47 protein-coding genes, 1 tRNA gene and 1 pseudogene are annotated in these 45,558 nt (G+C 43.5%); 25 read left to right on the forward strand and 24 right to left on the reverse strand.

Annotated features, from left to right (window positions below):
* The 3 genes from VIN08_RS16215 to VIN08_RS16225 form a co-directional block, all read left to right on the forward strand.
* A partial coding sequence (locus VIN08_RS16215) for an ImmA/IrrE family metallo-endopeptidase (protein WP_331967167.1) occupies positions 1-902 on the forward strand: 902 nt, incomplete at its 5' end.
* Between the two features lie 40 nt (positions 903-942).
* Positions 943-1,887 (forward strand): hypothetical protein, encoded by a 945-nt coding sequence (locus tag VIN08_RS16220; protein WP_331967168.1) that lies wholly within the window; start codon positions 943-945, stop codon positions 1,885-1,887.
* A 6-nt stretch (positions 1,888-1,893) separates the two neighbouring features.
* Positions 1,894-2,577, forward strand: coding sequence for a hypothetical protein (locus tag VIN08_RS16225; RefSeq protein WP_331967169.1), 684 nt, complete (start codon positions 1,894-1,896; stop codon positions 2,575-2,577).
* Between the two features lie 205 nt (positions 2,578-2,782).
* On the opposite strand, the gene VIN08_RS16230 is transcribed toward VIN08_RS16225, so the two are convergent.
* Both VIN08_RS16230 and VIN08_RS16235 read right to left on the reverse strand, forming a co-directional pair.
* Positions 2,783-2,870, reverse strand: a tRNA-Ser gene (locus VIN08_RS16230).
* 73 nt (positions 2,871-2,943) lie between these two features.
* Positions 2,944-4,485: an Ig-like domain-containing protein gene (locus tag VIN08_RS16235; RefSeq protein ID WP_331967171.1), complete on the reverse strand. Its 1,542-nt coding sequence runs from the start codon at positions 4,483-4,485 to the stop codon at positions 2,944-2,946.
* 67 nt (positions 4,486-4,552) lie between these two features.
* Here VIN08_RS16235 and VIN08_RS16240 point away from each other — a divergent pair, with 67 nt between their 5' ends.
* Complete coding sequence (locus VIN08_RS16240) at positions 4,553-4,939, forward strand: MGMT family protein (RefSeq protein ID WP_331967172.1); 387 nt, start codon at positions 4,553-4,555, stop codon at positions 4,937-4,939.
* A gap of 89 nt (positions 4,940-5,028) precedes the next feature.
* A complete protein-coding gene (locus VIN08_RS16245; protein ID WP_331967174.1) occupies positions 5,029-5,334 on the forward strand; it encodes a T9SS type A sorting domain-containing protein in 306 nt (101 codons plus the stop codon).
* A gap of 97 nt (positions 5,335-5,431) precedes the next feature.
* Here VIN08_RS16245 and VIN08_RS16250 read toward each other — a convergent pair whose 3' ends face one another.
* Positions 5,432-6,889, reverse strand: a complete 1,458-nt coding sequence (locus VIN08_RS16250) for a sodium:solute symporter (protein WP_331967176.1) — start codon at positions 6,887-6,889, stop codon at positions 5,432-5,434.
* Positions 6,890-6,985: 96 nt separating this feature from the next.
* Between VIN08_RS16250 and VIN08_RS16255 the strand changes: the two genes are divergently transcribed.
* From VIN08_RS16255 to VIN08_RS16265, 3 genes are all read left to right on the forward strand, one after another.
* Positions 6,986-7,273, forward strand: a complete 288-nt coding sequence (locus tag VIN08_RS16255) for an ATP-dependent Clp protease adaptor ClpS (protein ID WP_331967177.1) — start codon at positions 6,986-6,988, stop codon at positions 7,271-7,273.
* Between the two features lie 44 nt (positions 7,274-7,317).
* Positions 7,318-7,926, forward strand: a complete 609-nt coding sequence (recR, locus tag VIN08_RS16260; protein WP_331967179.1) for a recombination mediator RecR — start codon at positions 7,318-7,320, stop codon at positions 7,924-7,926.
* 136 nt (positions 7,927-8,062) lie between these two features.
* Positions 8,063-9,259: a pyridoxal phosphate-dependent aminotransferase gene (locus tag VIN08_RS16265; protein ID WP_331967181.1), complete on the forward strand. Its 1,197-nt coding sequence runs from the start codon at positions 8,063-8,065 to the stop codon at positions 9,257-9,259.
* A gap of 157 nt (positions 9,260-9,416) precedes the next feature.
* On the opposite strand, the gene VIN08_RS16270 is transcribed toward VIN08_RS16265, so the two are convergent.
* Complete coding sequence (locus tag VIN08_RS16270) at positions 9,417-10,628, reverse strand: carboxypeptidase-like regulatory domain-containing protein (protein ID WP_331967184.1); 1,212 nt, start codon at positions 10,626-10,628, stop codon at positions 9,417-9,419.
* A gap of 138 nt (positions 10,629-10,766) precedes the next feature.
* Here VIN08_RS16270 and VIN08_RS16275 point away from each other — a divergent pair, with 138 nt between their 5' ends.
* Both VIN08_RS16275 and VIN08_RS16280 read left to right on the forward strand, forming a co-directional pair.
* Entirely contained in the window at positions 10,767-11,882 is a 1,116-nt protein-coding gene (locus VIN08_RS16275; RefSeq protein WP_331967186.1) for a sensor histidine kinase, read from the forward strand.
* 21 nt (positions 11,883-11,903) lie between these two features.
* A complete protein-coding gene (locus VIN08_RS16280; protein WP_331967188.1) occupies positions 11,904-12,647 on the forward strand; it encodes a LytTR family DNA-binding domain-containing protein in 744 nt (247 codons plus the stop codon).
* Between the two features lie 90 nt (positions 12,648-12,737).
* Here the strand turns inward: VIN08_RS16280 and VIN08_RS16285 are convergent, their stop codons facing one another.
* From VIN08_RS16285 to VIN08_RS16295, 3 genes are read right to left on the reverse strand one after another with little or no spacing between them, the layout of a single operon-like run.
* The gene (locus VIN08_RS16285) at positions 12,738-13,397 is read right to left on the reverse strand and encodes a DUF4230 domain-containing protein (RefSeq protein ID WP_331967190.1); all 660 of its coding nucleotides are present in this window, start codon (positions 13,395-13,397) and stop codon (positions 12,738-12,740) included.
* Between the two features lie 15 nt (positions 13,398-13,412).
* Positions 13,413-14,018, reverse strand: a complete 606-nt coding sequence (locus tag VIN08_RS16290; RefSeq protein ID WP_331967191.1) for a DapH/DapD/GlmU-related protein — start codon at positions 14,016-14,018, stop codon at positions 13,413-13,415.
* Between the two features lie 6 nt (positions 14,019-14,024).
* Positions 14,025-14,414 (reverse strand): VOC family protein, encoded by a 390-nt coding sequence (locus VIN08_RS16295; protein ID WP_331967193.1) that lies wholly within the window; start codon positions 14,412-14,414, stop codon positions 14,025-14,027.
* A gap of 42 nt (positions 14,415-14,456) precedes the next feature.
* Between VIN08_RS16295 and VIN08_RS16300 the strand changes: the two genes are divergently transcribed.
* The gene (locus VIN08_RS16300) at positions 14,457-14,933 is read left to right on the forward strand and encodes a DUF456 domain-containing protein (RefSeq protein ID WP_331967195.1); all 477 of its coding nucleotides are present in this window, start codon (positions 14,457-14,459) and stop codon (positions 14,931-14,933) included.
* A gap of 40 nt (positions 14,934-14,973) precedes the next feature.
* Positions 14,974-15,429: an acyl-CoA thioesterase gene (locus VIN08_RS16305; RefSeq protein ID WP_331967197.1), complete on the forward strand. Its 456-nt coding sequence runs from the start codon at positions 14,974-14,976 to the stop codon at positions 15,427-15,429.
* Here VIN08_RS16305 and VIN08_RS16310 read toward each other — a convergent pair.
* Entirely contained in the window at positions 15,426-16,007 is a 582-nt protein-coding gene (locus tag VIN08_RS16310; protein ID WP_331967199.1) for a phosphoribosylglycinamide formyltransferase, read from the reverse strand. The two genes, VIN08_RS16305 and VIN08_RS16310, sit on opposite strands and share 4 nt — an antisense overlap.
* 129 nt (positions 16,008-16,136) lie before the next feature.
* Here VIN08_RS16310 and VIN08_RS16315 point away from each other — a divergent pair, with 129 nt between their 5' ends.
* Positions 16,137-16,550, forward strand: a complete 414-nt coding sequence (locus VIN08_RS16315) for a hypothetical protein (protein ID WP_331967201.1) — start codon at positions 16,137-16,139, stop codon at positions 16,548-16,550.
* Between the two features lie 21 nt (positions 16,551-16,571).
* On the opposite strand, the gene VIN08_RS16320 is transcribed toward VIN08_RS16315, so the two are convergent.
* Entirely contained in the window at positions 16,572-16,943 is a 372-nt protein-coding gene (locus VIN08_RS16320; RefSeq protein WP_331967203.1) for a hypothetical protein, read from the reverse strand.
* Between the two features lie 133 nt (positions 16,944-17,076).
* Between VIN08_RS16320 and VIN08_RS16325 the strand changes: the two genes are divergently transcribed.
* Positions 17,077-17,538 (forward strand): hypothetical protein, encoded by a 462-nt coding sequence (locus VIN08_RS16325; protein WP_331967205.1) that lies wholly within the window; start codon positions 17,077-17,079, stop codon positions 17,536-17,538.
* Positions 17,539-17,546: 8 nt separating this feature from the next.
* Here the strand turns inward: VIN08_RS16325 and VIN08_RS16330 are convergent, their stop codons facing one another.
* Positions 17,547-18,035 (reverse strand): YdeI/OmpD-associated family protein, encoded by a 489-nt coding sequence (locus VIN08_RS16330; protein ID WP_331967207.1) that lies wholly within the window; start codon positions 18,033-18,035, stop codon positions 17,547-17,549.
* Between the two features lie 221 nt (positions 18,036-18,256).
* Here VIN08_RS16330 and VIN08_RS16335 point away from each other — a divergent pair, with 221 nt between their 5' ends.
* From VIN08_RS16335 to hemH, 3 genes are all read left to right on the forward strand, one after another.
* Positions 18,257-20,083 carry a PAS domain S-box protein gene (locus VIN08_RS16335; RefSeq protein ID WP_331967209.1) on the forward strand — a complete coding sequence of 609 codons (1,827 nt, stop codon included), beginning with the start codon at positions 18,257-18,259 and terminating at the stop codon, positions 20,081-20,083.
* The gene (locus VIN08_RS16340; protein ID WP_331967211.1) at positions 20,080-21,246 is read left to right on the forward strand and encodes a hypothetical protein; all 1,167 of its coding nucleotides are present in this window, start codon (positions 20,080-20,082) and stop codon (positions 21,244-21,246) included. The genes VIN08_RS16335 and VIN08_RS16340 overlap by 4 nt, the downstream gene beginning before the upstream one ends.
* Before the next feature lie 84 nt (positions 21,247-21,330).
* A complete protein-coding gene (hemH, locus tag VIN08_RS16345) occupies positions 21,331-22,338 on the forward strand; it encodes a ferrochelatase (protein ID WP_331967213.1) in 1,008 nt (335 codons plus the stop codon).
* Here hemH and VIN08_RS16350 read toward each other — a convergent pair.
* On the reverse strand, positions 22,335-23,057 hold the full coding sequence (locus tag VIN08_RS16350) for a LytTR family DNA-binding domain-containing protein (protein ID WP_331967215.1): 723 nt from the start codon (positions 23,055-23,057) through the stop codon (positions 22,335-22,337). The two genes, hemH and VIN08_RS16350, sit on opposite strands and share 4 nt — an antisense overlap.
* Entirely contained in the window at positions 23,054-24,163 is a 1,110-nt protein-coding gene (locus tag VIN08_RS16355) for a sensor histidine kinase (RefSeq protein ID WP_331967217.1), read from the reverse strand. Before VIN08_RS16355 ends, VIN08_RS16350 begins: the two co-directional genes overlap by 4 nt.
* A gap of 180 nt (positions 24,164-24,343) precedes the next feature.
* Here VIN08_RS16355 and VIN08_RS16360 point away from each other — a divergent pair, with 180 nt between their 5' ends.
* Positions 24,344-24,652, forward strand: coding sequence for a hypothetical protein (locus VIN08_RS16360; RefSeq protein WP_331967218.1), 309 nt, complete (start codon positions 24,344-24,346; stop codon positions 24,650-24,652).
* A gap of 70 nt (positions 24,653-24,722) precedes the next feature.
* Here VIN08_RS16360 and VIN08_RS16365 read toward each other — a convergent pair whose 3' ends face one another.
* Genes VIN08_RS16365 through VIN08_RS16375 form a run of 3 tightly spaced genes read right to left on the reverse strand, consistent with a single transcriptional unit; the run spans position 24,723 to position 26,970 of the window.
* Positions 24,723-25,124, reverse strand: a complete 402-nt coding sequence (locus tag VIN08_RS16365; protein ID WP_331967220.1) for a DUF2721 domain-containing protein — start codon at positions 25,122-25,124, stop codon at positions 24,723-24,725.
* A gap of 23 nt (positions 25,125-25,147) precedes the next feature.
* Positions 25,148-26,383, reverse strand: a complete 1,236-nt coding sequence (locus VIN08_RS16370; RefSeq protein WP_331967222.1) for an MFS transporter — start codon at positions 26,381-26,383, stop codon at positions 25,148-25,150.
* On the reverse strand, positions 26,380-26,970 hold the full coding sequence (locus tag VIN08_RS16375) for an ATP-binding protein (protein ID WP_331967224.1): 591 nt from the start codon (positions 26,968-26,970) through the stop codon (positions 26,380-26,382). The genes VIN08_RS16370 and VIN08_RS16375 overlap by 4 nt, the downstream gene beginning before the upstream one ends.
* A gap of 15 nt (positions 26,971-26,985) precedes the next feature.
* Here VIN08_RS16375 and VIN08_RS16380 point away from each other — a divergent pair, with 15 nt between their 5' ends.
* The gene (locus VIN08_RS16380; RefSeq protein WP_331967226.1) at positions 26,986-28,452 is read left to right on the forward strand and encodes an NAD(P)/FAD-dependent oxidoreductase; all 1,467 of its coding nucleotides are present in this window, start codon (positions 26,986-26,988) and stop codon (positions 28,450-28,452) included.
* A 3-nt stretch (positions 28,453-28,455) separates the two neighbouring features.
* Here VIN08_RS16380 and VIN08_RS16385 read toward each other — a convergent pair whose 3' ends face one another.
* The 8 genes from VIN08_RS16385 to VIN08_RS16420 form a co-directional block, all read right to left on the reverse strand.
* A complete protein-coding gene (locus VIN08_RS16385; RefSeq protein ID WP_331967228.1) occupies positions 28,456-30,903 on the reverse strand; it encodes an ABC transporter permease in 2,448 nt (815 codons plus the stop codon).
* 138 nt (positions 30,904-31,041) lie between these two features.
* A complete protein-coding gene (accD, locus tag VIN08_RS16390; protein ID WP_331967230.1) occupies positions 31,042-31,881 on the reverse strand; it encodes an acetyl-CoA carboxylase, carboxyltransferase subunit beta in 840 nt (279 codons plus the stop codon).
* A gap of 69 nt (positions 31,882-31,950) precedes the next feature.
* A complete protein-coding gene (locus VIN08_RS16395) occupies positions 31,951-33,021 on the reverse strand; it encodes a class I fructose-bisphosphate aldolase (protein WP_331967232.1) in 1,071 nt (356 codons plus the stop codon).
* Positions 33,022-33,298: 277 nt separating this feature from the next.
* Positions 33,299-33,652 (reverse strand): 50S ribosomal protein L19, encoded by a 354-nt coding sequence (gene rplS, locus VIN08_RS16400; RefSeq protein ID WP_331967234.1) that lies wholly within the window; start codon positions 33,650-33,652, stop codon positions 33,299-33,301.
* Between the two features lie 118 nt (positions 33,653-33,770).
* Entirely contained in the window at positions 33,771-34,445 is a 675-nt protein-coding gene (gene trmD, locus VIN08_RS16405; RefSeq protein ID WP_331967236.1) for a tRNA (guanosine(37)-N1)-methyltransferase TrmD, read from the reverse strand.
* A gap of 68 nt (positions 34,446-34,513) precedes the next feature.
* Positions 34,514-35,029 carry a ribosome maturation factor RimM gene (gene rimM, locus VIN08_RS16410; protein WP_331967238.1) on the reverse strand — a complete coding sequence of 172 codons (516 nt, stop codon included), beginning with the start codon at positions 35,027-35,029 and terminating at the stop codon, positions 34,514-34,516.
* Positions 35,030-35,106: 77 nt separating this feature from the next.
* A complete protein-coding gene (locus tag VIN08_RS16415; RefSeq protein ID WP_331967240.1) occupies positions 35,107-35,634 on the reverse strand; it encodes a 30S ribosomal protein S16 in 528 nt (175 codons plus the stop codon).
* A 134-nt stretch (positions 35,635-35,768) separates the two neighbouring features.
* Positions 35,769-36,110: a hypothetical protein gene (locus VIN08_RS16420; RefSeq protein WP_331967242.1), complete on the reverse strand. Its 342-nt coding sequence runs from the start codon at positions 36,108-36,110 to the stop codon at positions 35,769-35,771.
* Between the two features lie 385 nt (positions 36,111-36,495).
* On the opposite strand from VIN08_RS16420, the gene VIN08_RS16425 reads away from it, so the two are divergent.
* The 6 genes from VIN08_RS16425 (at position 36,496) to VIN08_RS16450 (ending at position 44,881) form a co-directional block, all read left to right on the forward strand.
* Positions 36,496-39,234, forward strand: a complete 2,739-nt coding sequence (locus VIN08_RS16425; RefSeq protein ID WP_331967244.1) for a 2-oxoglutarate dehydrogenase E1 component — start codon at positions 36,496-36,498, stop codon at positions 39,232-39,234.
* Between the two features lie 109 nt (positions 39,235-39,343).
* Positions 39,344-40,882, forward strand: a complete 1,539-nt coding sequence (gene odhB, locus VIN08_RS16430) for a 2-oxoglutarate dehydrogenase complex dihydrolipoyllysine-residue succinyltransferase (protein WP_331967246.1) — start codon at positions 39,344-39,346, stop codon at positions 40,880-40,882.
* Positions 40,883-40,922: 40 nt separating this feature from the next.
* On the forward strand, positions 40,923-41,357 hold the full coding sequence (locus VIN08_RS16435) for a DUF6452 family protein (protein ID WP_331967248.1): 435 nt from the start codon (positions 40,923-40,925) through the stop codon (positions 41,355-41,357).
* Positions 41,350-42,042 (forward strand): hypothetical protein, encoded by a 693-nt coding sequence (locus VIN08_RS16440; RefSeq protein ID WP_331967250.1) that lies wholly within the window; start codon positions 41,350-41,352, stop codon positions 42,040-42,042. Before VIN08_RS16435 ends, VIN08_RS16440 begins: the two co-directional genes overlap by 8 nt.
* A 13-nt stretch (positions 42,043-42,055) precedes the next feature.
* Positions 42,056-43,456: a dihydrolipoyl dehydrogenase gene (lpdA, locus tag VIN08_RS16445; RefSeq protein WP_331967252.1), complete on the forward strand. Its 1,401-nt coding sequence runs from the start codon at positions 42,056-42,058 to the stop codon at positions 43,454-43,456.
* 72 nt (positions 43,457-43,528) lie between these two features.
* Positions 43,529-44,881, forward strand: a complete 1,353-nt coding sequence (locus tag VIN08_RS16450) for a HAMP domain-containing sensor histidine kinase (RefSeq protein WP_331967254.1) — start codon at positions 43,529-43,531, stop codon at positions 44,879-44,881.
* Here VIN08_RS16450 and VIN08_RS16455 read toward each other — a convergent pair.
* Positions 44,878-45,558, reverse strand: a pseudogene (locus VIN08_RS16455) (hypothetical protein); the annotation flags it as partial. The gene VIN08_RS16450 and the pseudogene VIN08_RS16455 overlap by 4 nt on opposite strands.

Here is a 45,558-nt window from a genome sequence, read left to right on the forward strand (position 1 = left end):
GCGCAAAATTTCAGCTCGAAAACAATACAGAGAATAATGATGAGGTCAAATTGAAGGCTGTTATATACAAATACATGCCAATAAATGAACTCATTAAAAAGAGATGGATAAAGGAGGGCAAAGACCTTGATAAAGAGTTGAGACGATTCTGGAATATTCCCAAGGGCAAAGGGCTAGACCTATCTTTCTTGGAAACGGATCGAGCACGACTTGAATACCGAACTTCCTCGGCATTCGAAGGTACTTTCAATCAAAACAACGCGCTGATCTGGCATCAAATGGCTTTGAATTTTTCAAAAACAATTAAAGCAAAACCATTTCAAAAGAAGTCATTAACTGAGCTAATGACTGATGTTCACTCATACACAAATAAAGAGGGGGGGATAAAAAGCTTCCTGCATGAGTTGACGCAAGTCGGAGTCAAATTTGTGTTTCTCACCCATCTTTCAAAAACCTATCTCGATGGTGCTGCCTTCTTGTCATCTGAAGGCCCTGTAGTTGCCTTGACAGGTCGTTATGATCGCGTAGACAATTTTTGGTTCACGCTTGCACACGAATTGAGTCATATCGCGTTACACTTGACTAAAGACGAGAAGGAAGCAATTTTTATAGATGATACTACGAAAAAATCAACCTCATCTAAAGAATTAGAAGCTAATGAGAATGCGGAAAGAATTCTCCTTCAACCCGATATTCTGGAGCACTTTGAAAACGATACAAACTACATTACAGAAGAAAAAGTAATTGAGTTCTCAGACGAGAAAGATATTCATCCATCAATAGTTGTTGGGTTACTTGCGCACAATGAACTTGTTTCATACTCGACACTTCATCGATTTAAAGAGTCAGTTAGGGATCAAATTCCAGACAAGTACAAAGCGGATCCTTGGAATTTATTCTAGTTTCAAATTTTCATTACTAAGTCATTCCTAACCCGGAATCATGTCTGGAAACAAGATAGAGTTCAAAATAGTAAAAGATGCAAAAGGGAAAGAGGTTGATCTTGCAGCTATGTCCATTGTTGCTACAAGATCCCTGATAACACTTATGCAATCACTTACGAATATTTTATCTGAATCGGCCAACGACCAGAGTGTAAAGATTCAAATCCTTAAAGGCTCAGCCACTTTGGTTGCTGAAGCTCCCGAAGCTATAATTAAGAAAGTCCATAAGGACTTTGATGACGTAATACAGAACAAATCAACAAACAAATATCTTGTTGATAACTGGTTATCGATCCAAACTTTGATTCAAGAAGACGGTCTAGAGTACGAAGCAAATTTTTACACACGATCGTCTAAGGTTCCTGTCCTTGAAAAAATCAAATCATCTAAAAAATTCAAGGTAAAGGCGACCAGAAAAAGACTGCCTAGTGATACTGACCTGATTTTTCTTTCTGGAAAATTAATTGAGGTGGGTGGCAAGATTCCGAATATCCACATAATTTCAGGAAATAGCGAAGATAAGTATACTGTGGGCTGTGGGGAGAGTGAGGCAATTAAGGTCAATAAATTTCTCTATCAATCTGTTATGCTATCAGTTTGGCGTACTAAAAAGGCAAGCAGTGCAATCAAGTATACCTTTTGCGATTTCTATACTGAAGAAACGATTTACAATCGCTTCACTGAATTCATCACCGATTTTAACAAAAAGGAGGAGGTTGATGCTTTGGTGTTGTTGCACGGTAAATTCAGGGAGTACATAGAAGGCAAAGATTTCGGGCACCTTCGTAAGTTAATGCGACTCTTCAATCATGACTCAGTTAGCGCCAGTACGTTGAAGACGATTTTGATAATCACTAAATCTTTAAAAGACCATGAAGATGTGTCTCAATTGCGGCGATCTCTAAAAGAAAAGCTTGAGTCAAAAATTGGAACCTTAGTCTAACACTTGATGCCAATTACAATCGAAGAAATAGATGGTGAGCTTTTCCGAACAGACTCGTATGAAATTGATTCGGATTTCGTTGGCGTGGCCGTCTACGTAGACAAAGAAGGCGTTGCTCACCATTCGGGCTTGGTGATCGCATATCAAGGTAACTACAATCTATTCCATTACACAGGCAGTGACGTAGAGTTCAATGACAACGTCACGAGAGCGTTCATTTTCAAGAAATTGAAATTCGTTTCCAAAGAGGAAGTCTCTGCTTTTTATGCGCATTGTTTGGTGATCCAAAAAAATGCTAATCCAATGTATGGATACTTCTTTGCAGGTGATTATTACAATAAAGAAGGACGATATTTTTCTCAAAGCGGTGTTGAGGAGTATATGACATGCGTGGGCTTTTGTATCAGCGTAGTAAAGGGATTCATCGAAGCGGAAGAATATTTCTATTATGAAGATTGGACTGAAGATGGTGTTCCAACTTGGTTCTTTCAGCAATTTATTAAAGAGTTACGCGAGCAAAATCCTAATGCGACTATAGACGAGACGTTGTTCAGACGGCATTTGAGGCGAATTACGCCCACCGAATACACAGCAGGAGCGTACCTAGACATACCTGTTCGAAAAAACCATGTAGACCAGATTGTTGAGCCGGTTCGGAAAGCCTTATTTGATAGACGACCAGCAAAGTAAATTTCATTGGCTGAGGAGTTTTCCTTGGACTGAATAAAGTTTCTCTGTAGCGGATCTGATGATTCGGTGCACTTCATGCGCAAAGCTCAGGTGCACCGAATTTGCCTCTACAAAACGACCAATAATGCTCAAATGATGCTTCGGAAAAATAAAAAACCCCGAAATTGAACGAATTTCGGGGTTTTGTTAGTCAATGAATGTGACTTGGCAGAGGAGGAGGGATTCGAACCCCCGGACCCGTTAAGGTCTCCGGTTTTCAAGACCGGTGCAATAAACCGCTCTACCACTCCTCTGTGTTCGGTTTATTTTAAGGAGTGCAAATGTATAGCTTTCCTTTAAACCGACAAATATCTGTGGGAAACTTTCTTATTTCTGCTCTTCCGCGTAGTCTACAAATACTTTTTTGATGTCTTTGTCGTCAATTTTAGCGGCATTTTTAGAGTAAGCGTCCAGTTCCAGCAGTACAATGCGTTGGTCGTTCAGGTTCGATCGCAGCTTTTCTATGTCTTTATCGAACTCGGCATTTCTGCGGGCCGATTTAAGAGCATACTTACGAGCAAACTCATCGCCCACCGATTGTACTTTATTCCGGATGTCAATTCCGATTTTGATCTTCTCCAGGATGTTCTCTTTTGATCGGCCAACCACTTCCGTAGCCTCGAGGGTACCCAACGTCAATACCGTTGTACCTCCCACAGCTGATACTACTTTGGATTGGTCTGCATTGTCTATTACAGCAGGCGTAAAACCAGTTACGGCACCCAACGATGCGTTTACTATAGATCGGTTCTTCTTTCCTTTTTTCGCTTTCTTATAGTCAGCATTCAGCTTGCGCTGGTTAGCGTCTAATTGCTGGATAAGTATAAGTGCGTCTACCAGGTTGCTTCTGTACTTCTGGAAGAGGTGAGCATCTTTTTTGATCAGGTTCTCTGCGTCTGATACCTTGATTCTGATTTTACGCTGCGTACGGTTGTTGGATTTATCGAGTACAAAAAACACGAGCTCTGTTGTGATAGCGTTTTGTGCGTCATCTACAAATTCATAACCGGGTGTCCAGGTAAATTCAGATTGGAGTGATGTATTTTCTTTCAGGCTTGTAGCCGGCACGCGCTTGTCGCTGGATATAAAACCTGCACTGCGCACGTTGTCGTCTCCGTTAGGATCGGATATATATATCTTCAGGTTTAGAGTTTCATCTTCTTTAATCGAGAAGAGAGAATCGCCCGGTACGATCAGAATTTCCGGAGGAAGATCTTGTTGTGTTTGAGCGATCTTTAGTTTTCCTTTTGTCTCTGCTTTGTCAGGTTGATCCTGCACGATGAACTCGATCTGTAACGGATTATTCTTTAGCGAAGAGAACTGACTACGCGAAGGTGTCCAGGTGAATTGCCCGAGAGAAGAAAGCGCGGAACCTTCCGGCATCTGCGATTGAATAGACTTGATAACAATCGGATCTCCATCCGGATCGTATACATAATCGTTCGCGATCTGATAGGTGTTGAGGTTCGATTGCTTTACATAGAACACCGGCAGATCTTCTACCACGGGTGGGCGGTTAACATGGTTAACTATAAAAGTTACCGGCTTGCGTTCGCGTTTGCCATCGCGCAGTGTTGCCTGAAAAATAACCGTGACGTCTTTTGTCTTTGCTACACGGTCTACCAGATCAAAAGATGGTTTCCATTCAAAGTTTCCGAGTGTATCGAAGCGAATGTTAAGGCCTTCTGTTCCTTCAATAGTAAAGTATGCCGGAACTTCAGGCGATATCTTTACGCGGAAAGAGAGTTGTTGATTTTCGTTGAGAATATTCCAGCCAGTGCTATCCGGAAAAACTAAATGATGATTATTCTGGCCCAGGGTGATTAAGCAACTACAAAAGAAAAAAATAAAGAGATTTACGTGCTTCACGGTTAAAGTTTATGTTGATTCAAAAAATTCAGGAGCCGTAAAGTTAATAAGATGAAAATTCTGTGATATGCCACGTACCAAAAAGAAACAAACTGATAAAAATTTCTTTACCGATGTGTATGAAGTAGCGCGGCTTATTCCTGCCGGGCGGGCTACCAGTTACGGTGCTATAGGAGCATATCTTGGATTGAAATCGAGTGCACGCATGGTTGGGTGGGCTATGTTCGGTTGTCCGAAAGATGTACCGGCTCACCGTGTTGTAAACAGCAAAGGACTGCTTACGGCCAAACATCACTTTAAACCACCTGGTAAAATGCAGAAACTTTTAGAAAAGGAAGGGGTGAAGGTAGTTAACGACAAAATCGTGGGCTTTAACGAAGTATTTTGGGACCCTTTGACAGAATTGACGTTAGACGGAGCCAAACCGAGAAAAAAACGTCCCAAAAATGGATGAGAAAGATTAAGCAAGCCTCAAATTAGCGGAATTTGGGGTATTTGTCGAGTGGCATAGGGTTAGTAATAAGGTGTACCAAACAATGACTTATGAAGACCCTTATCAAAGTTCTTGTTGCCGGTTGTCTTTTTATCGCGTCATCTGCACATGCTGATGACATCACATCCATACCGGCTTATAAGCACAAAAATCTGTTTGTGCTGAAAACGCAGAAAAAATTTAAGGGCGCAAAAGTTGAAGTTTTCCATGCGAATGGTGAATTGCTCACCTCGCAGAATCTGCAGAAACGAAAAGTAATTATCGATTTCGGCAGTGTGCAGCATGGCACGTACGTTATCCGCCTCACCAAGGGCAATAACGTGCAGGAGTTTGAATACACAAGCAAACAAAAGTGATTCTGCCGCAAGGCAACACTTGAAAATATAGTGGGGTTGGTTTTAATCGGGTCTAGGCTGCTTCGCACTGAGGTAGCCTTTTCCTTTTTATAGCCCTTCAGACTTTTACCGATGTGCCTTTTCTGGAAATAAACCAGAGTCCGATGAACGTGATCAGCCCGTTCACAATCAGAATTTCTATTCCAAACTTGTAGCCTCCCAGTAATTTTTCCGAATTGAGACTGATCAGGTACGACAATGCCGGAGAGAGCACGCATACTATCGGCACCAGTTTATCGCGCACCTGCAGTCTGGTAAACAGACCAAAAGCGAAGAGTCCCAATAAAGGACCGTACGTATAGCCTGCCACGTTGAGCACTGCATCGATAACCGAGCGCTCGTTGATCTCTTTAAAAACCAGAATGATTACGAGAAAGAGCAACGAGAAGCCTAAGTGCACCATAAATTTTTGTTTACGCTTTACAGCTTCCGGTTTGTCTTTGAAGTTGAGAAAATCGATACAGAAAGAAGTTGTCAGTCCGGCCAATGCAGCATCTGCACTGGCATACGAAGAAGCTGTTATACCCAACAGAAAGAATATACCTACCGCGAGGCCTAATTCATTAAAGGCTAATCGTGGGAAGAGTTCGTCAGAGGCTGCGGGTAAAGCAATGTTGTTGGTAGAGCTATAGATATATAGTAATGCACCGAGGGTGAGGAACAATAAATTTACCACTACCAGCAGTAAGCTAAACCAGAACATATTTTTCTGTGCATCGCCCAGTGTTTTGCACGTCAGGTTCTTTTGCATAATCTCCTGGTCCATGCCGGTCATAGTAAGCGTGATGAATGCGCCACCGAGAAATTGTTTCCAGAAGAATTGTGTGGAGTTAACATCATCCAAGTAAAACACTTTTGCATACTGACTTGACTTGATGGTGGTGATCATTTCGGAGAACGACATGCCGAGTTTATCGGAGATCTGCCACACCGCTATACATACAGCAGAGATCAGAAATATAGTCTGGAAAGAATCCGTCCATACAATCGTTTTTACTCCGCCTTTGAAAGTATATATCCAGATCAGTATAATGGTTGTAGCCACTGTTACGAAGAATGGAACATGCCACGCATCGAAGAGAAATAGTTGCAATACCGTGGCTGCGAGAAACAAGCGGAGTGATGAACCGATGGTGCGCGATACGAGGAAGAAGAATGCACCGGTTTTGTAGGTCCAGAAGTTGAAGCGCTTCTCTAAGTAAGTATAAATGGAAATGAGATTGAGTCGATAATACAGGGGCATCAGTATGCCGATAATCAGCCAGTAGCCCAACAGATAGCCCAGCACTACCTGGAAATAACCGAAGCCGATTTTGCCCACGTTGCCCGGAACGGAGATGAACGTTACGCCCGATAACGAGGAGCCTATCATGCCAAAAGCCACCAAATACCAGGGCGACTGCCGGTTGGCGGTGAAGAATGTATTGGTATCGGCACCTCGCGAGGTAATTACCGAGATATAAATCAATACACCGAAATAAATAACCATGATGGTGGCAACCAGGGCAGGAGTCATGTGCTAAGGTAGTTTTTACAGCGGCAAAAAATCAGGAAATCGGATCAATTCCAAATCCATCTTGAATGAGTCGTTTTCCCAACGTACTTTTGTAGGATGAAACCCGCGTATCAGGAAGAGGTATTAACCGATGTAGATGTACTGGAGGCAGTGGAAACAACCGACCTGATGGATCTGATTGTTTTCAACGATGATGTGAATACATTCGACCATGTGATTGAAACCTTAATACGGGTTTGTGAACATACTGCCGAGCAGGCTGAACAATGTACACTGATTATTCATTACAAAGGGAAGTGTGCTGTGAAGAAAGGAACGTTTGACTTTCTTCGTCCTATGCGTGAAGCGATCTGCGAGGTTGGCATTGATGCCCGCATCCTGTAATCATACACGATCAATCTCCTGTTCCATTACTCTAAATAGTATCGGTGGATTATCCTTCCAAACTTATTGAAGAAGCTGTTAACCAGATTGCAAAACTTCCTGGCATCGGGAAGAAAACGGCTTTGCGCCTGGTGCTGCATCTGATTAAAGCCAAGGAAGAAAATACCTATGCGCTCACGGATGCACTCAGCAACCTGCGCGCGAATATCAAGTTCTGCAAAGTATGCCACACTATATCTGACACCGAGCTTTGCACGATCTGCGCAAGTCACAGACGCGATCGTAGTATGGTATGCATTGTGGAGGATGTGAAGGATGTAATGGCGATTGAGAACACAGCACAATTCAACGGACTTTATCATGTGCTGGGAGGTGTGATCTCCCCGGTAAATGGTATAGGGCCGGCCGATCTTAAAATTGAATCGCTGGTGAATCGATTGAACCACGGACAAACGGAAATAAAAGAAGTGATCCTGGCGCTGAGTCCTACCATGGAAGGAGACACTACAGCTTTCTATATCAACAGGCGCATCAAGGAATTATCGGTAAAGGTGAGCGTTATTGCGCGTGGTGTGCCCGTGGGTGGCGACCTTGAATATGCCGATGAGATTACATTGGGCCGAAGCATTACCGGCCGCACGCTTTTCAATTAATTCCAGCAGTAGATTTCATTTTTTTAAAATTCAATCAGGCTGATATAGTCTGAAATGCGAAATTTTCAAATCTGGAATCAATCCTTCCAACTTAAAACGATAATGCCTTTCTTTGCTCGCTTTTTATAAAACAACCATGACTACACTTTCCAACCGAATCAACGCGATCGAAGAATCTGCAACACTGGCAATGGCCGCGAAGGCACGTGAATTCAAGATGAAAGGAATTGATGTGATCAGCCTCAGCCTTGGCGAACCTGATTTCAAAACTCCTGAGCATATTTGTGATGCTGCCAAGAAAGCGATTGATGAAGGAAAGTATTTTGCTTACCCTCCGGTAGCGGGCTACCAGGATTTACGCGAAGCACTGGCCGCCAAGTATCAGAAAGAAAATAATGTTCCTTATAAAGCTGAAAATATAGTTGTCTCCAACGGAGCCAAGCAATCTATAGCCAATGCTATGCTGGCACTGCTTAACCCGGGCGATGAAGTAGTTGTGTTCTCTCCTTATTGGGTAAGTTACGATGCACTGGTGCGTCTTGCAGAAGCAACACCGGTGATGATCAAGGGAGGTATAGAGAGTGATTTTAAAGTGACTGCGAAACAACTGGAAGCAGCCATCACACCGAAGACAAAAGCGATCATCTTCTCTTCACCTTGTAATCCTACCGGCTCTGTATTCTCACGCAAAGAACTTCAGGATATAGCGGATGTAGTATTGAAACACCCGAACCTGCTGGTAATTGCCGATGAAATATATGAGCACATCAACTTTACCGGTGAGCAGGTAAGTATAGCTTCGTTCGCCGGAATGTTTGAGCGCACCATCACGGTAAATGGTTTTGCAAAAGGCTTCGCGATGACGGGCTGGCGTGTAGGTTATATAGCTGCACCAAAGTGGATTGCCGATGGTTGCAACAAAGTGCAAGGACAAGTTACTTCTGCTAACTGCTCTATAGCACAGCGTGCAGCATTGGCAGCTATAGCCGGTGATATTACACCTACCAACAAAATGGTAGAGGAATATCGCAAGCGCAGAGATATAGTATATAATCTGCTGAAAGAGATACCAGGCGTAAAAGCTAATTACCCAGAAGGTGCTTTCTATTTCTTCCCGGATGTAAGTGCCTATTACGGCAAATCAGATGGCACTAAAACGATCAAGAATGGCGATGATCTTTGCTTGTTCCTGTTAGAGAAAGCACACGTATCGTTAGTGCCGGGCGGAGCCTTTGGCGATGAGGCTTGTGTACGGTTGTCGTACGCTGCTTCTGAGAGCGATCTGCGTGAAGCCATGAAGCGTTTGAAAGAAACGCTGGCTACGCTGAAGTGAATCTGTGCCTGCCGGTAGATCTTAAATTAAAAATTTCATTTCTTATTGAGTACAGTCAGGTGGAAACGCCTGACTGTTTTTGTATCTATATATAGTATTGTACTGTAATCGAATCAGTGCGCGCTATATTTCACAGCCCATCACACGCAACTAATTTTTATTCAGCTTCGAACTGTTGCTCCAGCGGAGCTTCTTTTTCAAGGTCGGCTACAATCTTGCGGTCAAGCGCGGTTTCCTTTATCACATTATAGTTGGCCCAGAACTCTTTGTTATAAGGGTAGTCCTGGTATTGCAGCCCGTAGTTCCGCATCTTCTCGGTTGAACGTATATGTTCAGTGGTGTTGGCTTGCACTTCGTTGATCAGTAAATACTGTGTAAGCTCGGTGTCGAACTTCAAGGCTTTGGTTTTAATGTCGTTCCACTTCTCTTGTGTGGTAACGGTTATATAGTTGAGGTACATCTTGCCGCTATATTTGCGGAAGTCAATTTGCTTTTTGTATCCGATATAGGTGTTCACTACATCTTTGCGTGTATCCAGGTTATCGCCCGTATAGGTAATTTCAAAGTCCATGTGGATAATCGAGTAATCTGATTTATCGATGAATACTTTAAGTTTGAAATCCTTTTCGTACGAGAGCACAAATATTTCATGGTCGTTATAGAACGAATCATCCTCGCGCTGCATGTTTTCAAATACCTCTTCGGCTATATCATGGTGGTAGCGTACGCTATTATGCAGGAGTAAATCTTCCAGTAAATTTTTCTGATCGAAATAAGAAGCAAACCTGTTTTCGTAGCCCAGGCTTTTGCGTACTTCTACAAGCTTTACATGCTCGCGCAGTTTTGAAGGATTGCGCGGCTTGGCATAATTCTCATCATAGATTTTTACAGCAGCTTCGAGCAGCGCTATCGTGGTGCCGCTTACTTTTTTTATGTCGCGATAGAAGCCATCCATTAAGAAAGGCTCCATCGGAAAGTTCTGTTCTATCCGTGAAAGCGCTACACGAAATATTTCCCCTCCTTTGCGGAGAGAATCTGTAACAACTACTTCCGAAAGAAGCGTAACTGATTTATTCAATTCGATAGTCTTCATGCCGCTATCGATCAGCGACCAAACAGGCGCTTCAAAATTTTCGTAGCCCAGCATGCTTACTACGACAATCTCGTTTCGGTATTCGGAAGAAAAATGGAAATCAAATTCACCGGAAAGATTGGCAATTGTACCAACCGATTTCCCTTTAATAACAACTGAAGCAAACGGGAGCACTTCACTGGTTCCTTTATCAATTACCCTTCCGGAAAGCGTTATTTTCTGCGCAAAAACACCGATAGAGATTAAAAGGAAAACAAAAACAAGGATATATCGCATAAGCGAATGGAAATAGACAGTCAAATTGGTTATTTAGTCTTTTGTTTCAAACCTCGCGTAGGATATTCCCCTAAATTGAAGATTTATCGCCAATAATCTATCCTGAACGGTTTTACATTTCATTGCTTACCTTTAAGTATGAACTTGCCTGTCTTGAAGTCCATCGAAGAAATACCTCGCGTCTGGAAGAAGGCCTACCTGTTATTATGCCTTTGGTTTGCCGCCAATTATGGTGTAGGTACTTTCATAGAATGGAAACTCGAAAACCCGAATACTTATATATTCTGGAATACACTCTATCTTTTTGAAGTACTGTGTATTCTTATCATCGGCATTTTCTTCTATGCTAACTGGCTGTTTCGTTTCAGAATATATTTTCAAGTGGCAGGCCATGCTATTGGTGCCATGACGCACTTCCTTATTATGGGCACACTATCCTATTACCTGGAAGACTATGTAGAAGGTTATGCCGGCTGGGATTTTTGGAAGGCGCACATTATAGGTTTGCTGAAATGGGAAGGACTTCATTTTCACGATCAGTATATTATTACTGTTGGGGTATATTATGTGATTGGTTACTTCCAGGGATTGCAAAAGCAAGAACAGGAGAAGAGCGAGCTTGCCCTGAAGAATCGCGAGATGCAGATATCATTGCTCAAGTCGCAGATCAATCCGCACTTTCTTTTCAATACATTAAATTCGATCAATACGCTGATTGGTTCCAGTAAGGAGCAGGCGCGTAAGGTGATCACACAACTCTCGGATATTTTTCGCTATGCACTTGATTCGCATGGCGACCAGATGGTAAAGCTTATACAGGAACTTGATTTTATCGATAACTATATACGCATACAACAAGTACGCTTTGGCGATCGACTGAAATTTGTGAAGCAGGTAGATTTCTCTTGCCTGAATGTAGAGATACCTCCCATGATATTGCAACCCCTTGTTGAAAACTCCGTGAAGTATGGTATAGCTCCGAAGGAAGATGGCGGTACTATTATACTCACCGTAAAGCGTTTCAATAATATGATTTTCTTCGAAGTAAAAGACGATGGACTTGGCTCGAAGGCCAAGAAGGTAATGGATGGAAGCTCCAGTGGAGTGGGTGTAAAAAATACCGATCAACGTCTTAAGAGTATATTTGGACCAGGCTCAGGTCTGCGCATTCACTCCAATGAATGGGGCTACTCTGTAAGCTTCTTTATACCATATGAAGAAGTGCTGGAAGAAATGAAAAGTAAAGCTGTGTAACTTATTAAAACTTAATTATACATGAACATAACCTGTGTTATTGTCGATGATGAAAAATTAGCGCGCGATCTCCTGCAGGAGTATTTGCAGCAGATGCCAAACATCCAGGTGATTGGCGAATGCTCCAAAGGGAAAGATGCCGTAGAGTTGATTGATAAGGAAAAACCCGATCTTGTTTTTCTCGATGTACAAATGCCTGGCATGACTGGCTTTGATGTGCTCGATGAAATTACACACGATCCGTATGTGATATTCTGCACGGCATACGATCAGTATGCATTAAAAGCTTTCGAGAAGAATGCTGTAGACTATATATTGAAGCCGCTTGATCAAGAGCGTTTCAAGCTTGCCGTTGAACGCGCCATTGCCCGCATGAAGATGGAGCAGAACAACGTTGGTGAGTTGCTGCGCAACCTGAAAACAGAAAACAAAACTTCGTATGACTCGCACATCTTTGTGCAGAAGTCTGAGAAGTTATTGAACCTGCCGGTAGATGAAATAGTATACCTGGAAGCTTCGGGTGACTATACTATTCTCACTACGAAGAATGATCAGTTTGTGAGTTCATCCGGTATCGGTAAGCTGGAAGAGATTCTTAACCCGGAAACATTTATCCGTGTGCACAGAAGTACGATTATCAACATCAACAGTTTGAAGGAGATTGAAAAACACTTCAACGGTGGTATGGTGGTAAAGATGCAAAACGGTAAGAGCTTCCCGGTGAGTAGAACCTATGCGAAATTGATTCGTAAGAAAGTGGTATAAATTTTTCTCCCGCAGATCTCGCAGACTTACGCAGAAATATCCATTGAAATTTATCTGCGTTCATCAGCGAAATCTGCGGGAAATTTTTTCTCAGTACTTGAAATCTGTGGGAGATATTTTTTCGCCTGTATATTGAATCCTCACAGTTTTGCCATGTTGTTTCATGATGGCTTGTATCTTCGCCTCGAAAGATTGTTGAGCTTCTTTTACAAAGGCTGCCTGCTCTGCGTATTTTTTGGCATCGGTAATAAAGGCATTCATCGCTTTCGATCGGTCATCTGTATTTACCCAATTCCATAATCCATTCTCGTCTGCGAACGTTACGTCTCCCAAAGATTCGATCGACAGTAATACGGGGTATGGTGCTATAACGGTAGCATGTTCTTCATCAATCTTTATGGAGAATTTCTCGTTCAGGTTAAAGCCCGCCTTTGCTTCAAACGTTCCTTTTATAGTAATCTTCTTGGTGCTCTTCAGCCATGTGTTATTCCATATATACTCATGCTGAAATTTCTGTGATAGCGTAGCAAGCTCGAGTATAGGTGTTTGCTGTTGTAGCACTACCGTATTGTTCACCGTTACCTCGGGTGTAAACTGAAACGCTTCTTTAAAGTCGCGACCAATCTGTTTGGCACCTTCATAACTGCGTTGTGCCAGTTGTGTGGGTATATATACAATCAATATATAGGCGGTAATGCTTAGTGTTACCAGCAGAACGATGATAAGAACAATCTTCCGGTTTGAAAACATAACGATGCTTTAGTGTTAGTGGATCTGCTCAATCAGTTCAAGTCGTTTTACAATAGCATTGGGTAAAAGAATCGTTCCTGGTGATAGTACTGCATTCGCCCCGATTCGTGTGCCATCACCTACCAATGCTCCGAACTTGGTGGAGGTAGTTATATACTCTTTGTTGTTGATAAGTACTTTAATGGTTTTATCGGCCCGTTCATTATAGTGATTCGCGATGATAGAACCTGCTTCCATATTTACCTGCGAACCAACAATGGAGTCGCCCGCAAAATTGAAGTGAGCCAGCGCAGCACGAGGCATAATAAAGCTTGATTTTATTTCGCAGCCAGGCCCTATACTTGCACCTTCTCCTAAAAATACTCCGCCTCGTATATAGGCGTGTGCCCCTATAAAACATCCGGCAGAAATAATTGCAGGACTTTTAATGATTACATGCTCTTCCACACGCGCATCTTTGTGAATGGCTACAGCATCGCGAATGATATAGTCTGACGAAAGTGTTTTTATTTTTTCCTGTATAAGAGCAGGAGCCTGGGCCGTAATTTCCCAGGGGAGTAGTGATTTTAATTCAGGAAAAAGAGAATAGAAAGAAGGTATATATAGTTGAATGTCGATCATGTCGTTTTAGCATTCGTATAGTTCAAGAGGAAGATTGTCAGGGTCAGCAAAGAAAGTAAAACGTTTGCCGGTATATTCATCAACACGGATGGGTTCTGTAATAACGCCTTTGGATGAAAGTACATGCACAGCTTCATCGATGTTATCTACTTCAAACGCCAGGTGACGCAGCCCTCGTGCTTCCGGGCGCGACACACGTGGAGGAGGATCCGGAAAAGAAAATAATTCGATTGCGTAGCGATCGCCCAATGCAAGATCAAGTTTGTAGGATTTTCGTTCGGCACGATAGTACTCTGCCAACACGCGAAAGCCTAATATTTCAGTATAGAATTTCTTCGATACTTCGTAGTCGGAACAGATGATCGCGATGTGGTGAATATTTTTGAGATGCAGCATGGTATAGATATTCAACTTAAATTTCTGTAAAATTCCCGCATCATGGATGTTCTCTGGGTTATTCTTGGAATAATTTTACTGCTTGGCGGACTGGCCGGTTGCATTCTGCCATTTCTGCCAGGCCCACCGTTGTGTTTTATAGCACTGCTGTTACTGCAACTGAAAACAATGCCTCCGTTCACTACCAGATTTCTGATTATCTGGGGAGCTATTGCAGCAGTAGTAACATTGCTCGACTATATCATACCGGTATATGGGACAAAGAAATTCGGAGGAAGCCGCTATGGTGTTTGGGGATGTACTATCGGGTTGCTGATTGGTATATGGCTTGGCCCGTGGGGTATAATTCTCGGGCCGTTTGTTGGCGCATTTGTCGGAGAGATTTTGGCCAGCAGTAATTCATCGCAGGCGTTGCGTGCTGCACTGGGATCTTTTATTGGCTTTTTGTTCGGTACACTGCTCAAACTGATTGTGTGCTTGGTAATGAGCTGGTACTTTGTTGCAAGCCTGTTTCAGTGATCAATAAAATTATATATACTTTGCGCCTGAATAAATTTGTATGACACCTTTTAATCTTCCGATCCAGATTCGCTGGTCTGATATAGATCAGAACCGTCACCTGCGCCACTCTGCTTATTATGATTATGGAGCGATGGCCCGTATGATCTTTTTATCCGAGCATGGCATCACTACACAAAAACTCGATGAGATGAAGATCGGTCCTATACTCTTTCGCGAAGAAGCAATCTTTAAACGTGAAATAACCCTCGATGATAAAATTACATTGGATGTAGAGCTGGTAAAAGCTGCTAAAGATTTTTCACGCTGGAGCCTGCGGCATAATTTTTTCAAGCAAGATGGTTCTCTGGCCGCCAATGTAACCGTAGATGGTGCCTGGATTGATCTTGAAAAAAGGAAACTGGCTATACCGAGCGAATTTGTTCAAGGTATATTTAACGAGTTTCCTCGCGCAGCTACATTCGAGTGGATTATTCGCGAAGAGAAAAAAGCCTAGAGTGTACCGAGCACCCACTGCTCAATAACGCGTGGGTAATGGGTATATTCCAGTTCGTGCACCTTGCCAGCTATCTGCTCGGGTGTATCATGGATATATACCGGGCACGATGCCTGAAAGAGAATTTTCCCTTCATCGTAGTTATCATCTACCGCATGAATAGTTATACCGGTATCGGCATCACCGGCAAGTTTCACCGCGTTGTGCACATGCATGCCATACATACCCTTGCCGCCATGCTTGGGTAAAAGAGCGGGGTGTATATTAATGATCTTGTGTGGAAAAGCTTTTACCAGGTAAGCAGGTATAAGCCAGAGAAAGCCCGCGAGTACAATATGCGTAACCTGTTTCTCTTGTAGCCAGTCGAGTATAATAGTTTGCTCCCGAAATTGTGATCGATCGAATACGTGTGTTGTTATACCGGCTTTTTTTGCCCGCTCCAATGCGTAAGCCTGCGGATTGTTACTCAGCAGCAAGACTACTTCTATAGAGGGATGATTTTGAAAATACGTAAAGATCTTCTCGGCATTGGTGCCGCTTCCGGAAGCAAATACAGCCAGTTTATATTTTTCGGGCATAAGCTGCAAAGATAACGCAGCATGCCTATTGACGATACATCAAGGGTGAAGCAAGCAAAATTTATTATATAGTTGAACCCTATTCGGAATAAGAAATTAACTTTAGCAACTCAAGAAAAGTATATCACTATGGAAACGTTTGGCGAAAAAGTAAAACGCACTACCAAAAAAGTAACGCGTATTATTCTGATTGTGCTGTTGTTGGGCGGTATAATTACGTTTTCTTTTTTATACTGGGGCACGTATGAGGATGGCGTAATGGCCGGCACGATTCTGCGCATCAGCGAGAAGGGTGTAGTATTCAAAACATACGAAGGCAAAATAAACCTGGAAACATTCGGAGCCCTGAAAGGTGCAAGCCCTATAGCAGAGTCGTTCGATTTTTCTGTAGAGAAAGATGAACAGGATCTGATCAAACAATTGCAGTCGGTATCTTTAACCGGAGAGCGCGTAAACCTGTACTATATAAAGCGCTATGTTCGTTTCCCCTGGCGGGGCGACACCAAGTATTTTGCCATCCGCATCGAGCGGCTGAATAAATAATTTGTTAAAAATTGTTAAATCTTAACGGTGCTCCATCTGCTGGATCAGCTCCGCTTTTTCTTCCATCAGCCTGATGATCTTGCGCAGATAGTCGATCTCTTTGCGTGAGAGCTCTAACTGCTTCTGGTATTCGCTTTCTACTTGTATACCCTGACTTTGACTGAGCGAAAGCTGTGTAAGGGTTTCTTCCGGTTGACTGGTATAGTACTGAAAGAAATTATGGTCCAATACCTGCGATATGCGAAGCAGCAGGCCTGTATCGAGGTGGCGCTTCCGGAAAATGCGATAAACATTTTGGCGAACAGTTCCCAACGCATCGGCAAATTCAGTCAGCTTCATCTGGCGATGGTCAAAGACCTCTTTGATTTTCGGCCCAATTTCAACGAGTGCCATGATCGTTTGTCGTTTGAGATATTAAAGATATGTAAAATATAAGTTTACAGGTACTAGCCTTAGGATTTACAAGTGTAACCAATAGTTTTACATCCTCGTAAATTGTCGTTAAACTTGTGCAACCAAAGCAATTATGAGCTTTGCAGAATTTGCTCCGATCCTCAGTAGTTCTGAAAATATGGTAAAAGCATTTTACCAAGACGAATACGCTACCATCGAATTGGATGATTCCATTCCATGCATCCGTCTTACGTTAAATGGAGTTCCGCGTTACAGTGAACACTATAATTTTATTCAGAAAAAGCGGCTGGAACTCATGCGCCAGGAGGTAAAGAACTATCCGAAGCTGCACATGCTTACCGATAGCCGCACTGCCGGACCCGTGCTGGATGAGGATGTGCTGCATTTTAAAACCGAAGTAATGCCTGCTATGGAACAAGCCGGTGTTCGCTACCTCGCCATTGTTATGCCCAGCAGTAAATTCACGCAGCTTACCATTAAGGATATGACGGCCGAGCCTCGCATTATGACGGTGCAGTTTTTTGAATCGATGCGCGAAGCAAGACACTGGCTTCGGAAGATGACTGCCCTATAATACACGTATTATTTTTCACCCGGGTTCTTCTTGCCAGCGAGTAATTTTTCCAACGTGGCAGCGAGTCTTTTTTCGCGGGTCTCTTCTTTTTTAGCATCGCGTATCCAGTTCGCATACTCCTTGCGATTGGTATAGCTCAATGAGTCGAAGATTTTTTTAGCAGTAGTATTTTTAGAAAGAACCTTCTGCAATTCGGCAGGTATATCTACTACGCGCTCTTCCGTGTCGAGATCAATTTCAACTTTTACAATGTCGCCAACTTTTTTGCCGATGCTTGCGCGAATGTCTTTGCGTACCAATATCACATGGCAGCCCGTGCCCATGTTCGCCAGCACTCCGCGATAAGGGTGACCATCGAACAATGCTTTTACTTTTACCTGACCTTTTGTGCCATATACTTTCTCCACATCGAAGGGAATAGAGATATAGGCTGTGTCCATAGAAGAATCCGGGTTTTCCAGGATGGCTTTAAACACTTGTTTAAATGATCGGGCCATGACTCAAAAATGTGGAAAATATTTTTGACGCAATGAGCTTGAAAAAAACTTAATTCCGAAGAAAATGCTTTGTTTTTAGGGTATGAACGGTATAAAAATTCGACAAACCAAATGTGGTCGTTGTTTTGTTAGGTCTGTGGAGTTATCTTGCAAGGCTCGAACCCAAACCCTTTGAAAGACCCTGTAAATTCAATGTCAACGCGTTTGCCAGTATAAATACTATGCAGGATCTTATCAGGCACCTCCCCGCGATTATTTACGAATACACAATCTATCCTGATGGCCAGTGCAAGTTCACATTTGTAAGTGAATCCAGTAGTACTATAGTTGGCCTGGCCCCGGAAGCGATTATGGCGGATGCTGCACTGCTTGATTCGATAGTACATGAGGAGGATCGCGATGCACAGCAGGAATCTTCTGCGCGCTGTATTGAAGATGGAAGGGACTGGAATTGGGAAGGGCGCATGAGGGTAAAGGAAAACATAATCTGGGTGGAAGTACGATCTAATCACGAACAAACGGCTGACGGAGTCATCATCAGGCGTGGAGTAATTCAGGATATAACGGAGCGTAAAGAACTAGCTAAAGAAAGTGAACAGCGCTACCTTTCACTGGTAGACCGGCTTCCTATAGGTATAGTTATACATAAGCAAGGCAAGCTCGTATTTGCCAATTCGCAGGCATACCAGATTCTGGGCAGCAAGAAATCTACTGGTCTTATCGGTACCGATGTACTGAACTTTGTTCATCCCGACTATCATCAGCGCATAGCACGAAGAATGAAAGAAGGTGGCGGTATACTTGCCCCGATGGTAGAACAAAAATATGTGCGCATTGATGGAAAGATCATCGATGTAGAAACCATGTCATCGCCATTTACCTTTCAAGGCGAAGCGTGTGTGCAGGTAATTTTCCGCGATATAACCGAGCGCAAGCAAACCGAAGAGCGCATCAAGAAAAACGAAACGCTGCTCACGCAGCTCTTCCAAAATATACCGATGGCCGTTGTGCAGCTCAACGACATGGGGAAAGTTGAGCAGGTGAACAAAGGCTTTGAAGAAATGTTCGGCTTTACACTGGAAGAACTGAAGGGCAAGAGTATAAATGATTTTATAGTTCCGGAAGAACTGGTGCACGAAGGTGTTGATCTCAACAACCTGATCACGGCCAATCGCATTGTAAGTATCGAAACCATTCGCAAGACCAGAAACGGCAAGCTGATCAATGTTATACTCTACGGAATGCCGGTAATGCTCGATCACCAAACCATTGGTATATATGGTGTATATGTAGACTTTACCGATCGCAAAAAAGTAGAAGATGAATTGAAGATCCGGAATACGGAGCTGGATAATTTTGTTTATAAAGTTTCGCACGATCTCCGAGCTCCGCTATCATCTATACTCGGGCTGGTAAATCTTGCGCGGCTGCCGGGTAATACCGACAACCCGATGGATTACATTGATATTATCGGTGAAAAAGTACAGCACCTCGATCACTTCATTGGCGATGTGCTGAGTCACTCGAAAAATCTGAAGATGGATGTTACCACCAGCCAGGTTGATTTCGAGCAGATCATCGATCGCACATTCCAGGATTTGAATTATCTGGATGGCGCCAAAGAAATGGTGCGCAACGTAAAGGTTGAAGGCGAAATATTTTATAGCGATCCGTGGCGTATATCCGAGATATTCCGGAACCTTATTTCGAATGCCGTAAAGTATCGCCAGCTTGCTATAGCGAAACCACAGATCGATGTAAAAATATATATCGACAACCATCGTGCAGAGATCAGCTTTGCCGATAATGGTATAGGTATAGATGATGTTAGTCTCGCCAAGATTTTTGAAATGTTCTATCGTGCCACAGAACAGTCAGACGGTTCTGGTATAGGCCTATATATCGTAAAAAATGCCGTAGAGAAACTGGGCGGCCAGATCACCGTGGCCAGTCAGCTGAATATAGGAACACGCTTCCATATTATTCTGCCTAACCGGGTTAACCTGGTTGTACCCACTCCTCAGTCACAAGTTGTTGAACAGCGATGAAAATTATTGAAGTAACAACACCGCAGCTTGCGCGTGAGTTTGTTGTATTTCCGGTACATCTATATAGAAACGAACCGGCCTGGATACGTCCGCTCGATAACGATGTGGAAAGTGTTTTTGATGCTGAAAAAAATAAAGCTTTTCGTCATGGCCAGTGTATCCGCTGGATCATGAAGAACGATGCGGGAGAAACCATTGGTCGTGTAGCAGCTTTTGTAAACGAAAAGATCGTGCACAAAGGCAACGACCAGCCTACTGGTGGCATGGGTTTCTTTGAATGTATACATGATCGCACGGCAGCCTTCATGCTTTTTGATCAATGCAAAGCATGGCTTCAGTCGAAAGGCATGGAGGCGATGGACGGCCCGGTAAATTTCGGGAGCCGCGATCGCTGGTGGGGTTTGCTCATTGAAGGTTTTGACCGCGAGCCCAACTATCAATGCAACTATAATTTTCCGTACTATAAAGATTTTTTCGAAGCGTATGGCTTTCAGGTATATTTCTACCAGTTTACCTATGCTCGTAGTATACAGGGGCCGTTGTCGCCACGCCTGCAAGAAAAAGCAGATATAGCGCGCAGAGATCCGGATTATGATTTTCGCTATCTGCGAAAAGATGAAATGGATAAACTGCCTGAGTATTTGATGACGGTATATAACAAGGCATGGGCAAACCGTTCGGAAAATCCGGAGATTACCATGGCACAGGCAAAAATGCTGGTAAAGCAAATGAAGCCGATCATGGATCCGAAGCTTTTATACTTTGGATTTTATAAAGGCGAGCCTGTATCATTTTTTTTGTCGTTGCCCGAGATCAACCAGATCTTTAAGTATGTAAACGGCAAGCTCGACTGGTTGGGTAAACTTAAATTTATATGGCACACCTTCAGAAGAACCAACAAGAAAGCATTTGGTATACTGTTCGGAGTAGTGCCTGAGCATCAGGGTAAAGGACTTGATGGAGCTATGATCATTAACGCGCGCGATGTGTTGCAGCCCGAGCAGCGTTACGAGCAGTATGAAATGAACTGGATTGGTGATTTCAACCCTAAAATGATTTTGGTAGTAGAGCAGGTTGGAGCCGATGTATCCAAGCGTCATGCCACCTATCGAAAACTTTTTGATGAGACCAGGCCTTTTAAGCGTGCTCCCATATTAAAATAACTGCGTTTTTTAAGAATCGCTGAAACTTCTTTTGAACTCATGTGTTAATTCAATTTCGATTAACTTGCAGCGCGATTTTGAATCATGAGCAAAACCGGAGTCCTTTTAATTAACCTGGGCACGCCTGACAGCCCATCGGTGAGCGATGTACGCTCTTACCTCTCACAATTTTTGAACGATCCACGCGTAATTGATATACCGTGGCTTTGGCGCAAGATACTGGTGAACCTGATCATCGTTCCCTTTCGCGCGCCTAAATCTGCCAAAATATACCAGAAGCTTTGGACTGCGAATGGTTCTCCATTGCTTTACTATAGCGAAGAGGCCAAGCGTTTATTACAACAGGAGTTGCCTCAGGATTATGAAGTACATCTCGCGATGCGCTATAAAAATCCTTCCATTCCGGATGTGCTTGAGGCGATGCGGAAAAAGAATTATAGCCGCATTATTGTATTGCCTATGTTTCCACAGTATGCATCGGCATCAACCGGTTCTGCATTAGAAGAAGTGATGCGTGTGATACGCCAGTGGTGGGTTGTGCCGGAAGTAAAATTGATCAGTCAGTATTACGATCACCCAACTTTTATAGAAGCTTTTGCTGCGCGCGGTAAAAAATACAACATCAACGATTATGATCATGTGTTGTTCTCTTACCACGGACTGCCTGAGCGCCAGGTTGACAAGGTATATACCAATGGTCTCTGTGCCGGACATAATTGTGAACACGAAGTAGACGAAGAGAATAAGTTCTGCTATAAAGCCACCTGTTATGCAACAACGCGCTTGCTGGCAGAGAAGCTAAATATACCTGCTGATAAATATACGGTGTGCTTTCAGTCGCGGCTTGACCAGAAATGGCTCAAACCTTTCTCCGATGAAGTTGTACGCGAGAGTGGCCGCAAGGGCATGAAGAAATTACTCGTGTTCTCACCAGCCTTTACTGCCGACTGTCTCGAAACTGTAATTGAAATTGGTGATGAGTACCAGGAGATTTTTCATGAACACGGTGGCGAAAAAGTGCAGCTTGTAGAAAGCCTCAACGACCACCCGCTATGGATAAAGTGTTTGAAAGAATTAGTGCTGGAAAACTAAAGAGAAGAATTGAGCCGCTTGGCCAGTTCGTGTTTATAGAGCGGGCCGATCGGTAACTCTGTTTTGCCTATATATACCGAGTTGAGATTATAGGAGTCGATCTTGTTCAGGGCAACAATGAACGAACGATGTATACGCATGAAGTCGTGCTCCGGTAACATTTCTTCCAGTGCAGTTATAGTTTGCTTGGTGATCACTTGTTTCTCCGGCAAAAAAATTCGCACATAATCTTTCAGGCTCTCGATATAGCGGATCTCATCCACCATGATCTTTACCATTTTGCGATCGGCACGCACATAGAGGAAGCGATCGTTCTCAGCCGTGATCGTTTCTTTTCCTATAGTCTGTTGTTTCTGTTCCGGATTTATAGCGCGATGCACAGCGCGAAGAAAGCGATCGAGCGAGTATGGCTTCAGCAGGTAATCCACGGCTCCCAACTCAAATCCATCCACAGCATAGTCGCGATGCGCGGTTGTAAAAATTACTTTGGGAGGTGAAGGCAGTGCGCGCAGAAAATCTATACCGGTAAGTTTCGGCATGTTGATATCGAGGAAAATAAGATCAACCTGATTTTTCTGAATGAAGTCAAACGCAGCCATAGCATGATGACACGAGCCCGCTATTTCCAACATAGGAGTAGCCTCGATGTAAGTTCGCAGAATATCAAGAGCCGGAGGTTCATCATCTACCAGCAAGCAGCGTAATTTCGCAGGGGTCATGCTTCAATCAGTTTGATCGCGTTCAGGGTAACTGTTAGCGATATCACAAAAGTATCTTCGTCTTCAGTAATACGCAGGTCATGACCATTTGGATATAGTAATTGCAATCTCTTCTTCACATTTTGTAAGCCGATGTGAATAGAGTTAGGGTTCTCGTTATCAACCGAGCGTCCGTTGATCAGTTTGAATTTTAAAATACCTCCCTGAACATGTAGGTCAAGACTAATCCATGCCTGCTCCACCATTTCATTGGCTCCGTGCTTGAAACTGTTTTCAAGAAAGGGAAGGAGTAACAGCGGAGCAATAGTAGCTGAATCCAGGTCGCCCCGAATATTTACGGCTATATCCAGCCGATCACCAAAGCGCGATTTCTCCAACTCGATATAGTGCTGCAATACTTCTACCTCTTTTGATAGCGGCACCACGGGCTTGGCACATTCGGTTAATATATAGCGCATCAACTGCGAGAGTTTCAGAATCGCTTCCGGAGTTTCGTCTGATCGTTTCAATGCCAATGAATATATACTGTTCAATGTATTGAACATGAAGTGCGGATGGATCTGCCCCTTTAATACTTCTAACTCTGCTTTTACGCGTTCTTTTTCCAGTTGCTCATTCTCGATCTTTTTTCTATACCAGGTCTTTACCAGTTTAATCGCTACGGCAAAACCTGCCACGGTTAATGAACCGCGCAATCCTCCCATAAAAGAGTAGAAGAACGTGAAGGGCTTTAACGGAAATTGAATGCTTTGGCGGAATGGCCGAATCAGATTATAGTTGAGCAGGGGTGACATAGCTGCCGTGATCAACATCAGCAAAATTACCAGCAGAAAGCCAGTCCAGTATTTTTCACGAAATATATACCGTGGCAAGGCATAGTATATAATAGCATAACTCAGAAATATATGCTGTGGTAAAAAGATGAGCGACTCTACGAACGATATAGGAAAGATGTTGCGCGCCCTTCCGTCCAGGTAGTAAAAGCCATAGATAAATCCCTGAAAGGCCCAGCATGCTATCCAGAAAATAGTGTGGCGGCTAATGCGATAACCGCTACTATCGGAAAGAACCAGTTTTGAAAAAAAACTATCCATCTGTATAAACATACTCGATCAGGCGATGAAAGTTTGATGATCCGTTCATTTGTAGACGAAAGTGACTGAATCGTAGACGGAACACGTTCATCACAGAAGTTGCCAGGTCAGTCTAAAAATACCATGCATCGGTCAGTTGCATGAAAATATAGCAGGTGTCTTACCGTATTTCATACCATAACGAATAGAGATATGAAACCGAAAACAACCCTTTTAGCAGCTGTACTTTTTGTAGTGGTACAGGCTGCCGTGTCAGTGCAGTCGTTCGGCCAGGAGAAATCGATCTACTGGGTAGTGGAAACCAATGCCGTGAATAAGCAATATTCTATTGTGCGATTTTATGATCAGAGCAACCAGCTTATGCACGAGGTGAAACTCGATAACATATACATTGATATACGTAAACCGAAATATCAGCGAAAGCTGAATCAGCTATTAAAGAATTACCAGGAGCGGACGATGATCACTTCTCAAAAGCACAAATCGAAGAAATCGATTTGAATTTAGATTAAATGGTTCGCCCGGCTACGAGATAGCCGGGCTTTTTTGTTTTATGGAGTATATATATACCTTAAACGCCTTCCATGTCTTTCAACTCAATCTCCAGCGCTTTGGTGCTGATATATATTTCGTTGAGTGAAAGCGCGAGCGACAGGAGCAGAAACACCAGGCTTAGTCCGAATATACCCACAGCCCATACTTCATTCTGAAGATAAAAGAAAAGCATACTGAGCACGCAAAAGAAAAAACTGGTTATGCCAGCGCCTTGCATGTGTTTTACCAGCACCAGTCTGCGCTTTAGATTCCGGATCTGTGCTTTGATAACTTCGTGATCTTCGTGAATGGTTTTATACTTGGCATGAAGATTCCGGATCAAGGTAGCCAATGCCAGAAAGCGATTGGTATAGGCCAGCATCAGCAGCGTGATTGCCGGAAATAGCAGGGCCGGTGTATTAATAGACATTTCAAGCATGGCACTATATATTTACTGTATACTTATTCAATGCGTTGTAGTGTTCGGAGTGATTTGGATAGCCAGCTGGTAATGCCCACTACACCGATGGTCATGAACCCACCAAAAATTACAGAAGGCACAACGCCAAGCAGACGTGCTGCTACTCCGGATTCGAACATACCAATTTCGTTAGACGATCCTATAAATATATGGTTCACGGCCGATACTCTTCCTTTCATGTTTTCGGGTGTAAGTGTTTGCAGGAGGGTGCCGCGAATGATAACGCTCACGCAATCAAATATACCACTCATCATTAATAAGAACATCGAGAGCCAGAAGCTGGTGGAAAGGCCAAACAGGATCATGCATACACCGAAACCGGCTACACAATAAAATAATATAGCACCGGTATTTTTCTTGATCGGATTATGCACCAGGTATAGTGCCATGAGTAACGCGCCTACTCCGGGAGCAGCACGGAGGAAGCCGAGTCCTATTTTACCTACATGTAAAATAGTGTCGGCAAATATAGGGAGCAGCGCTACAGCACCTCCGAACAATACGGCAAACAGATCGAGCGATATAGCACCCAGCACAATCTTGTTGTTGAACACAAAACGCAGTCCTGCCTTGATCTTCTCTACAATGCCCTCTTCTTCCGAAACCGTCGGCAGAGGTTTATCCGTTACCATAAACATGAGCATCAAACCGGCAAAAACCAGTAGGGCATCCGTTGCGTACGCTACCGATATACCGAAGAATCCGTAGAGCAATCCTCCCAGTGGCGGACCTGACAGGGAAGCTGTTTCCCATAGTGTACTGTTCCAGGTAATAGCATTGCTATAGAGTTCGCGTGGCACAAGCTGTGGCATAAAAGCAAATACAGCAGGAGTAAGAAAACCACGGGCCACACCACTTACAAAGATTACAGTATAGATGGGTATAACGCCCATGTGCAGAAAGAACTGTCCGGGCTCCAGCGTGAAGAAGAGCAGCAGTATGGAGCAAAGCAGCAAGGTGGTTACACAGAGCGTAATGATCTTTTTGCGCTGCACAACATCGGCTACGTGCCCGGCATAGAGCGATACACCTATAGAAGGTATAGCTTCGGCAAGCCCGATGAGCCCCAGCGACAAAGCATCTTTGGTGATTTCGTATACCTGCCACGCCACTACTACCGCTTGAATTTGTATAGCCAGTGTAATACAGAAGCGTGCAGAAATAAAATATCGATAGTCGCGTATTTGTAAAGCCGCGTAGGGAGAAATAGTACTCATGCAGTTGTTAAAATCTTTTCAATGGCATCGGCTGCCAGTTTTCTTCGTTGCTCGCGTTCACCTTTTATTTCAACAAACGGCACAGACTGATTCTTCATTTCCTGAAGGTATATATTGTACAGGTTCTCACGTTGTTCCGGATGCTCGCGTTGCGGATCATTCTCCCAGGGTATATCTATATATGTGAGGAGGTACAGGTCGTATTGACGTGTAGCGATGCTGGTCAGTATTTCTTCGTGACAGTTACCATACTTGAATTCACTCCATACTTTAATCACGTATAGATTGGTATCGCAGATCAACACACGATTTGCATCGCGCATCCACTCGTCTTCCAATCGTAATTGTCCGTGAGCAATGGTGAGAAGATCCTGCTGATTATAGGGGCGTACAAGATGATCAATATAGCCACGGGCATATTCTGGTATCCATACAGTGTTGAAACGTTCGGCCAGAAATTTTGACAGATCGGATTTCCCCGTGCATTCCGGACCGATTATCGCGACTTTCTTGATAGCGGGCAGATCGAAGGCATTCATAATGCGAAAATCGTTTATATTTCCCGGAAATTTATTGGTCAATATCATAAAACATTTGTCCAGGTGAAGAGAAGAGAGGCATTACAGCATATAGGACTTGGCGTTTCGGCAGGATTGATTTTTCCTGCGTGGTTAAGTTCGTGTAAGTCAGACGATCCTAAACCTGAAATAACCTACGATGGTGTTGTTGGTGTAATTGGTGCCGGTGCAGCCGGTTTGCATGTAGCAGATATTCTGCGAAGCAAAGGCATACCGGTAAGAATCTTCGAAGCGTCTGATCGTATCGGTGGTCGCGTGCGTTCGTTGCAACGGTTAACACAGCCATCGACTGCTTTACTTTTCGATCCGGATAATTTACCTACCAGTACATATCCAACCGAGCTGGGAGCACAGTTTGTATTGGGTGCAGATTCCGCCTGGGGAAAGATCATCAGTCAGTTAAATGTACAAATGGTTGAGTTTGGTACACTCGGTTCCGAAAGCTATTTCGTAGACGGCACGATAAAGACGGCTGCTGATTTGGCAGGTGATGCAGATTTTATAGCAGCACAAAACTTTGTAACCAATCTTGCTTCCAATACCAGCACCGGTTCTGTACAACAAGCTATAGCGGGAGCGGCTATTAACAGTCGCATGTATGCTATATTAAATTCATGGATCGGGAATAGACTGGGTACGTCTGATGATCAGCTTGGTGCAAAAGCAGTAGCCGAAGCGTTGGCACTGCAAACACGAAACAACCAGCAGTTTGTACTCAAATCTAACCTGATGGAAGATGCGCTGCTCTCACGATTCAGCAATGTTATACCCTATGTGGAGGTGAACAGCGTAGTGAAGAGTGTTAATTATAGCGGTGATAAAATTGTAGTGAGTGGCGATACGACCGGTGCCGGATCGTTTACTGCCGAAGTAGATCGTTTGATCGTAACCGTTCCTGTATCGATTTTAAAATCAGGATTGATTGCGTTTAGTCCGGCGTTACCATCGGCTAAGACAACAGCATTATCGCGCATGGCGATGGATGCCAGCATCCGCGTACGTCTTGAGTTTAAAAAGAATTTCTGGGGAGCGAACAGCACGTATATATATGGTGGTACACAAGCACCACAATATTATAATGCAGGTCTTGGTCGCGATGATGCACACAAAACGCTGGATATAACTATACAGGGACCAAAGGCTGCGGAGCTCTCTGCCAAGGGTAAAGATATGGTGCTGGTTATTCTTGCCGAACTCGATGCTGTGTTTAATGGACAAGCCACAGAGAATGTGCGCAGAGACGGACAGAATAATATACTATATGTAATCATGGACTGGTCGAAAGAGCCGTATATAGGTGGAGGCACAGCCTATATAAAAGCCGGAGGCTCCAACCAGGATAAACTTGATTTAGCAGAAGCCATCGATAAAAAACTTTTCTTTGCCGGAGAGGCTACTGATAATGCCGGGGAATATGGCACCATCAGCGGAGCACTTCAATCGGCCGAGCGTGCTTCGCAGGAAGTGGTTGACTCTATAGTGACTGTATAATTGTTACTCGCTCTTGAGTGATTTAACCGGATTTAATAATGCTGCCTTTATAGACTGATAGCTTACGGTGATCCATGCAATGAGCAGCGCTGTTATACCTGCCAGTATAAATACACCTATACCCAGTTCAATGCGATAAGCAAAACCCTGTAGCCAACTGTGCATAATATACCAGGCTAATGGTGTTGCCAGTATAAAGGCGAAGAATATAAGTCGCGTAAAATCTTTCGATAGTAATACCACGATGCTACCTACCGAAGCACCCAATACTTTGCGAATGCCAATCTCTTTGGTGCGGAGGCTTGCCGTATAGGCCGCGAGGCCAAACAAACCAACGCAGGCTATAATTATAGCAAGACCTGAAAATATACCGAACACCGTTCCGGCTCTTTTCTCAGACTCATATTGTGCCATCAGGTTTTGATCGAGGAATTGATACTTGAAAGGTTGATCGGGCACAAGGGTCTTCCACGATGCTTCTGCTGCCTGTATCACGCCTGTTGCATTTTTACCTTTAGTGCGCAGGTATATATAGCCTGAACCACCGCCAAAACTTTCGTTGCTTTGTATAGCGAGTGGTGTAACCGGATCGCGCAATGATTGAAAGTTGAAGTCTTTAATAATGCCGATGATAGTATATTGTATGGTAACATTGCCCGCCTGATTTCGCTGTACACGGGATAGTTTTTTGCCAACAGGATCTGCTATATCCAAAGTCTTTACTGCCGTTTCATTGAGAATGATAGAAAGTGAATCATTGGTTTCGGTGGAGAAGCCATGGCCTTGTGTAAATTCAAAACCTACCGTTTCAGAAAAGTAATCGTCAATACCCATCGACTTAGTGGTAAGTATTTCGGAAGAACCTTCCGGAGTAAATTGTGCTCCCGGAAAATCTCCTTGTCTGCCGAGCAGAGAGAACGAGCTTGCGGCTTTTTCAACTTCGGCCATGCGTCTCATTTCTTCGATAAATGTTTTTGTTTTGTTCTGCAAAGCAAAAGCTCGCTCAACGATTAGCAATTGCTCTTTATCGTACCCCAGCGACTTGCGTTGCATGTACTGCATTTGCTCTGCTACTACAAGTGTACCTACTATTAATATGATCGAGATAAAGAACTGGAAAACAACCAAACCATTACGTAGCCACGAACCTCTTGTACTGCTGCTGAAATTACCTTTCATAACCAGCACCGGGTTAAAGGACGATAATGCAAAGGCAGGATAACTCCCGGCTAAAAAACCTACGAGCAAAGCAACGCCTGTTAATACAACGGGGAGTATACCGGTTAAGTCAATAATGAGATGTTTATCAACGAGATTATTGAACGATGGCAACACCAGCAATGCTATGCCTAATGCCAGTACCGTGGCGAATACACTCAGCACAATCGACTCCACCAGAAACTGGATGACCAGTTGTCCTTTTAAAGAACCCATGGCTTTGCGCACACCTACTTCGCGCGCACGCTCAGCTGAGCGAGCTGTTGCAAGGTTCATGAAATTTATACAGGCTATAACCAGTATAAGAATGGCTACTGCTATCAGAAAGTATATATAGTGTATATTTCCTCCCGGCTGCATCTTGGCTTCTATGTTGCGCGGATCGAGATGTATAGTGGTAAGCGGTTGCAGGAAATATGTATAGCCATTCCCCTCACGTTTATAGTCCGCCCACGATTTACCGAGGTCGTTTTCAATCTGTGCTGCAGCATAGGTATCAACCATCTTCGGGAACTTTGCTTCAAGCGCTTTTGCATCCGCTCCCGGCTTCAACTGTATATATACATGCGCAGTAAATGTTGTAAAATTACTTTGCTGTCCGTCTGCAAAGAAGTTGTCATCCCACTTGAACAGGAAATCGAATTTAAAGTGCGAGTTATCAGGTACGTCCTCGCATATACCGGTAACATGATAATCCTGGTTGAACAGCCGGAGTGTTTTGCCTACGGGTTCATCTTTACCGAAATAGCGCTGGGCAGTTTTTTCTGTAACTACTATATCGGTTTTATTGATGAGTACTTTCTGTGGATCGCCCTTTACTAATTTTATACTGAAGAAAGTAAAGAAGTTGGAGTCGGCTGCCATCACAAAGTTCTCTTCAAACTGCTTTACATCATCGTGCGCATCTTTATAGTTTACGATAACCTGGTTGAGAGGGCCACCCATTTTAATTGCGCTTGCAATTTCCGGAAAATCGCGCAGCATGACATCGGCATACGAATGAGGTATAACAGCGTAGTTGGTAAAGTGATTGGGATACTTTCGCTCGAGACTAACTTTGTAAATGTTAGCGGCATTGTTATGAAATGAATCGTACGAAAATTCATTCGTAACAAAAATGACGATGAGCAGACAACTGGCAATGCCTATAGAAAGACCCAATACATTAATAGCAGTATAGATCTTTTGTTTGATGAGGTTGCGGATGGCAACGCGCAGATAGTTTTTTAGCATACCAGTAAGTTCTTCGGTAAATTCCGAAAAAGCAATACCGTACGTAACGGGATGGGTGTCGGAGTGACTCCTATAGGGCACAAAAAAATCGCCCGGGGGTAGCGGGCGATCTTTAAAGTATATATACTTTATTATATGTTACTGCAGCATTTTGAGCAGTGACGAAAGTCTGTTTTTCAGATTGCGGCGATCAACTATAAAATCGAGGAATCCGTGGTCTAATACAAATTCAGCACTCTGAAAACCTTTGGGCAAATCTTTCCCGATCGTTTCGCGAATAACGCGAGGTCCGGCAAAACCAATCAGAGAACCGGGCTCGGCAATGTTAAAATCTCCGAGCATAGCGTAAGAAGCCGTTACACCACCCGTAGTAGGGTCTGTAAGCAGCGATATATAGGGAACTTTAGCGGCATCGAGCTGAGCAATCTTGGCAGAAGTTTTTGCCATTTGCATCAGCGATAAACCGGCTTCCATCATACGCGCACCGCCTGAGCGGGAGATCATGAGGAAAGGTTTTTTGTTCTTGAGGCTGTGATCCATAGCACGTGCTATTTTTTCGCCCACCACAGAACCCATAGAGCCTCCTATAAAAGAGAAGTCCATACAGGCAATGGTAATATCCAGACCATTCATCTTGCCGTATGCTGTACGCACAGCATCTTTCAACTGTGATTTTTCCTGCGATTCTTTGATGCGCTTGGGATAAGGTTTGGTGTCTTTGAATTTCAGCGGATCGGCAGACTCCATGTTCGCATCCAGTTCGGTGAACTTGTTGTCGTCAAACAATACCTCGAAGTATTCTTCAGAACCTATACGCACGTGGTAATCTTCTTCCGGCACAACGTAAGCGTTGCTTTTCAATTCACGTGTGTGAATGATCTTGCCGGCAGGCGACTTAAACCATAGTCCGTCAGGCACCTCACGTTTCGACTCCGTGGGTGTTACTATACCTTTATCACTGCGTTTAAACCAAGCCATGGGTTAAAAATTTTAGTAAAAATAAAGCCGATGTATCGAAGTGATACATCGGCCTGTTACGTTCGTGTATTATGCTACGTCAACCGACTTATCAAGGTATACATCCTGAATAGCATTCAGAATTTCTACACCTTCTTTCAATGGACGTTGGAATGCTTTTCTTCCGGAGATCAAGCCTGTACCACCAGCGCGTTTGTTAACAACGGCTGTGCGCACTGCATCCGCAAGATCGCTTGCTCCTTTTGATTCACCACCTGAGCTGATCAAACCTGCGCGGCCCATGTAGCAGTTAGCAACCTGGTAGCGGCAAAGATCGATCGGGTGATCGGATGTAAGCTCGCTATAGATTCTTTCATCAAGTTTACCGTAGCTGCTTCCTCCTGTATTAAGAGCTTTGTAACCACCGTTGTTCTCAGCAAGTTTTTGCTTGATGATGTCAGCCTGGATAGTTACACCAAGATGGTTCGCCTGGCCGGTAAGGTCAGCCGATACGTGATAATCAACACCACCTTGTTTGAATGCGTTGTTACGGGTATAGCACCAGAGTATAGTAGCCAGACCTAACTGACGAGCTTTCTCGAATGCAGCAGAAACTTCCTGTATCTGGCGGGTAGCATTGTCAGAGCCGAAATATATAGTAGCACCTACAGCAACAGCACCGAGGTTCCACGCATCCTCTACAGAGCCGAACATGATCTCGTCAGCCTTGTTAGGATAGGTTAACAATTCGTTGTGGTTGATCTTTACGATGAAAGGAATGCGGTGTGCATACTTTCTCGACATAAGTGCTAATGCTCCGTAAGTAGTAGCCACTGCGTTGCAACCACCTTCAATAGCAAGCTTTACAATATTTTCAGGATCGAAGTAATCAGGGTTTTTGGCGAAAGATGCTCCGGCACTGTGTTCGATACCTTGATCGATCGGAAGGATAGAAAGGAAGCCGGTATTGGCAAGACGTCCTGTTCCGTATAACTGCTGGAGACTTCTTAATACTTGAGGAGAGCGGTTCGACTGTGCGAAGATGTTGTCTACAAAATTCGGGCTGGGAAGGTGAAGCCTTTCCTTTGAAATAGTTTTGCTTTGGTGCTTCAACAGATAGTCTGCGTCTTTGCCCAAAAGCTCTGCAATGTTCTTTGCCATAATTGTGAATTATTGGTCTGGTTACGGTTTTTAATGAGCGGGGACAAAGTTATCAATTATTTAATTGTATGCTAACCCGCGCAAATTTCGCGGTTTTAGCGGGTATGCAATCGTGTTAGATTTTATAAAAACGGAATATACCTTTATGGAGGCGAAATTGACTGCCATTTTTTTGAATTGACGAACCTGCTTTCTCCAAAGATTCATCTGCTATGAAATAAAAAAACCATCCCGGATTCGGGGATGGCTTCTATATACTTTCAAGAGTGCTTCGATCTTAGAGTTTCTCCTTGATACGAGCAGCTTTACCTTGACGGCCTTTCATGTAGTACAGTTTCGCTCTGCGAACTTTACCTTGTTTAATTACTTCGATCTTATCGATAGTAGGAGATACGATCGGGAAGATACGCTCAACACCTACACCATTAGATACTTTACGCACTGTGAAGGTTTCACCGTTCGTGCCATATCCTCTGCGCTGGATTACAGTGCCCTGGAATTGCTGTACACGCTCTTTGTTACCTTCTTTTATTTTCACGTGAACGTTGATAGTATCACCAGGATTGAAGCTGGGAACAGATTCACGGACTTTCGCAAATTCCTGCTCAACTAGTTTAATTAAGTCTGCCATAACTCGATGGTTTTGAAAATGGACTGCAAATGTATGGAAAGAATTGTAAAATTCAGAAGCCAGCCGGAAGATTTACGTGATTAATTATCAAAGTCTTAAATTTTAAGCTCTGTAAGCCTTATTTCAACAGTTCGGGCCTGCGCTGGCGGGTTCTTTCGAGCGATTGATCGTGTCGCCACTCTTCAATTTTGGAGGCATGACCGGATAATAACACGTCCGGAACCTTCCAGCCTTTGTATTCTGCTGGGCGTGTATAAACCGGTGGCGCGATCAAATTGTCCTGGAAAGAATCACTTAACGCTGAAGTCTCGTCCGATAAAACGCCTGGTATCAACCGGATCACAGCATCCGAAACAACAGCGGCAGCAAGCTCTCCGCCCGATAATACATAGTCGCCTATACTGATTTCGCGTGTTATCAAGTGCTCGCGTACGCGCTCATCAACACCTTTATAGTGGCCACACAAAATGATCAGGTTTTGTTTCAGACTGAGCTCGTTCGCGATGGCTTGTGAAAAGCGTTGACCATCCGGACTCATATATATTATATCATCGTATGTGCGCTGCGATTTGAGGTCGGCAATACAATTATCAATTGGTTCGATCATCATTACCATACCTGCTCCACCACCGAAAGCATAGTCATCGGTAGTGCGATGTTTGTTGGTAGAGTACTGGCGAAGGTCTACAACATTAACCGTAACAATACCTTTTGCCTGCGCTCTTTTCAGAATAGAATCAGAAAAAGGACTCTCAATTAAACGTGGCAATGTTGTAATGATGTCGATATGCATGAGGTATATACTCTTATGTAAATGTATATATAGCGATGGCTGATAAACGTATCTTCGAATATAGCTTATCAAATATCTAAAAATCCTTCGGGAAGATTAACGCTGATTCTCTTTTTAGACTTGTTTACGCTCGTAATAAACGGACTGTTGATCGGTATGAGAACTTCTTTATTCTGATGCATTAATACCAGCAACCGGTTGGCGCCTGCCTGCATCACTTCAGTAACTTCTCCTAACGTGCCGAGTGTATCATCAATCACTTCAAAGTTTATAACTTCATCATCGTAGAACTCTCCACGCGTAGATTTAGGACGCGCTGTTTTGGGAAGATATATAGCTTGTTTTGATATCCTTGCTGCTTCTTCGGGAGAATCTACATCTTCAAACTTGACAAATGCTTTGGCCCCCCGTACCGATGCATGTTGAATAAAGTACGGAACGAGTCGTTCCTGGTTTGCCAGAAACACGGCATCCAGCGTTGCAAAGTCGTTGGGTATATCGGCATCAATAGAGATCGTTACCTCGCCCTTAAGACCGTGAGGTTTTAGCACCAAGCCGATTTTATAGCAGGAATCAATGTTCATTTTAGCTATCTATACAAAATAAATATGCCGGTCCTGATGGATCAGAACCGGCACACCAATTCAATTTTCAAAGTTGATTAAGCCTGTTGCTCTTCAGCGGCAGCAGGAGCCTCGCCTTCTGCAGGAGCAGCGGCTGCTGTAGCGGCAGCAACTTCAGCCTTCTTACGAATAGCTTCGGCACGTGCTTCTTTAACTTTCGTTTCAGCTTCTTTACGAGCTTTAAGATCCGCTTGCTTAGCTTGTGAAAGCTTGCTGCGTTTCTCTTCGATCTTAGCATCTTTACCTTGCAACCAAGCAGCTAATTTAGCATCTGCCTGATCTTGTGTAAGAGCACCTTTAATAACACCGATTTGAAGGTGTTTTTTCAATAAGATACCACGATAAGAAAGCATAGCTTTTACCGTGTCGCTTGGTTGTGCACCGTTCATTACCCAGTGAAATGCGCGATCGTCTTTCAGGTCGATCGTAGCAGGATTTGTAAGCGGATTGTACGTACCAATTTTCTCAATGAAGCGTCCATCGCGTGGAGCTCTGGCGTCAGCAACGACTACATCGAACATCGCCAGTTTCTTGCGGCCTCTGCGGGCCAATCTGATTTTAACCATTTCTTTGTTAGATTTTTAAAATGTGGAACTCGTCCTGATTTTTAAAGGTCGCAAAGTTAACGGATTTTTTTGGCCCGGCAATCCTACTCCAGCCAATTCTTGAAAGAGGAAGCTTCGTAATGAAAGAAAATTTCTTAATTCACGGTCTTGTTGATGGCAGCAAGTCGCTGAAACCATTGATTCAGCGTGCTTTCCTGGCCATCCAGCTCAACAACAATAGATATTGTATTGCTTTTCTCCTTTCGGTTAGCATACGGCAGGGTTGGCTCCTGCACGCCCGAATCCTGAAAAAGTGAGAAAAAGTTGAAATTCAGAATCTTGCTGATCCTTTCGAGCTGATCTGTTTTGATCTCGCTTCGTTCGAAAATATCATAAACATTACGTGAGCTAGTGTTGAGCCTTTTCGCAAATTCTGAAAGTTTAAGGCCTGATTCCTTGTATCGGGTTTCAATTTCTCGTCCTATATGCAACGCCATAGCGTAAAAGTAGAGCGATTCTTACACACTCGATAGAATCCTGTATGTGATTTTGCTTCTTGTAAAGTGATATATTTTATCTCATTGTAGTATTATTACAATGAATTATGAAATTATTAATCACTTATGGAGAAATCTTAAAAATAAAACCGCGATTACGAGCCCAATAAACGATACAGACAAAGCCGAATTCACTCAGGATAGCCAGTTCCATTCCATAACCTGATAAAGCTTTAACGTTCCAGCGGACAAAGGCACTTCACATCCCCTGTGAGTGCCTTTCTTTTTGACCTACGCGCAGAAAAGACTAAATAATTGCTTACACGATTTAACAGTTTTTTTATAATTAACGCCTTCTCTACATTTGTTCACTTTCTATAAAATCATGGATAAATATTCATACATCTCCAATGCAGACGTTGGTTATCTCGACCAGCTCTATCAAAATTATAAAAATGATCCTGCTTCTGTTGACCTCACCTGGCAAAAGTTCTTTGAGGGGTATGACTTCTCGCAGCAGCGTTATGGTGATAAACCTGCAAACGGTAACGGTGCTCCGGTAGCTGATTCACTTTCTATTAAGGAAACCCAGGTGCGTAACCTGATTTTTCAATACCGCTCATTCGGTCACTTGAAATCTAACACCAACCCGGTTCGAGAAAGAAGAAATCACAGTGTAAATCTCGATCACAAAAGCGTTGGTCTTACCGATGCTGATCTGGACACAGAGTTTGATGTAGCAGCCGAGATCGGTATGCCGCGAACAACCCTGCGCAAGATCATTGAGAAACTGAATGCAGTATATCTCGGCACGATTGGCTTCGAGCATAACTTCATCCGTAACGATGACATTCGTGCGTGGCTGTATCAGAAAATTGAGAAAGAATATTATACCTATAATCCTGCCCAGGATGAAAAGAAGAGAATTCTCAATAAACTGAATGAAGCAGTTGTATTTGAGAACTTCCTGCATACCAAATTCCTCGGACAAAAACGTTTCTCCCTCGAAGGAGGAGAAAATACTATACCGGCTCTTAACACAATTATTAATGTAGCAGCCGAACTGGATGTTAAAGAAGTTGTAATCGGTATGGCTCACCGTGGCCGCCTCAACGTACTGGCTAACATCTTAGGTAAGACGTACGAACAGATCTTTACCGAGTTTGAAGGAAATGTAAGTCCTGAGAATCTTACCATGGGTGACGGAGATGTGAAGTATCACCTCGGTTATTCAAGTCACATCAATACACCTTCCGGTAAAAAGGTATATGTAAAATTAACTCCGAACCCGTCTCACCTGGAAGCAGTTGATCCGCTGGTGCTCGGTTATACCCGTGGACAAATTGACGATGAGTATAAAGGAGAGCTTTCTAAAGGCATGGCGATCCTTATTCACGGTGATGCTGCTGTGGCCGGTCAAGGTATAGTATATGAAGTGGTTCAGATGTCAGGTCTGCCCGGATATACTACCGGAGGAACAGTTCATTTCGTGATTAACAACCAGGTTGGTTTTACTACCGACTATGATGATGCGCGTACCAGTATATATTGTACAGATATAGCCAAGATCGTGGATGCACCTGTGCTGCACGTGAATGGCGATGATGCCGAAGCCGTGAGCTTTGCTTCTAAACTGGCTGTCGAGTATCGAATGAAATTCGGTAAAGATATATTTATTGACTTGCTGTGCTATAGAAGACACGGTCACAATGAGAGTGATGAACCGAAATTCACGCAGCCTAAACTTTATAACATCATCGCGAAGCATCCGAACCCGCGCGAGATCTATGTGAAGAAACTGATCGAGCGTGGTGATGTAGATGCAGCTCTCGCTGATGAAATGGATAAGAACTTCCGTAATCAACTTCAGGACAGACTGAATGAAGTGAAGCAAAAACCGCTTCCATACAAGCCTCAGAAAATTGAAGAAGAATGGGAGCAAATGCGTTGGGCAAAACCGGAAGACTTTGATAAATCTCCGGAGACCGGTGTAAAAGAAAGTGTTATCGATAAAGTTGGTAAAGCACTTATTAATATACCGGAAGGCTTCAAGCCACTGAAGCAGATTGAAAAATTGCTGAAAGACAGAACCACAGCTTTCTTTGAAGATAAAGTATTAGGCTGGGCCGAAGCAGAATTACTGGCGTATGGTTCATTGCTGTTGGAAAAAACTCCGGTGCGTATGTCCGGTCAGGATGTTAGACGCGGAACATTCTCTCACCGTCATGCTTACTTCTTTGATGCCAACACCAACGAACCATATTGCGGATTAGATAACCTCGATAAATCTCAGGCGAGATTCAGCATCTATAACTCATTACTTTCAGAATTTGGTGTTCTTGGTTTTGAGTATGGTTATGCCATGTCATCGCCAACGGCATTGGTATTATGGGAAGCACAATTTGGTGACTTCGTAAACGGAGCACAGGTAATTATAGATCAGTTCCTTTCAAGTGCCGAATCAAAATGGCAACGGATGAACGGTTTGGTAATGTTACTGCCGCATGGTTATGAAGGTCAGGGGCCTGAGCACTCAAGCTGTCGCCCGGAAAGATTCTTGCAACTTGCCGCAGAGTATAACATGGTAATTACGAATCCGACTACACCTGCAAACTTCTTCCACTTATTGAGAAGACAAGTTGCCTGGCAGTTCCGTAAGCCATGTATAGTGTTCTCGCCTAAATCATTGCTGCGTCACCCTGCGGTGATCTCTCCGCTGAAAGATTTCACTTCCGGTTCATTCTCTGAGGTACTGGACGATACAACGGTATCAGCAAAAGAAGTAAATCGTGTGATACTCTGCAGTGGTAAAATTTACTACGACCTGGTGGAAGCACAGCAGAAGAGAAAAACAAAAGATACAGCTATTGTGCGTCTCGAACAGCTTCATCCATTCCCTGAAAAACAATTGAAGGCTGTGTTGAAGAAATACAAAGATGCCAAACTGGTGTGGGCACAGGAAGAACCTGCCAACATGGGTGCACAATCGTACATTGTACGGATGATGCCGAAGTACGATCTTGAATTTGTATCGCGCAAAGCCAGTGCATCGCCTGCTACCGGATACCTGAAGGTGCATAAGGTAGAGCAGGAGAAGCTTGTAAATAAAGCTTTTGAAATTTAACTGATCGATAAAATTATAAAGCGTTGAGATATGCGCGGGAAAGGATAACTTGATCGTGCAAATCTCTATGCTGAGACGAGACAATCCCATAATCTAAAACTATACTTGAATGGCATTACAGATAAAAGTACCCGCAGTAGGCGAGTCGATTTCGGAAGTAACGATAGCAAACTGGCTGAAGAAAGACGGTGATACTGTACAGCTCGATGAAGTGATCGCAGAGCTGGAATCCGATAAAGCTACCTTTGAACTGACAGCACAAAGTGCCGGTGTTCTCAAGATTGTAAAACAGCAAGGTGCTACTGTACCGATTGGTGACGTGATCGCAGAGATTGAAGGCAACGGACAGGCTGCTGCTTCTAAACCTGCAGCCACACCTGCGCCTGCAGCAGCAAGCGCGAACGCTGCACCGGCTGCCGCTCCAAAAGCAACGGGTGGTGTAAAAGAAATGAAAGTGCCTGCAGTAGGTGAGTCAATTACAGAAGTGACGATCTCTACCTGGCTGAAGAAAGATGGCGACTTTGTAAATGTAGATGATATCATTGCGGAAGTTGAATCAGACAAAGCAACGTTTGAGCTACCGGCCGAAGCTTCCGGTATACTTCGCATTGTAGCAAAAGAAAAAGAAACACTTCCTATAGGTGGCCTGATCTGCCGCATTGAAATAGCAGAAGGTGCTCCTGTAAAACAAAGTACAGCTGCACCTGCCGCTGCAACAGCCGCTGCGGGAGCTGCTGATAAAACATACGCTGCAGGACATCCATCACCGGCAGCAGCGAAGATCCTTGACGAAAAAGGAATTGCTGCTAACCAGGTGCAAGGTTCTGGTGTAGGTGGAAGAATTACCAAAGAAGATGCACAGAAAGCACAAACTCAGGCTGCACCTGCCAAAGCAGAGTCCAAGCCACAGGCACCTGCCGGCCCTCCGGTAATTGCAAGTGGTGGAGGTCGTGGCGAACGCAGAGAGAAAATGACTTCCTTGCGTAAAACCATCGCGAAGCGTCTTGTATCGGTGAAGAATGAAACAGCGATGCTTACCACTTTCAACGAAGTAGACATGAAACCAATCATGGATCTTCGTTCGAAGTATAAAGATCAATTCAAAGAAAAATATGGCGTAGGTCTCGGCTTCATGTCGTTCTTTACCAAAGCTATATGTGTTGCGCTGAAAGATTTTCCTGCAGTAAATGCATCGATCGACAAAGAAGAAATAATATATCATGACTACTGCGATGTATCTATAGCGGTTTCTACTCCAAGAGGTTTAGTAGTGCCAGTTATCCGCAACGCAGAATCATTATCGTTCAACCAGATTGAAAGCGAAGTGATCCGCTTAGCAACCCGCGGACGTGATGGTAAACTTTCTATTGAAGAAATGACAGGAGGAACATTCTCAATCACCAACGGTGGTGTATTCGGGTCTATGCTTTCAACACCTATCATTAATCCTCCACAGTCTGCTATATTGGGTATGCACAACATTGTTGAGCGCCCTATTGTGAAGAATGGTGAGATCGTTATTCGCCCGATTATGTATGTGGCACTTTCGTATGATCACCGTATCATTGATGGTCGCGAATCGGTAAGCTTCCTGGTAAGAGTAAAAGAATTACTGGAAGATCCGGGAAGACTGATCCTTGGTGTTTAATAGAAGGTAACGCTATTCTCTATTGCTAAAAATAAAAGACATGAAGTATAAATTATTCCGCGTACTGCTGAGTATAATTTTTATTTCATGTCTTTTTACTTATTCCAGTTGTGTAGATGATTGTGAATCGGACAGCGAGCCACAGCTTTCTGTCTACTTCAGCAATCCTCATAATTATAAAACGATATACGGTTTGCACGGCAAGAAGAAGCTTACCGCTCCTTTTGACAGCCCGCAGTATATTGCGGTCCCCATGTCTATCAAAGAAGATTCAACCATTGTGATCTTTGAAGCAGCAGATCATACGGACACACTAACGGTGCACTATAGCCGTACCGTTAAAATGCAATCGGTACGTTGTGGCTTTCGCATCTACTTTGATGATTTTGCCATTATACAGCCAACAACATTCACGGATGTGTCGGTATCTTCAGAATTATATGATCGAGTGTTAGATATTTATATCAATGATTAAGCGACTGTTGTTGGCATCGGTTTACTTATTGTCTGTGATTGCAGCCGAAGCGCAGGAAGAGCAACAACCACAGCAGCCATCGTACGATACACATCGGTTTTTCCTCGGACTTGATCTGATGCGCACATTTCCGCTGGTGTTTAATCGCGGGTATGTGCTGGAGCCATCACTCATCTATAAAACAAACGATCATACTATCATTGATCTTGCAGTCGGGTTCAACGACATACGCAAAGATGAATTATACTCGAATGTAGCGTACGCGAATACTGGTCGTTATTATCGCGTAAGTATAGGACGCTTTGTGGCGAACCATCGTACGCGTTTCAATGAGTTTAACCTGCAGGCAGGGTTGATCTACTCTGATTTTACGGAGAAAGGCTCCGTAACTTTTGCCGGTGATAACTATGGCGACCTGACCGATGTGAAGACTCAACACAACAAGCTTTTTATACTGGAGTTTCAGCCAAATTACTGGCTGCCGATATCCGACAAATTTTCTTTTAACTTTCAGGTGCGTGTTAATTATATTGTAACACAGCCCGATGAAAAATATTTCCCGGTATACTATGTTCCCGGTGCCGGCTATGTACAGTCGTCCGGTAATCGCGATGGTATTCCCAACAGCAATAGTATAACGGGTGGAGTCTCGATTCGAATAGTTTATAAATTTTTGGAATTATAATTTTATTGATCTTATGCAATACAACGTCATTGTTATTGGCTCCGGCCCTGGTGGATATGTAGCCGCGATACGCGCTGCTCAGCTTGGTTTTAAAACAGCAATCATTGAGAAATACGATACATTGGGAGGTACCTGTTTAAATGTAGGATGTATACCTTCCAAAGCGATGCTGGATTCATCCGAACATTTTATCAACGCGAAAGAACACTTTGCCGAGCATGGTATAGATATACCGGCACCGAAAGTAAATTTCACGCAGATGATTAAACGGAAGGGCGATGTGGTAAAAGCTAACGTAGATGGCATCGCTTTTTTGATGAAGAAGAACAAGATCGATGTTCATAAAGGAGTAGGATCGTTTGTAGATAAAAACACGATCAAGGTTACTGCGAAAGATGGCAAAGAAACTACACTTACTACCGATAAAGTAATTATAGCTACGGGTTCCAAACCAACAGCACTTCCGTTTGCTGCGTTCGATAAGAAACGTATTATATCCAGCACCGAGGCATTGGAGTTGAAAGAAGTGCCAAAACATTTGATCGTTATTGGCGGTGGTGTAATTGGTATGGAGCTCGGCTCGGTATATGCGCGCATCGGATCTAAAGTTACGGTAGTAGAATTTTTGGATAGCCTGATACCAACGATGGATGGCACAATGGGCAAGGAGCTTCAGCGTGTAGCCAAGAAGATGGGTATGGATATTTTCCTCGGTCATAAAGTTACGGCAGTAGAAAATACCGGCAATGAAGTGATCGTGAAGGCAGAGCCTAAGAATGGTGGCAATGCTCTTGAACTGAAAGGCGACTACTGCCTGGTAAGTATAGGACGCAGACCATATACCGATGGACTTGGTCTTGATAAAATTGGTATTGAAACAGTAAAAGGTCAGATACCGGTTGATGATCATTTGAAAACAAAAGTAGATAACATCTATGCTATAGGCGATGTAGTGCGTGGCGCTATGCTGGCACACAAAGCTGAAGAAGAAGGTGTATATGTAGCCGAGCAGATGGCCGGACAAAAGCCACATGTTAATTACCTGCTTATACCCGGAGTAGTATATACCTGGCCGGAAGTTGCCAGTGTAGGATTTACCGAAGAGCAACTGAAGCAGGAAGGCAGAGCCTATAAAACAGGAAGCTTCCCGTATAAAGCATTGGGTCGCGCACGCGCCAGTATGGATACCGATGGTTTGGTAAAAGTATTAGCCGATAAGCAAACCGATGAAATTTTAGGTGTGCACATCATTGGTGCCCGTGCGGCCGATATGATTGCTGCTGGTGTTACTGCGATGGAATTCCGCGCGTCTGCTGAAGATGTAGCGCGTATGTCGCATGCGCACCCTACCTATATGGAAGCTGTTAAGGAAGCATGTCTTGCTGCTACCGAGAACAGACCGATCCATATGTAATATCACCAGCTGCAGGTAGCAAAATATAGTATATTCGCTGTCTGCAGCTTGTTGTTATAATAAAGTCCCCCCATGAATGTTCTTCACCCTCGAAACTGGTCCCGCTATAGTCGCAGGTTCACTGGCGACAAAGAAGGACTGCGTAAATATAAGCGCGTTATACTGCTATCGCAGTTTGCCTTGTTCGGCTCGGTAGTAGGTGTCTTTCATGCTCTGGAAGACCTGGTGGACGGACTATATTTCATGCCGATGATGGATTTCATCATGGCTGTTTCCATTTTTATCTGTTACCTCATCAACGAAAGTGGCCGGCATAAAACGGCTCGTCTTATTTTGCTTTCGTTTCTCAATATATACTTCTTCATATACTCTTCGCTGGCTAATCATCAATTGGGTATATACCTGTATTATTTTTCTTGGGTGGGATTGGCCGCTGTTGTGTTTGAGGTGCACGAGAATTTTTATCGCTTCTTTTTTATAGGTCTATCTATCGTACTAACGATCATACTCTTTGCAACCAACTTCGATGCTTTTGGTAAAGTAACTTTTGAGGCCGTTGATATTGAGCGATCGTTCATTATAAATTTTGTGTCGAGCATTTTGGTGCTGGTGTTTTTCATTGTGTTTATGGCGAACATGAATGAGCAAACCGAGAATAAACTGATAGCGCTTGCAAGCGAAGTAAAAACCAAGAACACGGAATTGGAGAAAGCAAATCGTGAGCTCGATCGCTTCTTTTATAGTGCTTCGCACGATCTGAAAATTCCGTTGATGGATATTAAAGGTGCCATTAATGCTGCGCTGGCCGAAAACAAAAACGAAGAAGTACTCGCCTATTTTGAAGTGCTGAAAGAGCGCGCACAAAAACTGGATAACTTCCTGTTGGATATAATCGACTATGCGCGCAATAGTCAGATAGGACTAAGGTTGGAGACTATTGATATTGCGTTATTGATCGATGATGTAGTGCGCAACTTTGCTTTTACAAAAGATGCAGATAAGATCAAGTTTCAAAAAGATATACACCTCGAACGTCTTGTGGAGGTAGATCGCATCCGGCTGATTGTTATTTTAAACAACATCATCTCCAACGCTATAAAGTATCATAGCCTGGATAAGCGCGATCCATGGGTAAATATCCAGGCATATCATAAAGATCATAAGCTCACGCTCATTATTTCCGATAACGGCCAGGGTATAGATGAAGAATTATTACCACGCATATTCGAAATGTTTTTCCGTGGTACTAACCAATCAAAAGGTTCTGGTCTCGGGCTATATATTGTTAGAGAGACGGTAGAAAAAATGGGAGGCGATATTCAGGTGCAATCCGAGTTAGGAAAGGGCACGATCTTTACCGTTACCCTTCCCGTTAATCTTTCCATCACTCCGGTGGAAACGCCTAAGCGTGTTACCGTTCTTTAGACTTTCTTTTGTAATCTATACCGTATCAGTGCACGGCAAACAATCGCGATAACGATTGGTATAAGTGCTATATTTAGTTTCTGCGGAAGCAATGGCCACGCCAATAGAGTAACAATCGCTATAATTCCTGCGATCAAAAAATATTTCGTTAACCAGTTAGGCTTTCGTATAAGTGCTATAGCAGCAACCAGGTTAGTAGGTAATGCCCATAGCAAGTTGAAGTTGTAAGAAGATTTATGATCGGTAGCAACCCACAGGAAAAGTAATAGTAATCCGATCAGTCCCGTTACTGAAAAGAGGATAGCATCAAACCACGTTGCCAGTTTTTTTCTTCTCCAATCGATCACCGAAAGTATAATAGCTACAACCGCCAGTGCCCCGAAAATATACAACGGGTGAGGTAAGCCTTTCATCTTGTCTTCCGGGCGCGATTCATATACGATCTTCTTTTCTTTTACCAGTGGCATCGGTACACCGTTGTGTTTTATAGTAGCATGATCAAATCCTGATTCAACATAATCGGGAAGAAACATATACTCATAAGGTGTTGCTTTGCGATCGATCTCCGAGCCCAGACATATATCTATACCGAGGTCGCCCCACGGCTGCTGGGCCAGGTATAAATCCGTAAGCTCGCGAATGCTATAGGAGGTTTTTATATACGAGCCATCGAACGT

The organism is Ohtaekwangia sp., from assembly GCF_036568665.1.
In the GTDB taxonomy this organism is placed as follows: Bacteria; Bacteroidota; Bacteroidia; order Cytophagales; family Cyclobacteriaceae; genus Ohtaekwangia.

Bases quoted from the DNA above. Each gene is read 5' to 3' on its own strand.
- VIN08_RS16450 (WP_331967254.1), top strand. From the start codon at position 43,529: ATGAATGTTCTTCACCCTCGAAACTGGTCCCGCTATAGTCGCAGGTTC.
- VIN08_RS16270 (WP_331967184.1), bottom strand. From the start codon at position 10,628: ATGCGATATATCCTTGTTTTTGTTTTCCTTTTAATCTCTATCGGTGTT.
- VIN08_RS16310 (WP_331967199.1), bottom strand. From the start codon at position 16,007: ATGCCCGAAAAATATAAACTGGCTGTATTTGCTTCCGGAAGCGGCACC.
- VIN08_RS16255 (WP_331967177.1), top strand. From the start codon at position 6,986: ATGAAACCCGCGTATCAGGAAGAGGTATTAACCGATGTAGATGTACTG.
- VIN08_RS16415 (WP_331967240.1), bottom strand. From the start codon at position 35,634: ATGGTTAAAATCAGATTGGCCCGCAGAGGCCGCAAGAAACTGGCGATG.
- rplS (WP_331967234.1), bottom strand. From the start codon at position 33,652: ATGGCAGACTTAATTAAACTAGTTGAGCAGGAATTTGCGAAAGTCCGT.
- VIN08_RS16440 (WP_331967250.1), top strand. From the start codon at position 41,350: ATGATTAAGCGACTGTTGTTGGCATCGGTTTACTTATTGTCTGTGATT.
- accD (WP_331967230.1), bottom strand. From the start codon at position 31,881: ATGGCTTGGTTTAAACGCAGTGATAAAGGTATAGTAACACCCACGGAG.
- VIN08_RS16265 (WP_331967181.1), top strand. From the start codon at position 8,063: ATGACTACACTTTCCAACCGAATCAACGCGATCGAAGAATCTGCAACA.
- VIN08_RS16355 (WP_331967217.1), bottom strand. From the start codon at position 24,163: ATGTTTATACAGATGGATAGTTTTTTTTCAAAACTGGTTCTTTCCGAT.
- VIN08_RS16370 (WP_331967222.1), bottom strand. From the start codon at position 26,383: ATGAGTACTATTTCTCCCTACGCGGCTTTACAAATACGCGACTATCGA.
- VIN08_RS16305 (WP_331967197.1), top strand. From the start codon at position 14,974: ATGACACCTTTTAATCTTCCGATCCAGATTCGCTGGTCTGATATAGAT.
- VIN08_RS16300 (WP_331967195.1), top strand. From the start codon at position 14,457: ATGGATGTTCTCTGGGTTATTCTTGGAATAATTTTACTGCTTGGCGGA.
- VIN08_RS16330 (WP_331967207.1), bottom strand. From the start codon at position 18,035: ATGGCCCGATCATTTAAACAAGTGTTTAAAGCCATCCTGGAAAACCCG.
- hemH (WP_331967213.1), top strand. From the start codon at position 21,331: ATGAGCAAAACCGGAGTCCTTTTAATTAACCTGGGCACGCCTGACAGC.
- VIN08_RS16385 (WP_331967228.1), bottom strand. From the start codon at position 30,903: ATGCTAAAAAACTATCTGCGCGTTGCCATCCGCAACCTCATCAAACAA.
- lpdA (WP_331967252.1), top strand. From the start codon at position 42,056: ATGCAATACAACGTCATTGTTATTGGCTCCGGCCCTGGTGGATATGTA.
- VIN08_RS16395 (WP_331967232.1), bottom strand. From the start codon at position 33,021: ATGGCAAAGAACATTGCAGAGCTTTTGGGCAAAGACGCAGACTATCTG.
- VIN08_RS16315 (WP_331967201.1), top strand. From the start codon at position 16,137: ATGGAAACGTTTGGCGAAAAAGTAAAACGCACTACCAAAAAAGTAACG.
- VIN08_RS16290 (WP_331967191.1), bottom strand. From the start codon at position 14,018: ATGATCGACATTCAACTATATATACCTTCTTTCTATTCTCTTTTTCCT.
- trmD (WP_331967236.1), bottom strand. From the start codon at position 34,445: ATGCATATCGACATCATTACAACATTGCCACGTTTAATTGAGAGTCCT.
- VIN08_RS16435 (WP_331967248.1), top strand. From the start codon at position 40,923: ATGAAGTATAAATTATTCCGCGTACTGCTGAGTATAATTTTTATTTCA.
- VIN08_RS16225 (WP_331967169.1), top strand. From the start codon at position 1,894: ATGCCAATTACAATCGAAGAAATAGATGGTGAGCTTTTCCGAACAGAC.
- VIN08_RS16365 (WP_331967220.1), bottom strand. From the start codon at position 25,124: ATGCTTGAAATGTCTATTAATACACCGGCCCTGCTATTTCCGGCAATC.
- rimM (WP_331967238.1), bottom strand. From the start codon at position 35,029: ATGAACATTGATTCCTGCTATAAAATCGGCTTGGTGCTAAAACCTCAC.
- VIN08_RS16245 (WP_331967174.1), top strand. From the start codon at position 5,029: ATGAAGACCCTTATCAAAGTTCTTGTTGCCGGTTGTCTTTTTATCGCG.
- VIN08_RS16240 (WP_331967172.1), top strand. From the start codon at position 4,553: ATGCCACGTACCAAAAAGAAACAAACTGATAAAAATTTCTTTACCGAT.
- VIN08_RS16350 (WP_331967215.1), bottom strand. From the start codon at position 23,057: ATGACCCCTGCGAAATTACGCTGCTTGCTGGTAGATGATGAACCTCCG.
- VIN08_RS16335 (WP_331967209.1), top strand. From the start codon at position 18,257: ATGCAGGATCTTATCAGGCACCTCCCCGCGATTATTTACGAATACACA.
- VIN08_RS16250 (WP_331967176.1), bottom strand. From the start codon at position 6,889: ATGACTCCTGCCCTGGTTGCCACCATCATGGTTATTTATTTCGGTGTA.
- VIN08_RS16375 (WP_331967224.1), bottom strand. From the start codon at position 26,970: ATGATATTGACCAATAAATTTCCGGGAAATATAAACGATTTTCGCATT.
- VIN08_RS16360 (WP_331967218.1), top strand. From the start codon at position 24,344: ATGAAACCGAAAACAACCCTTTTAGCAGCTGTACTTTTTGTAGTGGTA.
- VIN08_RS16425 (WP_331967244.1), top strand. From the start codon at position 36,496: ATGGATAAATATTCATACATCTCCAATGCAGACGTTGGTTATCTCGAC.
- VIN08_RS16320 (WP_331967203.1), bottom strand. From the start codon at position 16,943: ATGGCACTCGTTGAAATTGGGCCGAAAATCAAAGAGGTCTTTGACCAT.
- odhB (WP_331967246.1), top strand. From the start codon at position 39,344: ATGGCATTACAGATAAAAGTACCCGCAGTAGGCGAGTCGATTTCGGAA.
- VIN08_RS16340 (WP_331967211.1), top strand. From the start codon at position 20,080: ATGAAAATTATTGAAGTAACAACACCGCAGCTTGCGCGTGAGTTTGTT.
- VIN08_RS16420 (WP_331967242.1), bottom strand. From the start codon at position 36,110: ATGGCGTTGCATATAGGACGAGAAATTGAAACCCGATACAAGGAATCA.
- VIN08_RS16285 (WP_331967190.1), bottom strand. From the start codon at position 13,397: ATGTTTTCAAACCGGAAGATTGTTCTTATCATCGTTCTGCTGGTAACA.
- VIN08_RS16220 (WP_331967168.1), top strand. From the start codon at position 943: ATGTCTGGAAACAAGATAGAGTTCAAAATAGTAAAAGATGCAAAAGGG.
- VIN08_RS16280 (WP_331967188.1), top strand. From the start codon at position 11,904: ATGAACATAACCTGTGTTATTGTCGATGATGAAAAATTAGCGCGCGAT.
- VIN08_RS16275 (WP_331967186.1), top strand. From the start codon at position 10,767: ATGAACTTGCCTGTCTTGAAGTCCATCGAAGAAATACCTCGCGTCTGG.
- VIN08_RS16295 (WP_331967193.1), bottom strand. From the start codon at position 14,414: ATGCTGCATCTCAAAAATATTCACCACATCGCGATCATCTGTTCCGAC.
- VIN08_RS16325 (WP_331967205.1), top strand. From the start codon at position 17,077: ATGAGCTTTGCAGAATTTGCTCCGATCCTCAGTAGTTCTGAAAATATG.